Source organism: Pseudomonas paraveronii (assembly GCF_963681955.1).
Lineage (GTDB): Bacteria > Pseudomonadota > Gammaproteobacteria > Pseudomonadales > Pseudomonadaceae > Aquipseudomonas > Aquipseudomonas paraveronii.
This window is the reverse complement of the sequence record NZ_OY817130.1, coordinates 3,141,232-3,198,902: the sequence shown is the minus strand read 5'-3', so window position 1 is coordinate 3,198,902 and position 57,671 is coordinate 3,141,232. Positions and strand designations below refer to the sequence as shown.

Genomic DNA, 57,671 nt, shown 5'->3' with positions numbered 1-57,671 from the left:
CACCGGCCGCATCGTGCAGCCACACGCCCGCTGCCGCAGCCGAAAAAGCCGGCATGCCCTGGGCCAGCAACCACAGAATAATGTCGCCCAATAGGTCGCCTGTGCCGGCCGAGGGCACGCTGCAGTGGATCACGGCGCGGCCATCGGGGCAGGCAATCACCGTGTCACTGCCTCGATGCACAACCACCGCCGAGCAGCGCTGGGCAGCGGCTCGAGTGCGGGTCAATTTGTCGCCGACGAAGTCGAACATCCGCCGAAATTCGCCCTCGTGAAGGGTCAGCACCTGCATGGCATCCGCAGCAATGATCGCGGGGGTTGCAGCAAAGGTTTGCTCGACGGTATCGAGACCGGCTCGCGGTAAGTCGAGCCGCCACAACGCAGGGTGATTCTCAAATGCCTGGGGGACGATCGCGTCGAGCACCGCTTCGGGCGTGCCAATATCGGCCACAACGACTTCGCTACACAGATCGCGCCCCGGCAACAGCAGATGCCCGGGCTTTTTGCGAAAAAACGTCACTGTCAGGGCTGCCGCCACCGCGCCCAAGGACTCACCGGTATCGCCCATCACGCCGCTGGGCGTGTCGACCGCGACAATTGGCGCCTTGCCACGGCCAGCCGCGGCAAGGGTGTCCAACACCTGCCCCTCCAGCGCACGGGCGAGACCAGCGCCGAACACCGCGTCAACAATCAGCTCGGCCCCCTCAAGCGCCGCGGGGCTCAGGGCTTGAACCTCGCCCTGCCAACGCTGTGCATGTTGCCAGGCTTCGCCTTTCAGGGCCGCTCGACTGCCCCACATCGCCACCCTCACCGGCCAGCCCGCTTGCGCAAGTCGGTAGGCGCTGACAAAACCATCGCCGCCGTTGTTGCCCGGCCCGCAGAGCACCAGCAGCGGCCGGGGTGTCCAGCGGCGCTCGATTTCGCGCGCCACCGCCGCACCGGCATTGCTCATCAACTCGAAAGACGACACTCCGGCAACTACCGATAGCCGGTCGGCTTCCGCCATCTGGTGCACCGTCAGCAAGGCCGCCTGGCGCGCGCCGTTATCGAGGTCGGGACTCAACGTGTTCATGCTTTTCACACCTTCGATCGGTACTGAAGTCAATTACCGCCCATGCTGGGACGTCGCCATGCTCGGTTACCCCAAGCCTCTGCCCGCCTCGATCATCTTGACCAGGACGGCCTGTGCATCGCCGTATACCCTATTGCAGTTTTCTGCATAAAACAGCTGGTTCTGAATGTCGGCATAGCGCTTGCCCTCCCCGGGAGATGTAGGTCAGCGACCCAAAACACGATACGATCCCGCCGGATCATGGGCGCTACGCACTACCTTAGCCCCACGGTCCTTCGATCCCATCATGGAAGATAAAAACAATGAGAACGGCGTTCTGCGCGCTATTGCTGCTTTGCCTGACCTCCCCGGCATTCGCCGACGAAAACCCGATCGGCTTTAAAACCGCCACCCTGCCCGATGTAGAGAACCAGCGTGCGCTGCAACTGGCCGTCTGGTACCCCGCCGCCGCCACAGCCAAGCCTGAGCTGATCGCCGACAATGCGGTGTTCATCGGGGCTCTCGCCGTGCCCGACGCACCGCCGGCTGCCGGCGAGCATCCCTTGGTGGTGCTGTCCCACGGTTACGGCGGCAATTGGCGCAACCAGGTGTGGCTGGCCAGTGCACTGGCTCATCAAGGTTACATCGTGGCAGCGGTCAACCACCCCGGCACCACCAGTAAGGATCGCAGCCCCGCCGCCGCCGAGCAGTTGTGGCAACGGCCCAAAGACCTCAGCCGTGCCATCGACGCGGTGCTCGCGCAGCGTGCGCAATTTGGCGCGGTCAAGCACAACCAGATTGCCGCCGTGGGCCACTCCCTCGGCGGCTGGACCGTGCTGGAAATCGCCGGTGCCCGTTTCGATCCAGACCTGTTCAATCGAGACTGCAACGTCCACCCGAAGCTGGGCGGTTGCATTGGCTATCGGCAGATGAACCCTGCCGGCACACCCGCCGGCAAGGTCCAACTGGCCGCTGACCTGAGCGACAAACGCATCACCGCCATTGTGTCATTGGACCTGGGCCTGTCGCGCGGTTTCACCCACGCCAGCCTGGCGGTATTGCCAGTGCCGGCGCTGGTAATCGCGGGGGGTGTGCCGTCGGAGGAGATGGACCCTAACTTGGAGTCCGCCGCCTTGGTCAAGCGCCTGCCGAAAGCGTCGACGCAATACGTGGAGATCGCCGACGCCACTCACTTCAGTTTCATGGCGATCTGCAAGCCGGGTGGCATGGCGTTGATTGAAGCGGATTCGCCGGGCGACGGCATGATTTGCCGGGATGGTGAGGGGGCTCGGCCACGGGCGGTGATTCAACAGCAGGTGGTGGGGCTGATCAGCGAGTTTTTGGAGCGCTCGTTTCGACATTGAAGCAAACATCGACCTAGTACCATTACCTCATCCGGCACGACGATGGATAACACCCTATGGGGCGCGATCCTGGTTTCAGAAACACTCATGAATGCAGTCTTTATCGCGGCCTTTGGTTATTTGGTTTACCTGTTCTTCTCCGAACACTATTTATTCCCCAGGGTTTATATCGTCACGCTCATCGCCTCGTCCGGTTGAGGCAGAAGCGCCTAGCCCCGTCAGCCTTTGATGCGTTGAGCGCCTGCCCGATGACCGGCAGGCGCAACGATCAGGTTTTTTAAACTGGTATGATTCGCGCGTTTACAGATCTGGTAAAAAACCCATGAATCGTCAGAAAAAACTCCAGCAGTTGTTCAAGGCCAAGGCGAAAAAGGCCAGCGCCAAATTGGCGCCCAAATCCAAGGATAAATACGTCAGCAAGGCCGACCGGGAAAAGCTGGAAGCCGAAGCCGCCCAGGCGCCAGACAGTTGCGCTGAGAACTTTCACGCAGGGGGCGAGACGGCCGGCCAGGCCAGCGGCCAGTAGCGCGAGCCCGGCCAGGGCGGCGTAAGTGATGGCAGGTCGCGCCAACACTAATGCCCCACCGCCGCCGGACCATCGGCAGACCGCTTCCCCGGCTTGAAACCATGGGCCCGCGCCGTCCACGCAATGCCCAGCGCCAGCGCCCCCAACCCCAGCATCGCCCACGGAAATGCCGCCACGCCCCATGTGTCCAGCAACACGCCGCCGACCACGCCGCTGCCGGCAATCGCGCTGTTCCACGCCACCACGTTGAGTGACAGCGCCACATCCGCGCCGTCGCCCGCAGCATCGGCCAGCGCGGTTTGCAGCAAGGTCGCGGCGCCACCGAAGCTCAGCCCCCACACCGCCACACCGAGGTAGATCACCTCAGGCCTATTCCCCAGCAACCCGAACGCCACACTGACCAGCGCAAACGTCGCCAGGCTCACCAGCACGGTCTTGCGCAGCAAAGGCTCGACCAGCCTGGCCGTGATCCAGATCCCCGCCAACGCGGCGATGCCGAACACCAGCAGCACCAGGTCGACGTGACTCGCCAACCCCGCGGGCGCCACGAACGGTGCGATGTAGGTGTACAAAATGTTGTGCGCCAGCATCCAACTGATCACCACCGCCAGCACCGGCCGCACGCCTGGCGTGGCCAGCACTTTGCCCAGCGACAGCCGCTGGTGTGCGGGTTGCGGCGCATAGTCCGGCACTTTCACCAGCACCCAGACGATCAATACCAGGGTCAACCCCGACATCAGGCCAAACGTGGTGCGCCACCCCACCAGCCCGCCCAGCCAGGTGCCCAGCGGCACGCCCAGCGACAGCGCAATCGGCGTGCCGACCATCGCCAGTGCCAGCGCCCTGCCCTGTTGATGGGGCGCGACCATGCGCCGCGCGTAACCGGCCAACAAGCTCCAGGCCAATCCCGCTGCGACGCCTGCGAAAAAGCGCGCAACCAGGGTTATGCCGTAATGGGACGACAGCGCGGTGATCGAGTTGAACAGCATAAAACCAACGATGGTCAGCAGCAGCACATTGCGTCGACGCCAGCCCCGGGTGGCGATGGTCATGGGGATCACCGCCAGTACCGACCCCAGCGCGTAGGCCGTGACCATCTGCCCGGCCATGGACGGCGAAATCGCCATGCCCTCGCTGATCAACGGCAACAGGCCGGCGGGCAGGGTTTCGGTAACGATGCAGATAAAACCGGTCATCGCCAGGGCGAGCAACGCGCCGATGGGCAGGCGCTCGGACGCGGCCGATAAGGTGAGTGAGGGGGTCACGGGAAACTCCTTGGAAAGCGACTTAGATACTGATCGATACAAATATTGCAGGCGCGCTCCGCGCATTGTCAATGACTTATGTATCGACTAGTATTTATATGCCTTTGCACAGGAGACCTGCCATGGCACAAATGGGCCGCCCCCGCACCTTCGACCGCCACCAGGCCGTGGAACAGGCTATGCACCTGTTCTGGCAACACGGCTATGACGCCACCTCCCTCGCCCAACTCAAGGCCGGTCTGGGTGGTGGCATTTCCGCGCCGAGTTTTTACGCGGCGTTCGGCTCCAAGGAGGCGCTGTTCGAGGAGTGCGTGCAGCGCTACCTGGACACCTACGCCAAAGTCACCGAATGCCTGTGGGATGAAAGCCTGCCGCCGCGTCAGGCGATTGAGACCGCGCTGCGCCAGTCGGTGCGCATGCAGTGTGAAGACGGCCACCCCAAGGGCTGCATGGTGGCGCTGGGCGTGATGAGCGCGCCCAGCCCGGAGAACGCACGGGTGGCGAATGGCTTGACCCAATCGCGGCTGCGCACGCGGGCGGGGATCGTGGCCTGTGTGGAGCGCGCGGTGCACATCGGCCAGTTGCCTGAGCAGACGCAGTCGGCGGTGATGGCGACGGTGTTTGACAGTTTCCTGCAAGGCGTTTCGATCTTGGCCCGCGATGGGGTGCCGCACGCCAGCCTTGATGCGGCGATCAGCCAGCTCATGCTGACTTGGGATGTTGCTGCGTCTGTCACACCGCCCATTCGCCACCTGGGCAGGTAGTGAGTACGGCAAACTTAGTTATTCTTCCAGAAGCTGCTTGCGGATATTCAGCAGTTCTTGATGACGCTCCTCGCTGGTCTTTGGATATGACATTCTCAGCCCATCCAGCACATCTGAAAGTATCTGAGATACGATCAGTCGGGCATTTTTCTTGTCATCGGCAGGCACAACATACCAAGGTGTCTCAGTCGTGCTCGTTGCACTAAGACATTTTTCGTAGGCCTGCATATAGTCGTTCCAATACTTGCGTTCCTCGATATCCGCCGCACTGAATTTCCAGTTTTTTTCCGGCTTATCGATGCGATCAAGGAAGCGCTTTTGTTGCTCTTCTTTCGAGAGATGGAGAAAAAATTTGACGACGCATGTTCCGTTACCTGAAAGGTGTCGCTCCAAATTGGAGATCGAACGATATCGGTCGCGCCAGACAGTACTCTTGTTTTCAAGAGCATCCGGGAGTCCCTCGCTTCGGAGAATCTCCGGATGGACACGCGCAATCAGTACCTCCTCATAGTACGACCGATTGAATATGCCAATCCGCCCGCGTTCCGGTAGATTGCGTGTGGTTCGCCATAGAAAGTCGTGCTCCAATTCAGCCGCGCTGGGATGCTTGAAGCTGAATACTTGGCAACCCTGCGGATTCACCCCTGACATCACATGCTTGATGGCACCATCTTTTCCAGCTGCATCCATCGCCTGGAAAATCAGCAGAATGGCATAGCGATTGGACGCGTAAAGAAGCTGTTGCTGCGCGCTCAATTGCGCAACATGCGCTCTCAGAACCTTGCGATATTGCTGTTTTGACTTGTAGAAAGGTTCCACCTTGGTCGGCCACTTGTGGAGATTGACCTTGTCACCTTCCCGTACTCTAAATTCCGCCGAATTGATTTTCATATTCCGCCTTTCGGTGCCGCCGGCGCGGTTGCTGGTTGTCTTGCCGCTGCATTGGGAATTTGCCATCCGATCAACGCAACACGTCACAGTGTCGTTCAGAATTCTGCCCAAGAGTACTGATTTATTTTGTATCGGCCGGATCCGACGTTGCCTCGGCGACGGTTGCCGATTCGCAAGGCGAATACTGTTCTGGAATAGAGGGCGCGACTGGGTGCCGTGTGAGGGCTAACTGGAATTTACCGCAAATTTTCTCTTCCGACTTGGCCCGCTCCTACGCGATGCTTTCAATCTGGATTTTCCTGTCCAGGCATCTACTATTCGTGGTTTTTATTGTTCCTTAGTTGCGTAGGCGTCATGCCGAGTTTAGTACGTAATACACGTGTCAAATGCGCTTGATCGGAAAATCCGCAATGATAGGCAATTTCTTTAATCGAAAGTGTGCCGCTGTACAACATTCGTTTGGCTCGCTCGATGCGCTGTTCGGTAACAAATGTATGTGGCGAGCAGTCAAATGATTCACTGAATTTTCGGGAGAATGTCCAGACGCCCAATCCTACGGCATCGGCCATTTCGTCCAGGCGTATGGACTCTTCCAGGTGAGCATCGATAAACTCGAGCAAGTATTTTTTTTGCTGTTGGGACAGCCGGCCAGGCGCACTGAATTCTTTAAAGGTGACACTGGCGTAATGCCGTAGGAGGTGAATGGCCAACTGCATACTCAAGGCTTCCACATACAACGCCCCACCAATTCCACGATTTCTTACTTCATTTGTGATTGCGCCGACAATCGCTGTCAGGATCGAGTCTTGGGTGCGGAGCAGATCATGTAGGCGAACGTCTTCAATCGGACGGTCCATAACATCCATGGCCACACGTGACATCAGCGCATTGGAAAGATAGAGGTGAGAAACATCAATGTCTTCAGTCCAGTTCCAGTGGGAGTCCTGTGACATCGTAAGCAGCGAAATATCGCCCGGAGCGCAAGCTGTGCGCGTCCAGCCCTCGTCCACGCATCGATCCATCGGTGTACGGCCGCCAAAATAATAAACGATCATGAAATGATCAAGGGGTGGAATGAGAACGTCCTGACCTCTATAGCGATATGACCGTTGTTCTATATCTTTCCATCCGAGCTCTTCGCTTGAGCTGAGAACTACGCCTGGCACCCACTTGAGAAGTTCCTTTGGAGTAATGACAGTCGGCATAATTAAAGTCTCACTTGAAGGCCGTCATCCTTGCTCTCGCTGTGCTCCTACGTAAAGTCTGAAAGCACTCGAGGGCTGGCCTTGTAATATTGTTTTTATTAGTATGTACATCTCACAGAAATACTAGCATGGGATGAGCGGCATCGAAACAAATATCAAACGCTACGCGATTTAAGTAATTATAAAAAACCGAATGCCAGTATGAAACAGCTATAAAAAGTCACCGACCGATTTTCATGCGTTGATGGTTACTAACTTTTCCGACCCAGGCAAAAAAAACGGCCACCGGCGGGCGGCCGCAAAAGGGGCTGCGAGGCGGAGTTCTCGCAACGGAGCGATTCATATCAGGCCATCGCCCTGGGGGTGTTTTCGATGATTTTCCTGACGTAGCCAGCGCAGCTCGATTGGGGAGTCCTTGCCTGACTTTCCTTGATCAAGAGCGGTGTGACTTAGAATACGTAAAGCACTCGAAGATTAAGGCGAGACGCCTCCTTGAAGTCATTTTCAACTGACATATCTCGCCCCAATGTCGCAAGCAACTGAACTTTAGGAGTAACGAAGTAAGACCCTCCCAGCATTATTTTTGCTTGACGGCTTTCATCTTCCAAATCAGTTCCGTCAACTGTCCTCTGCCCGCCCCATAGCCGCGAATAACCGACATGCATAGCCGCGCGGTCACTGAGCTTGTACCGGATAAATCCTTGCATCTGATACTGTGGATCCTGCTTCAGCGTCAGGTCACGAGCGGAGTAACTATCGTTATCACCGAAAAAAGTAACATCAGCAACGAAATCCAGAATGACGCTACTGCCGATACCGTGCATGTACCCGCCCTGCAAGACATATTTCCATCTGTTTTCCCCGATATTCAACTCTTGATTCTTGCTGTAGTCGCCTATAGGCAAAAAAAGATATTGAGTCAGGCCCAATGCGCGGTTTTTTGAAGGATCCTGATGGATCCAGATCGCATTCGCCAGAATGGGGTCGCCCATTCCGCTTTCACTGCCCATGGCTTTTATATCGCCACCTGTCGAGAGATGGCCGAAAGGCAATAGAAGTTGGATATTCGTCAGCAGGCCTGCAAACGCTTGATAGCTAACCCCCCTCAGGATGGCAACATCCGAGTAAAGGTTATATTTGTCGCTTAACTGATTGCCGCGCACGTAATAATCATGGCGTTCTGCGTGCTGTAAATAAAGTAGTCCGAGCTGTGTGCCATCGGGCATTGGCGTATAGTCGCCAGGATCGACATCCAATGCGTGGCAGACAATCGAACGTTGAAGGCAAAGAATTAGAATCAGCAACCGAAACGCATGCAGGACACGCAAGTGTAGGTTGTTTTTCCTGAGGCAGTCGACGTCGGCGTCAGAACTCGATTCGAGCGTATTCGGCGCGCGCAAAGAACGTGCTGTTGTTATTTTCATCCTTCAACCCTGTTTTTTATAAAATTATTCTGGGTTTAGCACAGGAGTCCTGTGCTATTTTTTTGCGTTCTTGCAGGTGTGTTTCAATAGGTTGGGGATAAAAGCAGCTCTCCTAGATGGGCGTCCAGTTGATTGAGCATTTCGCTATCGGTGCCAAAAAGTCCGAGGTGACCATCGATTGATTGCAATGGCCTGAACTCGCTGTTCGGGATCATTTGCTGCTCCGACAGACAATCGTCCATGGTAAAAAACTGGTCATGTGAAATTGGCATGACATAGGTTTTCGCTTTGATTCGCCCAAGGGCCGTCGCAAGATCACCGCCAGTGTTTCGACTGACATCTCCTCGCTGCCATTTCCACGCCATGGTCAGGAGGTTGTTAGGGTCCATTGCCGCAAAGTAGCCTGTCATGAAGCGGTCGATGAATACCTGCATCGACTCGAAACCCAGCGCTTTATGCCGCTCGGCGCGAAAGAACTCAGTACTCCAGCCCATCAATGCCCAAACTTTCGCGTGCCGCTTAAGTCCGGCCTCCACTGTCGACGACGAACCGTATAAGCCGGCCCGGAAGGCCGGATCGGTCGTTATCGCGTCAATGAGTATTTCGGTGAACAGGAAGTCATGCTCGCTATTGCGCGCGGTGCCGGCTATGACCGCGGCACGTTTGACAAAGTCTGGATAGCGCACGGTCCACTCGTAGGTTTGCTGCGCACCCATCGATCCCCCGACCACTAGCGCCAAGTGCTCTATCCCAAAGTATTCGGTGAGCAATGTGTACTGGGCGCTGACGTCATCGCCAATCCTGACATTCGGAAATCCAGGGCCCGCCAATGCGCCGCCAGTGTTACTCGCTGAGCTGGAAAGGCCGTTACCGATCTGGTTGACGACGATGATGCAGTATTTCGAAGGATCCAGCGCCCGCCCTTCGCCAATGTAGATTTGCTCCATCGCCTTGCTCGTGCCCGAATACCAGGTAGGAACAAGTATGGCGTTACTCTTCTCGGCGTTCAGGGTGCCATGTACGGCTACGGCCAGTCGGCACTCCGGAATGCATGAACCTTCTTCAAGCTGGAGCGATCCGATATTGATAAGTTCAAAAGGACCGTGATTTTCTTCGGAGTAATAATTATTCATTTTAGGTCACCTCGTATATCGAGCTGTCACGGCGCACTAGAGAGTCGCAGTGACAGCTTCAACCCGTGAGCAGTCGTTCGACTTCAGGCCATTTCAAAGCCTGGGTAACCCTGTGCGGCTATTTCGTCGCATCGGCGATGATAATTACCGACACCGCCGATATACGACACAAGTCGGCGTGGTTTCCCGTCGACGTTGGAGCCCATGTACCAAGAGTCGGTCTTGACGACCAAGGTCTTCGCCGCAGTCTCGTCGTGATGCTGTACCCAGTTGTCCTCGAACGCTTTGGAGGCTTCCACGACTTGTTTGCCGTGCTGGATGGCAAACTCAATGCATCCCGTGATCCAGTCCACCTGCTGCTGCAGGCAAGTAGTCATGTTGCAAAGTGCAGCCGACGGTGCCAACGGCGCACCTGTTGTGAACAGGTTGGGGTAGCCATGAATCTGCAGGCCCATCGATGTGCGAATTTCTTGTTTCCACTGCTCCCTCAACGACCGGTTGTCGCGCCCTCGAATGTCGATCCGGCTGAGTGCGCCGGAGCCTGCATCAAAACCCACGGCCAGTACGATGATATCTACCTCGTGAATCTTTCCATCCGCGGTCTGGATCCCCTGCGGCACAATGCGCTCGATCGGTGACTGCTTGCAGTCGACCGCCTCGACGTTGGGTTGCAGATAGACTTCAAGGTACTTGCTTTCCAGCGGTACGCGATGGGTGCCGAAGCCATAGTCGGTTGGGATCAGTAGATTGCAGAGATCTGGCCTCGACTGCAGACGCTCACGCATCTTGATGCGCACGAACTCCGACACGACTTCATTGACCTGTTCGTCAAAGAACATCTCGGGAAAAGAAGCCAGCCACATGGCCAAAGAACCATCCTCCCAGAGTTGCTCAAGCACGGCTTGTCGCTCGTCAGGGGTTTTCTCGGACCAGGGGCCGGCGTCGAAGTCGTAGTCGAAACCGGCAAAAGTTTCTCGCACGCGCTTCTTGAGTTGGTGGAATTGTGTGCCCCACTTTTCCCAGTCTTCTTTGCTGTATTTAGGGTTCCTCATCGGAATCACATACTGCGGGGTACGCACGAAGACCTTCATCGATCCCACCGACGGAGCGATGGTCTGGATCACCTGAATACCGGTGGCGCCAGTGCCCACCACGGCCACACGTTTGCCGTTGAAGTCCACGGGATCTTTTGGCCACAGACCGGTGTGATAAATCTGGCCGCTGAAGTTGGTTTGGCCGGGGAACCGATCGGACAGTGGAGCGGACAGCATCCCGCAGCAAGAGATCAGGTATTGGGTATTGATCGTTTCACCGGCCTCGGTTATCACCCTCCAGCTCCCGCTCTCCTCGCAAAAGAGAGCCGCAGCGATGCGGGTGCTGAACTGGATATCTTTCTTGAGGTCCAGCCGATCGGCGACAAAGTTCAGCCACTGCTCCGTTTCGGGCTGAGCAGGGAATCGCTCGGTGGGTTGCCAGGACTTATAGAGTTCTTCAGAGAACCAGTACTGATAAATTTCTGCCTGAGAGTCAAACCGCGCACCGGGGTAACGATTCCAATACCATGTGCCGCCAACTCCGGAAGCCGCATCGTAGGCGCGGACCGTCAAGCCCATCTCACGAAGTCGATACAACTGGTAGAGGCCAGCTACCCCTGCACCAATCACCATTGCGTCCAGGTACGTGACTTTGCCGTTGTCGGTAGACGCAGAGGTGAGTTTAGATTGAGCACTCATTTTGAAGCCTCATATTGTTATGTTTATATTTGCCGTTACTTATTTGCTGCCAGGCAACGCTTAAGGCACGAATAAACGATAACAACCAAGGCGCGTTTTACTCTTGAAGGAAAGGGTGAATAGCTTGAACAATCCGGTGTAACGAACCGGGCTTCGTCGAGGCCGACGACAGATGGGCGCGACGCAACCCGACCGCCGCGCTGAAGGCGCGTGGGCCGGAGCGTCCGAACATTAAAACCAGGTTTCCATCTGTACCCCGTATTGCCATACACCTCCGGCCTTGAAGTCCGTCCTGCCGAAGGTGTCAGAGGTCGTGTATTTGTCCAGATCGGAAGACCAGTTCATGAAGCTTGCGAACACTCGCAATTCCGGGCGTGTGAGAAGGCCTTGCGTGAAAAGCCTCACGTGCCGATGTTGCCCCGACTGGCAATAGGCGCGTCGCAAGGCTGCATCCGCCTCAACGCTGCCACGCAATCAACGGGTTTTCCGCCGGCACAAAGGCCTCCGGGTGCCAGGCGCGAACCCGTGGGGTGTAGTGCTCCAGCGGGCGCATCGTGGCGACCGAAATGGAATAGATATAACCCTGGATCGCACCCGGAATCACATCGACGGCATTCATCAGCAGGCACTCTGCGGGATACTCGCCGCACAGTCCCCCATAGAGTTCCACCTTGACCCACTGAGGCGAGACTTCACCCAAATAGACTGGCACGCGGATGCACAGACAGTCGCCGTCGCGATGCCCCTCGACCGTGCCGAAATGAATATTGCCCCATGCCGACACCAACCCTTTCTGCCAGGCGTGGAGCGTGCGTGCCAGTGCCGCGTTATCCTCGCGGCGGCGTCTAAACGCCTGGATCGCCGGCTGGTAAAGATGCTCCAGGTATTCTTGCAGCATGCGATTGCTGCTGTAGTACGGCCCCAGTTGCGACATGCTGGCGCGCATGCGTTGCACCCAGTCCCTTGGAATACCCTGTGCATCGCGTGCGTAGAACGTGGGAACTACCTCGTTTTCCAGCAGGCCGTACAAGCGCTCGGCGTCGACGTCGTCATTGCTCGGCGCGTCATCCCCGATCGCCCAGCCATAGGCGGGCTGGTACGCTTGCGCCCACCAGCCATCGAGTTCCGAGAGGTTCAAGCCGCCGTTGACGAGCACCTTCATGCCGCTGGTGCCGCAGGCTTCCCACGGCCGACGCGGGGTGTTGATCCAGACATCGACGCCCTGCACCAGGTGTTGGGCCATTTCCAAGTCATAGTCTTCCAGGAACACCACATGCCGGCGCAGCCCCGGGCGATGCACGAAGTCGAGCCATGCCTGGATCAGTTGCTTGCCCTGCTCGTCGGCGGGATGAGCCTTGCCGGCGATGAGCAGTTGTACCGGATGCTGTTCGTTGGTTAACAGCCGCGCCAGGCGGTCGCTGTCATGCAGCAGCAGGTTCGGGCGCTTATAGTCGGTGAAGCGTCGTGCAAACCCGAGGGTGAGGCAGTTAGGGTCAAGTACCTGCGCGGCCTGCGCCACCTGCTGCGCCGACTCGTCACGCTGCTCAAGCTGCCAGGCCAGGCGCTTGCGCGCATAGTTCACCAGGTCGCGGCGTTGCTCGGCCGCCATGTTCCACAAGGCCTCGTCGTCATTGTTGGCGACCGTCGCCGGCAGCAATTCGACCGCGCCGCGCCAACGTTCCTTGCCGCAGCTTGTGGTCCATAGATGATCCGACCACATTGAGTCCCAGGACGAGACATGGACACCGTTGGTGACATGCCCCACCGGTACCTCTTGGACGGGCCAACGGGGATACAGATCGCTAAATAGCTGGCGGCTGACCTCGCCGTGCAACCGGCTCACGCCATTGGCTTGAGCGCACCCGCGCAGTGCCAGAAAAGCCATGTTGAAGGGTTCATCATCGTCCAACGGATTGCGTCGGCCCAGCGCCAGCAGTTCGCGCGAAGAGAGGTGGCAGTCGTCGAGATAGCCTCGGGCATACTTGAGTACCAGTGCCGCGGGAAACACATCGAAACCCGCCGCCACCGGCGTGTGGGTGGTAAAGACGTTACCTGCCCGCGTCGCCCACCAGGCTTCGTGGAACGATGTGCCGTGCTGGTGCATGAAGCGCCGGGCACGCTCCAGCACCAGCAGCGCAGCATGACCTTCGTTGAGGTGGCACACATCGACACTGATCGCCAATGCGTCGAGTGCGGCCCAGCCGCCAATGCCAAGCACCACTTCCTGCAGCAAGCGCATCTGCGAACCGCCGCCGTACAACTTCGAGGTGATGCCACGGTCGCTGGCGCCATTGAGCAAATCATTACTGTCCAGCAGGTACAGGCTGGTACGCCCGACGATGGCCTGCCACACGCGTAAAAACAGGGTACGGCCGGGAAGCGCCAAGGGGACTTTCAACCAGGCGCCGTCATGCCCAAACGCCGGCTGGATCGGCAGGCTGGTGGGGTCGTTATAGGGGTAGGCCTCCTGCTGGCGCCCCGTCGCGTCGATGGTTTGTCGAAAATAGCCTTCCTGATAGAGCAACCCCACTCCGATCATCGGCACCCCCATATCGCTTGCCGTCTTCAGGTAATCCCCGGCCAGCACACCGAGCCCGCCGGCGTAGAGCGCCAGCGCCTCGCTCAGGCCGAACTCCATGCTGAAGTAGGCGATCCGTTTGGAATCGCCAGCGGTTTTCTGCTGCGCATACCAACCCGGCTCACTGAGGTAGTGCCGATGCTCTTCGATGGCGTGCGCGAGGGTTTGCGAGAACGTCGCATCTCGACAGAGTTCTTCAAGCCGGTGCGGCGATGTGTTCTGCAGTATCAGCCAGGGATTATGGGTGCGCTCCCACAGCAGCGGGTCGATGCTTTTCCATAGCTCGTCGAGCGTATGGTTCCAGGTCCAGCGCAGGTTAAGCGCAAGCTCGGTCAATGCGCGCAACTGCTCTGGCAGTTCGCGTGGCAAGAATGCATACACGTCGACACCTCAAGGCGATAGTGGCTAAAGCGCCTCGCTCGGCGCTGGCAGCAAGGCCAGGCTGTGTCGAGCGATGACTGCATTTTCATCAGTGCTAATGACCCAGGCGGATACCTGGCTGTCCGGCGTCGTCAGGCAGGCTCCGGTGGGATGCTCGTGGTTGCGGGTTACGCCTAACCAGGCGCAACCGTCGAGAATCGCGTCACGCACGGCGGGAGCATGTTCGCCAATGCCACCGGTGAACACCAACGCGTCGAGCCCGCCCAGCACTGCGGCCAGCCCCCCGATTTCCTTGACGGCACGCCGTACAAACAACTCGATGGCCTGCGCGGCCCCCTCGGCATGACTGGCCAGCAGCGTGCGCATGTCACTCGCCACACCGCCAGACACGCCAAGCAATCCGGACTCGTGGTACAGCAGGTGTTCGACCGCCTCCGCGCTCATGCCGCGTTCGCGCAGCAGAAACAGCACGATTCCGGGGTCGAGGTTGCCCGGGCGGGTGCCCATCAACAGTCCGTCCAGGGTGGAAAAACCCATGGTGGTGCCGCAACTGATCCGGTTACGCATCGCGCACAGGCTGGCACCGTTGCCCAGGTGGGCGACCAGGGTGCGCCCGGTGGCCGCGCGCGGATCATAATCGGCCAGGACCCCGGCGATGTACTCGTAGGACAAGCCATGGAAGCCATAACGCCGCAGGCCCTCCTCGCTCAGTGCCCTGGGCAGGCCATACAGGGTTTCCAGCGGATCGAGCGTGTGGTGAAAGGCCGTGTCGAAGCAGGCCACCTGAGGCAGCTCGGGATGTTCGCGGGCCACATGGAGAATCGGTGCCAGGCACAGGGGCTGGTGCAAGGGCGCCATTGGAATCAGTCGTTGTATCTCGTCGATCAGCGCGCTATCGACCCGCGCAGCCACTTCCCGACGGGCGCCGCCATGCACCACTCGATGCGCCGCGCCGACAATCTGCCATTGGCGGTTGCTGCCCAGCCAACGCATCAGGTTGCCTAGGGAAACTGCGTCCATGCAACTGTCGGCGCGCCATTGCTCCTGATGTTCGGCCTCGGATCCTGGGGCCTGATACACCAGCGTTGCCCTGCCCTGGCGCACTTCAATCATGCCGCTGCCCAGGCAATGGACCGTTGGTGCCGCCACGAAGTAAAGGGAAAACTTGAGGGTCGAAGAGCCCGCATTCAGCACCAACAACGCCGGGCAAGGGGCATCCATCATGCGCGGCTCCACAACGCCGGGGAATCCACGGCCTGACGGGAGCCGCCAAGCAGTAACCGTAATGCTCGCATCATGGGCCGCCTCGACACTCGATGAGGTTACAGGGAACCTTGCCCCAGGTTGGCCTTATCCTGGCATCCACGGGGCGCGGCGGCTTGATCTTCCTCAATAAAACGTTCCCGTTACGGTTCAGCGCTTTCCTGGCGCATCAATATCATTGACGAACAACACTTTGGCGTTTAACGACGAAAACACCCGCGAAAAAATGTTTTTTGAAAACAATTCAATCAGTTAAGTATTGCGACTGATCCGCAGACACTTACATCTGATCTAAATCAATCAAACCCAGCCCCTTCGCGCAGAAATTAGACGCAGCAGTCGCACCCTCGCATTCGACGGTGCAGAAACTCACGTTTTCGTGGAGGTTCATCATGGCTACGCATCTGCAAGGCACTCAACCGATCGTCCCGCCGGCGGCCCAACCCGTGGCAGGCAGTCTGCGCAAGGTAGAACCCAAGCGCTTGTCGCTGAGCTTGTTGATTGCCCTGGTGGTCGGTTCGATGATCGGCAGCGGTATTTTCAGCCTGCCGCAAAACATGGCCGCCAGTGCTGGCGCCGGCGCGATTCTGATTGGTTGGGTGATCACGGGCGTCGGCATGTTGTCGTTGGCGCTGGTCTATCAGACCTTGTCCAACCGCCAGCCCGCGTTGGACAACGGTGTGTTTGCCTATGCGCGAGCGCTGGGTGGCGAATACCTGAGTTTCAACTCCGCCTGGGGTTACTGGATCAGTGCCTGGATCGGCAACGTCAGTTACCTGGTGATCCTGTTCGCTGCGCTGAGTTACTTCTTCCCGGTGTTTGGCGAAGGCAATAACAAGGCGGCAATCGTCGGTGCGTCGGTGGTGTTGTGGTCGTTGCACTGGATGATCCTCAAGGGCTTGCGCACCGCTGCGCGGGCCAATGCGTTGACGACTGTCGCGAAGATCGTGCCGTTACTGTTGTTCATCGGCCTGGTGATCGCCGCGTTCCAGCGTGAAACGTTCACTGTCGACTTCTGGGGCTCGCCGGCATTGGGCAGTACGCTTGATCAAGTCAAAAGCACGATGCTGGTCACCGTTTGGGTGTTTATCGGGATCGAAGGCGCCAACGTGTTTTCCGCCCGGGCGGCGGAGCGTGTCAATGTCGGGCGGGCCACGGTAATCGGTTTTGTCATCACGCTGTTGCTGCTGATTGCGGTGTCCTTGCTGTCGCTGGGCATTCTCAAACAACCGGAACTCGCGGCCTTGAAAAACCCGTCGATGGCTGGCGTACTGCAGGCCGCCGCCGGGCCGTGGGGCGCGGTGCTGATCAGCATCGGCCTGATCGTTTCGGTCGGCGGAGCCCTGCTCGCCTGGACGCTGCTGGCGGCCGAGTCGGTGTTCACCCCCGCCAAGGAAAAGGTCATGCCTGTCGCGCTTGGCGTGGAAAACACCCAAGGCGCGCCGGCCAATGCGCTGTGGCTGACCAACGGCTGCATTCAGTTGTTCCTGCTGCTGACCTTGTATTCGAGCGCCAGCTATCTGGCGCTGATCTCCCTGGCCACCTCGATGATTCTGTTGCCGTACCTGTTCAGCGGTCTGTATGCGCTGAAGTTGACTTGGAAGGGTGACACCTACGCCGGCCATCGCGGCCTGCAACTGCGCGACATGGCCATCGCGGTAGTCGCCACGCTGTATTGCGTATGGTTGCTCTACGCCGCCGGGCCTAAATACATGCTGCTCAGCGCCCTCCTCTACGCCCCCGGTTCGTTGATCTACCTGGGCACCCTGCGCGCCCGTCAGGGACTACCGCTCAGCGGCCCTGAGACCGGCCTGTTGATCATTATCTGGGCGGCTGCGGCGTATGCCGGCTGGATGCTGTGGTCGGGGACGCTGACCATGTAAGGCCCCGTGTTCTGTCCTGGCGGGCCGCGCAGAGAGCGTTCTGCTGCCTGCCTTCTATCTGAAGAGGAGTACCGAAAGATGAGCAATTCCGCAAAAAAAATGCCGGTCACTGCCGAACACAAAGCCGACCAGCACGCCATGACGACTGACCTGTGGCGACCGCTGGAAAAACTGCGGCAACAGGTCGACCACCTGTTCGATGACTTCAATCGCGGTACCAGCCTGTCGCCCTTCGGTCGCGGGCTGTTCGACGTTGAACCGTTCTGGCGTCGCGAGCTGATCGGCCATGGCATGCCTGCCGTGGACATCACCGAGAAAGAAAAAAGCTACGAAATCACCGCCGAAGTCCCCGGCATGGATCAGAAAGACATTGAGATCAAACTGTCCAACGGCAGCCTGATCATCAAAGGCGAGAAACACGAGGACAAGGAAGAAAAACGCAAAGGCTACCACCTGAGCGAACGTCACTACGGTTCCTTCGAACGGGTATTCAACCTGCCCAAAGGTATTGACGCCGACAAGATCGACGCGAGGTTCAGTAAAGGCCTACTGAGCATCTCGTTGCCGAAAAAGCCTGAAGCCATGAAAGCCGACAAAGTCGTGCCCATCAAAGGCGAGTGAATTCCGGGCTGCACGGCCCCTTGGCGGGAAACCGACAAGGGGCTTTTTTTATCTGCCGCGGTTCATTGGAAGGCGCTCAGGCGCCAGATGTCCTGCCCATTGATCGTCACGGGGCGGGATGATTGGCGGCAGTCGTGGGACGGTATTCATGACGTCTCCTCCCCTGCCCGGCACGCGTTGCTGGCAACCCTGCGACTGCCTGGCAGCAAACCCGACGACGTGTCGGGTGCTGCAACCGTTCACTACTTGCGGCTTGCCTTTTCGAGCATCCGGCTGGCGCGCTCATTGGCTTGATCGGCCGTCTGTTGCGCCTGATTGGCCGCAGCCGCCGCCTGTTCGGCTTTCGAGTAGGCTTCATCAGCCCTTGCTTGTGCCGACAGCGCGGTGCTTTGGGCGGCGTCCAGGCGTGCATCCACTTCTTTGGCCGGCTTGTTACTGCAACCAGCCGACAGCGCCATGAGGACGCTGAGCAACACTACGGGTAAACGCATATTCATGGGTATTCTCCTTGAGGGTCGTAGCTGGAAAGCTCCGGCTACGGTTCCAGTATCCGGCGCCGTCGATGCGGGGCACTGATTTTTGTCAACTTTCGACCAACATTCACGCACAGCACTCAGCGAGCGACACCCCGTCCTTATTCCGTCGTACCCAGCCGCGCCATGTAACGTGCGACAGCCTCGCTATCGGCGTCCGACAACGTATGCGCAATCTGACTCGTCAGATCACCCCGCTCACGCAGGTCGGCCTGTTGAAACACCTGGATCTGGCGAATCAGGTAGGCGGCATGCTGACCTGCCACGCGCGGGGTCTGGCCATGGCCCCGGCCTTCGGCGCCATGGCAGGCGCTGCACTGTGCGATGCCGGATTCAGGCACGCCGTGGCGAAAGATCAATTCGCCCCGCGCGTCAGGCGTTTCGGCTTCTGCTTGCATGGGCCGCTGTTTTGAAAAATAGTCCGCCAGTTCAGTGATCTGCGATTCGGTCAAATGGGTAAAGCCCCACATGTACTGAATCGAGGCTTTATCCATGCGCACATGGCCTTTGAAATCAGTCAACTGCTGCTTCAGGTAGTCTTTTTGCTGGCCGGCCAATTTAGGAAACAGCGGCGCGACCGACTCCCCCGTCAGCCCATGGCACAGGGAACACACGTCGTTTACCAAGGCAAGCGCGGGCATGGACGCGGTGTTTTGCGCTGCCCGATCGCGGGTGCCGGAACAGCCCATAAGGACCACAGCACAGAGGGCAAGCGTCAGGTGTGATCGGTTGATAGAGCACCTCATATCACAAGCCTCCATGAGCAGCGTCGGTCGCCAGCGCGTACCGGGTCCAGACACCTTCGCTCAAGGCCGTGCAGGCTTTATTGACAAAACTCAATGATTCGCCTGGGGCGGGGTGTAACTCGATTAATGAGGCGCTGCACTGTCTGGGAACCCGAAGACGAAACCTTTCCGTTCGGCGTGTAAGGCTCACAGGTCGCGACGCGTCTACACCGAGCGTCCTTCCGCCGATTCGCGCTGCCAGGCCCGCTGCAATAATTCAATGACGTCTTCATCGGTGGTCTGGGGGAAACTCGAGTACCAGTAACCGATGGACATCATCCGCTCAGGAATCAACGGGCAGATCACTTCATTGACGATGCAGCGCAGGGTCTCCACCGTATCCAGCGGCGCGACCGGCACCGCCACGACGATACGCGCCGGGGCCTGCAACTGCACCGCCTGGATCGCGGCGCGCATCGAGGCCCCCGTGGCCAGGCCGTCATCGATCAGGATGACCACCTGATCCTTCAGTTGCAACGGCGCCCGCGTGCCGCGGTAAACCTGTTCACGGCGCGTTAACTCACGCGTTTCCTGGGCGACCACGGCGTCATAGCTGCCTTGATCAATCGAATGAGCCCGCAGCACCTCTTCATTGCGAAGGTGGATACCGCCACTGGCGATGGCGCCCATGGCGAACTCGGGCTGGGATGGAATGCCGAGCTTGCGTACTACGAGGAGGTCCAGACGCACGTGCAAGGCAGTGGCCACCTCATACGCCACAGGGACGCCACCCCGCGGCACGGCGAGGATGATGACATCGGGGCGACGGGCGTATCTGAGCAGCGGTTCCACCAGACCTTGTCCGGCCACCGACCGATCCTGCCAGAGCGTTTGCAGCGAAGGGCTATGAGTCATGGGGCACCTCATCTGTCGTTTCATTGCACAGGACGTTTACGGTCCTAGACCGCCAGCACACCGCACGGCACCTGGTAGAGGATGTGTTCAGTGGTACTGCCCAGCAGCTTCTCGATGCCGTGGTACTGGACCCGGCCCATCACGATCACATCCACCGAATGTTCCTTGGCGAATTGACTCAACACCGCGACGGGGTTACCCAACACGAAGTGATGACGATCGGAAGGGACGCCATAGTTTCGCGCCAGTTCGAGAAGGTTGTTTTTCTCGGTACTCGCCAGTTCCTTACTGAGATTGGAAAGGGCCATGCCGCCCATGTCGCCCATGTAGATCGCGGACATATCACAGGCATACAGCAGGTGCAGCTCGGCATCGCATTGCAGCGCCAGGCTGGTGGCCTGCTCAATGATACGTTGGTTCAACGCGCCGTTTACCTGTTGAGCATCCGCCACATCAACCGCTGCCAACACGATGCGCGGCAACGCATGGCCGCCACCGCCGACCAGATAGACCGGAATCGGGCACTCGCGCAGCAACTGCCAGTCCAGCGGGGTGAAGAACGCGCGTTTGAGCGCCGACTCGTGCTGCACTTGCTTGATCAGGAGATCGGGCTGCGTCTCCGTGACGTAATCCAGGATGTCTTGCTTGAGGTCAGAGGCCCAGGTCACCTGCGACGTCACGTCGAGCCCCAGCGCGCGCAGATTGTTGGTTTGGTTGTCCAGCCAGTCGCGGTGGTCTTGGAGGTAGCTGGCCCGGGCCTTTTCTCGCACGTCTTCGGCCAGTAGCGACAGGATGTCCAACGGTGTTGTCAGCGCAGCAATATGTAAGCTCGCGCCACTGGCCTTGGCCAGGGCGGCCGCATGGCTGATCGTCGGGGAATCACGCAGGGCGGGGTTGATGATCAGTAACAGGCGTTTGTATTGGCTCATGATCGGGCTCCAGAGAGGAATGAAAAGCACAACCCACACGTAAGAGGGACTTAACGTATAGGCCCTGGCGGCGTCGCGGGAACCATGCGCCATCCCTCAGGACACTGGCGCACGGTCGGGTAATAGCCGTTGGCCGAATCGCAGTAGTACCAGGCAGATGGCGCGGTCGCGCCGGGCGGGGGCTCGACCACCACCGTCGGCGGGCTGGGTGGGTAGTAGTAAGCCGGGGCGGGATAGTAATAAACCGGGTACGTCGGGTAGTAATACGGGGTGGCGATCCGCGCGGCTTCCCAACCCAACCCCAGGCCGAGACCAAAGCCCCACCAGCCTGGCCCGCCCCCATGACCGCCGCCGTGCGGCGCGGCATGCGCCGGCAATGCAACGGCGACCGCGAACAGGATGAACCCTGTCAGCACACACTGTTTTACCGAGTCACTGTTCATGATGTTTACCCAGGAGGATCGCGAGTAGCGTTACGGTTGGTCCATCTGGCCGGACGCGCCGCACCCTTGCGGCCATGCCATGTGCATGGGCATCTGCCAACCGTCCTGATCGGCGACCCGGTGGTGCATCACGGTCCAGAACAGATCGAAGATGGTTTTTTGCGGGGCATCGAGGGCGTCATAAAAGGTTTGCGTGCGTGCCTGCGCAGCGTCCAGACGGACCAGTTTCGCCTGCATCCAAGTGGTTTGCGCCCGCAGGCGCTCTATGCCTTTTGCCATTCTTTGCGGCGTGGTTTCGTCCTTCAGCGCTTGTCTGGCACTCGCCTTGTCAGTATCGGCTGCGTTGCCTTTTTCCATTTGCTGATTGGCGTCTGCGATGACGCCCGTGGCCCAGGTTTCCCAGGCGGGCATTTGCTCCGGCTTGAGACTGAGCTTGCCCTTGAGTTCGTCCAGGGTCTGCTGCGTATGCTTGACCCAATCGAAACTCGAGGCGTGATGGAACATGCCGCCCGGCCCTGGCCCTGGCATCGCAGGGTTGGCAAAGGCGCCAGTGGACGGCAACAGCAGAGCACTGGCCGCGATCAACAAGCACTGACCCATCAAGCGTGATTTTTTCATTTCAACTCATCTCAACATCGTGGGTTCAATCCGAGCATAGGAGCCCGCCTGGCGGGCGATCTGATCCACGTCAGAAAACCGAGATACCGGCCAGCCGCTGGATCAACGGTAGCCCTGCCTGGCGCATCAGCCTATCCAATGGATCTCTGGGGCCTTGTGAACGATGGGCGCAGGCACCGACTTCGGATGCCCCACGATAATCGGTGCCACGGGCGTCCACTCGGCGGGCAGGCCCAGCGCCTGCTTACCCTGCGGCGTATTCAGAAAGCCTTGGGCGAAACCGATCCAGCACGTCCCGAGCCCCTCGGCATGCGCCGCGAGCATCAGGTTCTCGGCCGCCAAGGCACAGTCTTCGACAATCCACTGATTGGGCGCGTTGCCCGAGATCAGCACCAGGACCGGCGCATGGTAGAAAATCTGAAAACTTTCCTCGCTGAGCAACGCTTGGAAGTGGCTGGAGTGCGTTCCGGCGGGCGTGGTGGCGAGCGTCCAGGCCCGGGCTTCACGGGAAATCCGCTCCAGCAGCGCCTGGTCGCGGATCACCGTGAACGTCCAGGGCTGTTGGTTCATCGCGCTGGGCGCCTGGGCGGCGGCATCGATCAGGCGAAAAATGAGTTTTTCATCGACCGGTTCTGGCGTGTAGTCACGTGTCGAGCGCCGGCCGGCGATTGCCTTGGTTACGTTCATGGGGCTCTCCTCTCACGTCGACGGTACTTGCATGCTTCTCTGAAGTGCCTGCGGCCAGGTTGACTTTTATCAACAAAGTCACACCCCGGCCGACGCGTTCACTGACTGTCGCCGGGGAATGGCCTTCTCGTAGTTGGCGACGCTGATGTCTTTCTCTATTTTCGAGTAGTCCAGGACGGGTCAGCAGCGCCAATGAAGCACGCCAGCCCTTCATCACAGGTCGACCTTACTGGCGGCGGCACTGTCGAGTGTGGCGCTCACGCCCATTTTGCGCAGAATGTCGCGAATCGTCCGTTGTGCCGCCGCGTCGTCACGCAGCGCCAACACCAGCAACCGCGTCACCTTGTCACCCGTTATCCCCTGCGCGGCTTCGCGCCGACTGGTCAAGCCCAGGGTATGCAACTGCGCCTCAAGGTTCTTCAAGCGCGTCTCGTTGCCATAGGTGCCAAGATCCAAACGTATCCCTTCACCTGCCGACAGACCTGTTGCCACGGGCCGGGGCGTCCAGCACCAGGCAATCTGGGTCGGCGGTTGAATACTCGCGACCCCCTGCTCGGTGGGCGAACCGAGGGCGGCCAGACGGACATTCGTCGCGGCCGCCTGGGCATCCATCGCCGTCAACTGTTCGGCGATGCCATTCAGCTGTGCATCGAGGATGGTGGCCTGGCGCTGCAATTGGTCGGCCTGGCTGTACTTGTCCATCAATACCTGTTCGCCTTCCTGGCGGTAGGTCAGTTGAATGCCGATAAGGTTCTCACTGCCCATCAAGTTACGCTGGCTCGGAAAATCATCGGCGCTGAAGGTGTGTTGCCCACCGTTGAACAACCGCAGGAAGTCCACGAACGCCCGGTCTCCGGTCCAGTGCCGGGTCAGCTTGAAGTTGGCGAAGCTGATCTCCAGGGCAACATCGGAACAGGCTCCGGGTGCCCAGACGAAGCTGGCGCTGGTGGGAAAGTTGAAGTTATCCAGCACCGTCGAACGGCCACTGCATTGCAGCGTCAGGCGCGTCTGCTGGGGCAGCGAACGGGCGCCGAGGTTGACCTGTGACGGCGCGGCGGACAATTCCACCACGGCCGCGGTGGCCTGCAGTGTGGCAATGCTCTGCTTGAGCTCAGCCCGTTGCGCCACCAGGCTTTTCTGCTCGGCTTCGAGTGCCTGCCGGCTTTGCTGCTCGGTGGCCTGCTGGGCCTGACTCTGTCGCTCGGCACCGAGCAGATCGTTGCGCGCATGCTGCATACGACTGACATAAGCGTAGAACGCACCGGTCAACGGAATTTGCACACCCAGCGCTTCCCGTCCGCTGTAGCGCTGCACATCGCGTTGCACGAAGGTTTTCACCGCCCCGTTCATAAAGGCCGGCAGTTGACCGCGTTCGCCGTACAGCAGCTCGTTAAGCATGACCGGGTCCTGCACGCCCTGGATCGAACTGAGCAACTGCCCGCTCCAGTCACTTTGCAGGCGACAGGCCGCCACTTCGGAGGCGTAATGCGAGGCGAAATCCAACTGGCCGGTCGCCAACGACCAGACCACATCTTCACGCGGATCCGGACCCTTCAGCGCCTGGATCAAGGCGCTGCGCACGCTATCGGCTTCCCACAGCGGCGCAGACTTCACCGCAGGATCGGCACCGAAACCCCAAGTATCCACGGCAACCTGGAACGCTTGCGCATCGCTTTTCTGCAGATCGGCCACCACTCCTTTCATCAACTGCTGAAACCTGGCCAACGCGCGGGCTTGGGTCAACTCGTCGCGCAAACCATTGACGCCGCCTTCGATCGAGCCGCCATTGGCCATGCCCTTGAGCACATCGCCGCCTAGCGCATTGGTGATTTTCAGACTGCCCAGCGCCCCCGCCTCGGCATGCAGATCGTTGTTACTGGCCAGTTCAAGCAAGCGATCGAGCGACACCGCGCGGTTCGCCCAAGGTGTGCGTTGCTCGACCGGGATCAGGGCGAACCGTTCGGCACTGCGATGCAACAGCTTCAGGAACGGATCGTTGGGCGTACCGACGACACTCAGGGCCAGTTGCCAATCACCGCGATTTTTCAAGCGCGTCTGCGCACTGAGCAGGCTGCCCTGGAGAAACCGATACCAGGCATCCTGGGTATCGCTTCGGTACTGATCGAGGAATTTCACCCGCTGTGTCTCCCACAGCGCGCTGTCACGGCTGGCGAGGCCGAGTTCATCCATAAAAGCAAAAATCGCAGTATGCCCTTGCGACGTATAGGCACCGGAAAGACTCAGCCCCGGGTTATCGCTATCGCTCCAGTATTCAGCCAGCCGGATCGGCGGCAGATTGTCCTGCAGTTCGGCCCAGGCTTTGAGCCACGTCAGGGGGCGCCCTTCAAGCCCCATGCTTTCGAGCTGGCCCAGCAAGGCCGCGCGCTGGCCTTGCATCTGCGCCATATCGGTCTGCCACTCCAGATAGGAGCGATAGCTGCTCCCCAGGGTGACCAACTGCCCGGCGCTGGTCGCTTGCTTGGAGCCGTAGGTCAAGTTCAGGAAACCCACCTCGGAACCCGGCAGCGGCAGGTTATCCATCGACTGATTGTTCAGACGGGCATCGAGCAGGTTGATCCGTCGCACGAGGTATTCGGCATACGCGGCAATCAGGCGTGGATCGCCGCTGTTCAACGCGCCGCGCAGGTTTTGCGAAATGACGCCATCGAATACCGGCGTGCGTATTTCGCGGTCGAACAGCCTGACGTAGTCAGAGCGGTAATGCTCCTGGACCTGTTCGATATGCCGGGAGAACGGCAGCAAACCATGCCAGCCGCCCTGCTGCTGGGCAGACAGGCTGATCAACGCTTGGCGGAAGCGACGCAGCGCATCCAGGTCGGTCTCCAGCCCGCCGTCGAAGTCCTCGGCCGCTGGCGGCTCGTCCATCGCTTCGGTGAGCACTGCCTCAGTGTGGTGGTCGGCATACACCAGCAAGGCGCCAAAGCCGACACACAGTCCCAGCCAGCCAAGCACCGCGGCATGGGCCAACAGTCGGCGCCAGCGATGCCAGCTGTCGATGGGCTGATAGGCATGGCGTTGCGCCGGCAACTGCTGTCCGAGCAACTCATGACTGAACCAGCCTTCGCTTGTGCCGTCAGCCTCTTGCCCGTTGGCCGTGAGGAACAGCCCGCAGAGCAGCGGCAACTCGCTGTAGGGGTTGGCGTCAAACGCGGGCAACAGCAGATGCTGGAGACGCGAGCGTAGATCAACGATGCGCTCCGGCAGGCTGAACGCCTCGTCATCAGGCAGGCCACGCACGCCCAACTCGATACGCAGGTCGAACAGGCGCTGGCCAATCCCACTGAACATCTCTTCGAGAAACACCTGCGCCGCCCCCGTGCGCTGCAGGCTGAGCAGGCCGAATGGCTGCTCACGTTGCGGCGGTGTGAGAGCGGACGCCCATTGGGTGAAGCCCGGCAAGGCTTCGGCACCGGTAATAATGAAATACACCGGCAAACGGGCACCAAAGACCTTCACCAGATCATCCAGGCGGCGGCGCAGATTGTGCCCCTGCTCGGCCAGGCGCGCATCCGAATCGCTCAACAAGCGCTGACAGTCGATCACCAGCAGCACACCGTTGAGGGGTTCACGGCGCCGCGAACGCAACAGCCAGTACAGCAACCGCCGCCATTCCGGGCCAGCGTCGCTGTTGCCCTCGGCCATGCGCCCGGCGGGGTCAATGATCACGCCACGCTCAAGGAACCACCAATCCAAGGTCCCGGTGGAGGCCGCCGGCTTTCCACCGTGGGTCGAACGCAAGGCCGAGGTCAGCCCGCTGTTGCCCAGCAAACGCCGGGTGCCGCTGTCACTCTCGCCCAGCGTCAGGAACCAGGGCAGCACATACAGCGGTGAACCCAATCGACTCAGGCGCGACTGGCGCAACATCTGCACGCCGCTGTTCCAGTCCTGATCAAGCGCCGGCGCTTCATCGCGACTCTGGGGCAATTCGCCGTTCATCCGCCGACGCAAGCGCCAGGCATACCAGCGCCGCCCGACCCCACGCAGGCAAAAAACCAGCAACAGCGCAACGATGAAAATCACCGGCACGTACCACAATGGCCAGTTTTCGTAGAGCGCCAGGCCCCAGAGCAACAGCACGATGCATACCAGCAGCACCGCCCAGAGCAACAACACCCCTGCTTTCTTCAACATCAGCGCATCTCCAGCAATTGGCTGACTTGTCGACCCAGCGAGAGGTCAAAACTGATGTAAAGCACGGTCAACAGAATCAAGGGCACCCCGATCAGCAGCAGCAACGAAATACCGGGCAAGCCCCGGCGCACCACACGCAGGCGGGTTGGCAGCTGCGCCTCGGGTTGTTCAAAGAGGTGGCTGGTGGCATCCAGCGGGACCATCTGCCGATCGAGAATGATCCGTTCCAGGCAGAGCCGACGGTACTGCACCAGCTCACCACCCGGACGGGTCGCGTAGCGCCCCTGGAAGCCGCCGAGCAAGGCCAGGCCGAAGACCTCGCGGGCACCGACCGCCGCCTCGGGCAATGCCTCCAGGCGCTGGAAGAACTCGACACCGGCACGACTGGTGGAAAAGTAGTGACGTTGCAACGGCGCCCGCCGCCATTCTGCCGCCCCGGGCCATTCGCCAGACATGGCCGCCTCATCGATCCAGGCGACCACCGCGAACAACGCCTCACGCACTTCGGCTTCGGCAAAATGCAGCTCGCGGGCCCGATTGGCCGCGCCATCGAGCAGCACGATGAGCGCCGGCGCAAGCGTCTCGTAGGACTGTGCCGGATCAATGAAGCCGCGCTTGGCAGCCTCGAAACTCGACATCCAGCAGTCGGCCAGGCGGGGATTGATCATGTGCGCACCACCACCAGGTCGATACTCAGGTCAGCCGGCGGCTGGGGCAGGAAAAACGCCGCCTGACGCTCCTGCTGTAGCGTTTCCCAACCATCGCTCAGCGTTTCCAGGCGGAAGTACAACGCGCCGGCCACCCGTGGCAGCCCCTGGGGCGGAACCTGCAGGTAGATCAACTCGACGCCGGGCAATGCGCGGTTGACCAGGCCTTGCATGACACTCTGCGCTCCGAGCTTGCCATCCATCGGCAGGCACTCGGCCAGCCACACCGGATCGACCACACTGCGCGCCACCAGAAAGTAACGATGCCGTGGGCCGAAAAACGCGTCTGGTAATGGGGCCTGATAAAAACCTTCCTGCAGTTGCAGGTGCACCAACAACTCTGAGCCGATGCTGATTTCATTGAGCTGCTGGCCGATCAGGGCCACCAGTGCAATCGTTGCGGCCCCCGCCTCCTCGTGTTTGTACGGCGGCACCAACAGACGGCCATCCGGGGTTTCGCCGAGCATGTCGCAGACATCGGAAAACAGACTCAACTCACCGACAAGTTGGCGCAGGGTGCCGTAAAGCTCCCATGGCGAAACCTGCGGTGTTTCGAGCAAATGCGTCAGCAACGGGCCATAGCGATTCAGTACCGCCAGCGCCATCAGATGGTTGACCTGCGCAGCGTCGAGATCGCCGCGCCGCGACTCCCCCGGCTGCTTGTACACCGACAACTGCCGCGCCCGGCCGACCAGTTCGTCACGGACTTCACGCAAGGTTTGCAGGAGCATCGGCGATGCCGCCAGATTGATCGACGGCGGCACGTAGCGCTGGGCCGGCCGGACGCGATCGCCGTCCAGTTCAAGGCGGGCAATCGGCAGCAGCTCGTAGGCGCTCAAATGCTCCAGCTCATCCTCCCAGAACAGCCGCAACACATAGGACATCGGCCTCACCCGCGCTTCCGGGGAATTGCCGAGACGGTCACCGATCACTTCCGGGTCAGCCGCCACGATAAACCGCGCTTCCGCCCGGGAACCGGCCGAGAGGGTCTCGAACACTTGCGCGTTGACTTCGCCTGGCAGCAAGCGGCGCAACCCCACAAACAGCGTGCGGCCGCCACTGAATTCGCTCAGGTCCAGGCTGCGCGACTCGAGCACCGCATTACCCGGATATTCGGCCAACGTGCCTTCGGCGAAGCGCACCGACAATTGATCGAGCAGGCATTGTTTGGCAACCAGCGCGGGTTCGTTGATCTTCAGCGAGATCAGGCCCCACGGGTAAGGATGGTTCAACCCCGTGGTACGGGCAAGACGATGCTCGATACGGGCATCGTTCTGTTGGAAATGCTGAGGCTGGAGGAACAATCCCTGGTGCCAATACAACAACTGATCGATATTCATAGGGCTCGGTTTCAGGCAAAAAATTGAAAAAGCGTGGCCGTTGCAACGCTCACGACAAGCAGGTCAGTCCTGTGCGCCGGGCAGGCGCACCTCGCCCTCTCGGGGCTGCACCGGCTTGGGCAACGCCAGACGACTTTCCTTGCCGCGCAACAGCGCATCAGGCCCGACGAGCAGGTCAATGGCGATGGGGCGCGGTGTGGCGGTCCAGGTCTTGCTGAAGAACCCCGTCGACGTCACGTCGACGCCGATCTGATAGAGCTTGACGCTGCGCGTCGGGTCCAGGTGCGCATAGCCGACAGCGACGCCGACCATCTTCGCGCCCTCGAGTCGCGGCAGGCTTAACTGCCGGGTCTGCCCCGGCTCGATAAACAGCCGCGTAAGCCCGATCATCCCGGGCGGCGCGCTGTTCATCAGCAGCAGGTTGCTCAGTTGCTGGGAGCTGCCGGTGTAGGCGGAAAACGCACTGATCTGATCGAACTGCGTGACCACCACCAACAGGTTATGCGCCTGGCCGTCGTACTGATTGAGGTCGTTATCGGCGGTGAAGCTCAGCTCGATGGCGTTTTCGGTGTAGTCCCATTTGAGCGCGGTGAGGGCCTTTTGCTCGGGGGTCAGTTCCTGGCTGCTGCAGGCGGCGAGCAGGATGCACAGGACGAGTCCGCCCATGGAACACTTGATGGAGGGCATGCTCACTCCATCACCAGAACAGCGGTCTGGCTCGGCTGCGAAACCGTACCCATGGTGTTATTGGCGTTGTGCATGGTCTGGCAGGTGACACGCACGGCGGGCTTACCTGCAACCATCACTTTGGCGCTGCCCTCGATGAAGATCATTTCACCCTTGACCTTACCGCTGGTGACGCCACCGGCCACACCCGCCTCATCGCCACTGGTCATCAACACTTTGCTCGACATATTCATCGCTGGCATGCCGTCCACCAGCACTTCCATCACCAATCCACCCGGGTCTGCGGCGCTGGTATCGGCAGCGTTGGGATAAGGCAACGGCACTGGCCCCGCTGGCGGAACGGGCGTCTTGCAGATATCGGGCACGGTGGACATCGCCATCGCACCGCCGTTATTGAGCATATACATAATCGATCTCACCCCAGCTTGATGCTGTCGCCATCAATGGCAACGCTACGTTGTGCATTCAGGTCCAGCGTGTCGGCCTGCACGCTCCAGTCATCGCGCACGCGCTGGCGCAACGAGCCGGAATGAAGTTCTTCATGGCCTTCGACGCGACGGCGGCTGTCAGCAAAATCCGCCTCGTGGCGCACGGCCTTTTCGCGGTGATACAGGCTGTTGTCGTGGCGCTCGACCCAATGGTTCTCAAGATGCTCGCCACTCATGGCCAGGGTCCCGACCGTCAGATGCGCGCGCTGCATCAGCACACTGCCCTGCTCGGCGCACACCCGTAATGCGCTACCGGCGTCAAGGCTCACGCCGTCGCGAGCCTGAATGCTCAGCGCGCCAGCGGGCAGGCTCAAATGCAGGTCACCCTCCAGATGCAGACGCGCCGGTTGAGCGATGGCGCGTTCCAGCACGCTAAGGATGTAACCGCCTTGCGCGTCCAGGCTGACCAACACCTTGTCCCCCACTGCCGGACGCACCAGGCACCCGAATGCGGGTTTTAGCCAATAGCGGCGGCCATCGCTGCTGACCACGCCGAAACGCTCGCCATCCAGTGCGTTGACCTGTGCATGACGCAATTGAGCAGCGGCATCGCAATACTGCGGGGCTTCATTCATCTCGATTTTCCTAAAGAGGCGGGCCGCCATTGCTCGGCGGCGAGGCGTTCGGTATCAACGGGCTGGATGGCCTGGGGGTTGCTCTGCTGCCAGTCGGCCTGGGTGAAATCAGCGGCATGCGCATTCATGCCGGTCACGTCGGCGGCGACGAACGAGGCGCGTGGCGCAAGCAACGCGGTGCAATCGGCATAACGCAACAGGGCGCGGTCAAAGCGCGCGCCTGGCATCTGGGCGTCTATCAGGATGGCCATCTCCAGAACGGCATCACTGAAATCGGCCGAGTCAAAATGGCTGGCATTGAACAGAGCGCCCTTGAGATTGGCACCGACAAACATCGGCGCGGTTCCCTTGCTGCGGTAGAACGACGCGCCTTCGGCCTGCACGGCATGAAAATCGGCACCACTCAACGACGATTCATCAAAGGCACACTGCTGCAACGACGTCAGGCCGAAGCGCGCCTGATCGAGTTGGCAATCGATCAACCGTGCCTTCGTAAAATGCGCCGACTGCGCATCAAGGCCCGTCAGATCGCAGCGGTTCCATTGGGATTTACTCAACTGGGCGGCGGCGAGCCTGATGCGCGGCACGCGGCACTCCGAGAGCGTAAAAGCCTCTAGCTGCGCCCCCGACAGATCCAGATCCTCGCCATAGCATTGCGCCCAGTAGGCCTTGTTCCAACGCACATTCGTGAACAATGCGCCCTGCAATGAACACCCGTTCATGTGCGACGCGTGCGCAGTGCTGTCGGAAAAATTGGCGCCGTCCAGGCGGCAGTCTTTCCAGTAGCTTTGGGTCAGCATGGCGCCATTGAATTGCGCGCCACGCGCATCCACTTCTTCCAGCCGCGCGTTGCTCAAATCAACACCGCGATAGTCGCCACCGGCCAGATTCAACGCGCGCAAGGGCTGCCAGTCAGCCAGCAATTCCCTTAGACGCTCGGCACTTAATACCTCAAGCATGAGTCAGGCGCTCCTTGAGTCGGCAACGCGTCATCAATGCCTGCTCCAGGCGCACGCCGTTGCCGTGCACAGCGTCACTGGCCAAGCCATGCAAGTTGCTGCCACTGAGGTTGGTCTGCTCCAGGCATACCTTGCGCAAGCGGCCGTTAAGCAGGTTGGCGCCAGACCAATCAGCGCGACTCAAGTCACATCCCGACAGGTAGACCCCTTGCGCGACCAGCCCGACACCGTCGGAATCACTCAGGTCGCAACGGGTCAGCAGCGCGTCGTTAAACCGTGCGCCGCGCAGGCTGGCGTGATTCAGATCGGCATCTTGAAAACTGGCAGCGGTCAGGTCGGCATCGTCCAGGCACACACCCGGCAAAACGCAGTGAGCGGCCAGACGCAGGTTCTGCAGGTTGCACTCGCGCAAGTCCAGATCACGGCCCACTATCTTGGAAAAATCGGCTTTGCTGAGATTGGCGCGGTGCATGTCCGTCGCGTCCAGTGTGCAGTCGTAGAGCTTGGCTTTGTGCAGGTTGCTGTCGGTGAGTAGTGCGCCGCTCAGGTCGCATCTATTGAGATGCAGTTGGCTTAGATTGGCGTTGCTCAGTTGAGCCTTGTCGAGGCTGCATTCATTGAGTTGAGCTTGCTGTAGGTTGGCCTCGGTGAAATCGGCAGTGGAGAAATCACTTTTACTGGCTCGAATAGCCAAAAGGTCAGCGCCCTTGAATGATGCGCCTGGGCATAGAACCCGTTCAAAGACCGTTTCTTGCAAGGACGCCTTGTCCAAACTCGCAGCACTCAAATCACAACCGATAAATTGACTCTGGCTCAGGTCCGTATTTGCCAGACAAGCACCTTTGAGCTGACAGTTTTCAAACAACGTTCTTTTCAGGTCTGCTTGCCCCAGATCCAGCCCTGAAAGATCCAGGCCATTGAGGCTGAGGTTCTGCAACGATTTACCCGCCAGGTGTAAGGCTTGCAGCGATTCACGGGTCAGATTGCAGTATTCGGCAGGCGTGGGTGCGGGGCCGAATTTGATTCGATCAGCCGCCAGTGCCTTTTCGACAGCAGCGAGTTGCTGATCGATGGAGGCCTCCATCGCTTGTGAACGGGAAAATCCCGCTGCCACTTTTTCAACCATATCCGCCTGCTGTGCTTGAGGCAGGTCCAGTCGGGCCAGCACCCCCATGAGGTCAACCTCGGGGACGGGTTGATTCGCCAGCGCCAAAGTCTCCTCGACATCCAGACTCAATCGCGTGATCGCACTCCGGGCATGGCGCATGCTGTCGACCTTGGCCTTAGCCAATTCCGTCTCGATTTCGGCTCGTAGCGCCCCTGGATCGAAGGGCTTGGCAGGCGACTGCGGCGCTCGCATGAACGCCGCAAAATCCAGTTTGGCCAACGGCGGATAATCTGCACGGTTGAAAGGCATGTCCATGCCTGTCGCCATGTCCTCGGCGATCTGAAGACTCTGCTCATGCGCCACGGATAATTCGGCGTGTATTGCGTCCGCCGCAGCCTGCACGCTGGCAATCATGGGCCCGGAGTCGAACACCGGCGGCTCGGTGGGCGGTATCTCGACCGGCTCCACCGGAGGACGCGGCCAAAGCCGATCAATCCATGTCTGCTTATCCAGCTCGGCATCCCCGACACGCTCAAGGGCCATCGCCAGTGTGGCGATATCCTGCGCATCGATATCGAGTACAGACACCTCTGCCCGGTACAGCAAAAGCACACTCTGCGCTTCGGGGAACAGCCATACCGTATCGAGGTCCATTGGCGCCTCGGTGATGGCAAGGTGCTTATCAGTGCGCTCGACAAAAAGTCGTGGCCGCAGGCCAGGCAGACGCCCGGACACTTGTGCCTGGGCCGGGTGCATCCCCGTTACCGACCAGGCTTCGTCTCCCCGCCAGAATTCGGTATTGCACTGGTCCTGCGCCACTTCATCGAACCAGCGGGCATCGGTGTCGATCGGCAAGAACGGTGCACGATAGGCGGTCCAGTCCTCGTCAAGGGTGCCCATAAAGGCACTGCGTGCAGCGCTTTGCGGCGGTAATGGCATGAAGCTGGCAATTGCCAGGCGATCCTTGGGATCGCAAACACTCAGGTTCGCGACTTCCAGTTGTGCGAGTGCAGTTCCGCCTGCGGTGTCTGTATCAGCACAATAACCTTTGCCCACAGGGTTATCCGCCCACTGGGAACCACCGTAGGCGTTTTCCAGGGTCAACGGCAGGCAATCGATCTGTCCGGTTGTAACAGGCATCCAGCCCAAGAGGCCCTTGTTCCATTGACGGGGTGGAAACACATGCAGGGTTTTCTCAAGCGCTCCCAGACGCGCCCGCACTGCCATTCCGACGCGCTGTGCGTCGGTCAGGGCATAGGCTTGCCCCTGTACTGCAAAGGTGCCACGGCTTTTTTTCAAACCACGGTCCAGCGTCTGCTTGCCCATGCGCTCGGCGAGCCAGCTCCAGGTTTGCTCGGCGGGCATGATCTTGCCTTCGGCATCCACTAACAGGCCGAAAGTAACCACCAGGACATGGGTATCCCGCAGTTTGGAAGTGGCAAGCAACACAAGGCTGGCGTGTTCACATTTGAGTTGCATCAGACTCTCCGCACATGTTTAGAGCAACGGTCGCCGGTCAAGCTGCGGGAGCCCCGCCAGCGGCGCCGGCACCGTCACCAGCGACCTCGGCCGCCTCCACACTAGCGGCACCTGCGGCTGCTTGAGCTTCTACATTGACCTGATTGACTGCGCTTTCGAGGATGATTTTTTTCAGTTCTATCGAGGCTTTACTTGTTAACGTTTGTATCGCCAAACTTGGAGGGATCTGGACCGGCGTGTTAATTAAAGTATCCGTGATTCGATTGCCTATCACTGCTGAGTCGCCCACATAAACACTTTCGACAATTGACACTTCCCCACCAAGTAGGACATTTCCGGTAACATGCAGGTCAGCATCGATATGAACAATCCCAGCAGATTTTATAACCACGCCATCCTTGGTCAAAACAATAGTATTGGCACCCACTGTGATCTCGTGAGACATGGTAGATAAATGCATAAAATAGGCAGTTTTTTCCAGCTTTACTTCATGCCTCTCGGAGCCGACAACAACGGAGCGAGCATTAAAAAATGACTTGTCATTTTGGGCCTTACTGACCTTCTTGATAAACTCGCCAATATTAACTTTTAATGGAATCCACTCATATGAAAACGATGCGATGCCTAGCTTTACATCCGCACTCACGGCATTGAGCGCGACACTCAGGTTTAAACCGTTAGCAGAAACAGAACCCTTAACTGCGGAAAAACTCGCCGCCAAGTCAATAGTCGCCGTGCTTTTCTTACTCACATACGTATAGCTACTTGCGCCAACATAATCTACAACATCTGCAACGCCCTGTTTACTTGTGAATTTTTTGTTCAATACCGTTTCATTGGAGTTTGCGTCCGTCAGCGACTTCGGCGGATTCCCTCCACTGATAGAGAGCGCATATACGCCAGGAACCTCATGCTTATACGAACTGGACGCCAACTGCATATGCTTATCCGTGCGCAAATGCGCCCCACTGACATCGCCCTCGCCCAAGGTAAAACTGCAACCGGTAGACGCGCCCATCTTCATCATCGGCCCGGACGGGCTGTCTTCCATCGCAAACAAATGCCCACCGGGGGTGCTCAAGCCGCTTTGGGTCGCGTTATCGCCGGTGACCACATTCGGATTCTCGGAGTTGGGCACGCTACCGGTGATCACCGGGCGGTCCGGGTCGCCGCCCAAGAACGAAACCAGCACTTCCGTGCCTTTGAGCAGCGGGAAATTCATGCCGTGGCTCGAACCACTGGACAGCGTGGCCATACGCAACCAGGCCGAACCGCGCGTTGCATTCTTCTCGCCGCGAATGAACGGGAAACTCACCCTGTAGCAACCATGCTCATTGAGCAGCGGCCGACCGGTATCTTCATCGCCGTCCACTACCGCACTGAGCACGCCCTGCACATAAGGCCGCGGGGTCACGCAGGGTGCGCGGAACTGCACCTCGCCGGGCAAGGCGATAAACCGCGTGTTGATCCCCTGCCCCGGTCCTTCCCCCTCCGACCCCAGGCCCGGCAACGGCTGATAACCGTCATGGTGAACTTCAATAACCTGATAACCGGCATTGAACAGCGGACGCGGGTGGCCGACTAACAGCATCGGATAACCGGCGCGCAGCCCCGTGGCCCGACCGCTGCCATGAAACTCCCGTTGACGGCAACCGATGGCCTGGGCGCGACGATTGGCCAACCATTGCCCCTGTTCGAGCGAACCGAAGTGCTCGCCATACAACCCTTGCCCGCCGACAAATACAGACGAACTAGAAACGGCCTCTCGTTGTTCGGTTGAGGCATCTGCGCCAAGGCTGGCAGTTGCCACCGAAGCGTTGACCTCCAGCTTCAACTGCGCGTTGCTCGCGGAAAAGTCCTGGAGCGTGACCCCCGCCGCTTGCCGGACGAGTTTGCGCTCGAAGGTACGCGCCACCGCCAGGACCCGACCTACATCCAGTTCCGAATCTTGACGACGATAGGTCAGCAGACTGGGGAGTTGCGGCTGGTACAGTCGGTCGCCACAGAACACCAGCGCCTCGCCGTCAGGCCCCTGTTCAAAGAAGTAATACACGCCGAAATATTCAAGAAGACGTGAAATAAAGGCGAAACTGGTTTCTTCGAACTGGCAGGTAAACGTCGCCTGAGTCAGCGGATCATCGGCCAGCGGCAGGCGAATATCGAAGTCATACGCCGAACCGGGCAAACCGTTCATACCCGGTCCTTCGACATTGAGGTCGGCTAACTTGAGTACGTCACGAATCAGCTCCGGCAGACTTTTGTCCAACCATATTTCGGAAAAGCGGAAATGACGCAACTGTACAAAGCGCGGTTCCAGCACCACGCGGTAGTAGAAATACAGGGAATCGGCGTCGAGATAATCCACCTCCGTGACCACGCCCTGATAGGGATGCGGCTGCCCCAACGCATCGCTCAGGGTCAATACCGCTCGGTTGCCCAGCAGCGCTTCGTCGTCGAACAACGGATTGATCGTGGCCAGCCGAACCTCGAATCGATACGGCTGAGAGAGCTTTTCCTCGCCCTGCCACTGCTGCACCCATAATGTTTCGAGCAGCAGCGAAGGTGCCAGGCTGGCGAAAGTGCAGAGCGCGTGGTCATTGAGAGCCATCAATCAATCCTTGTTCTTCAATCGGTAAACGAGCGGTCACTCTAGGGGTTCAAGCAGCGCTTCACGCTCGGGTAAAGACCTGATCGCATCGACTTCTTGCGCGGTAATGACCCACTCGCCGCGCGCATCCACCGCCACATGCAAACCGGCCAGGGCGCGCTGATCGGCAATCGCCCCGAGCAACACGTCAGACAAACGCGGCGTCAGGCTTTTGCGCAGAATGAAATCGATATTGCGCGCCCCGCTCTCCACTTCCGTGCAGCGTGCGGCGATGGCGGCGGCGACCTCGTCTGCAAACGTCAGGCGGACTTTCGACGAAGCCAGCAGGCGCTCGCTGAGCCGGCCCAGCTTGAGGCGCACGATGCCCGCCAGTTGCTCGCCACCCAGGGTGAAGAACGGCACGATGGTCATGCGCGCCAGCAGCGCCGGTTTGAAATGCCGGGACAGGGTTGGACGGATCTTTTCCGCCAGGGTGTCCGGATCGGGCCGCCCATCGACGCACAGGTTCTGGATCTCTTCGGTGGCCAGGTTGCTGGTCAGCAACACCACGGTGTTGGAGAAATCGATCTGGCGCCCTTCGCCGTCGGACAGGCTGCCCTTGTCGAAGACCTGATAGAAAATGTTCACCACGTCCAGGTGGGCTTTTTCCACTTCATCGAGCAGCACCACCGAATACGGACGCTTGCGCACCGCTTCGGTCAACATGCCGCCCTCGCCGAAGCCAACATAACCGGCGGGCGAGCCCACCAAGCGGCTGACGGTGTGCTTCTCCTGGTACTCGCTCATGTTCACCGAGATCATCGCTTGCTCGCCGCCGAACAAATGCTCGGCCACGGCCAGGGCGGTTTCGGTCTTGCCGACACCCGATGGCCCGACCAGCAGGAACACGCCCAACGGCTGTTGCGGATCGCGCAGGCCGGATTGCGCGGCCTTGAGGATTTCCGCGATCTGTTCGACGGCGGTGTCCTGCCCGCGAATGCGCAGCTTGAGGTTGTCGGCCAGGGCCAATACACCGCCTGCCGCATCGCGCAGCACTTTGCCCAGCGGCACGCCGGTCCAGTCGGAGACGACCTGGGCAATCGCATCGGGGCTGACTTCGGTGAACAGCAGCGGCGCGTCGCCTTGCAGTGCGGCCAGGGTTTCACGGGCCTGATCCAGCTCGGCCTGACGGTCCTCCAGCGAGGCCAGTACCTGCACAACCTCGCCTTCGGCCGGAACCGGCAGGTCCTGTGCTTGCAGGGTCAGTTGCTTGCGTGCTTCAAGGACGCGCAGCGCCGCGTCACGCTCGGCCAGCCAGCGAACTTCCAGCGCAGCACGACGCGCGTCGATGTCGGCCTGTTCGTCGGCGATATCTGTCAGGCGCTGGTCTTCCACAGGAAAACCATTGCCACGGTCACGCTCCAGGGCGTTCAGTTCACGCGCCAGGCCGGACAACTGCCGCTCCATGCGCTCCAACTCGGCAGGCTTGATGCCCAGGCCGATCCGCACGCGGGCGCTGGCGGTGTCGAGCAGGTCCACGGCCTTGTCCGGCAGCAAGCGCCCGGTGATGTAGCGATCGGACAATTCGGCAGCGGCAACGATAGCGTCATCACGCACGCTGACACCGTGGACTTTTTCGTAGTGCCCCTTGAGCCCGCGCAAGATCAACACCGCGGTTTTAACGCTCGGTTCGTCCAGTTTGACCAGTTGGAAACGGCGCGCCAGGGCCGGGTCTTTCTCGAAGTACTTCTTGTACTCCGACCAGGTCGTGGCAGCGATGGTGCGCAGCTCGCCACGGGCCAACGCGGGTTTGAGCAGGTTGGCCGCATCCGAGCCACCCGCCGCGCCGCCGGCGCCGATCAGCATGTGCGCTTCGTCGATGAACAGGATCACCGGCGTGGTGGACGCCTTGATCTCTTCGATGACGCCACGCAGACGGTTTTCGAACTCGCCCTTGACGCTGGCGCCCGCTTCCAGCGCACCGAGATCCAGGCTGAGCAAACGCGTGTTTTTGAGGAAGTCGGGGACTTCGTTCTGGCTGATCAACAACGCCAGCCCCTCCACCACAGCGGACTTGCCCACACCCGGTTCGCCCACCGCGATGGGGTTGTTTTTACGCCGCCGGGCGAGGATGTCGATCATCTGGCGAATCTCATCATCGCGCCCGAAAATCGGGTCGATGCGCCCCGCCACTGCCTTGGCGGTCAGGTCCTCGCAAAAACGCGCGATATTGTCTTCGGCAGCCGGCGCAACACCGCCGGCACTGCCCAGCGAAGCGGAGGCCGCGCCGGTCTGCAGGCTGTCCAGCGGACCTTCACTGGAGCCGCCCAACAGCTGAGCGAACTCGGCCGTCAGGGCATCGGTGGAAATCGGCTTGAGCAGTTCGCCGTAACGGGTGCCGGCGGTGTAATAACCCAGGCGCGATACCAGCGCCAGCAACAGCGAGCCGCCGCGAATCCGTCCGGTGCCGACCACCAGCGAGGCAATCAGCCAGGCGTCCTGAATCCACTCGGTGAGTAGGCCGGCGAACACCGGACGCCCGGGGTTGCCGTTTTTCAGTTGCGCCAGGCCCTCATCCAGCAGCGCACGCAGGCGCAGCGGATCGATCTCGAATCGAGCGAGGATGCGCGTCGTATCGGCATCCGGATCTTCCAGCAACTGGCGCAGCAGGTGCTCCAGGGAAATCTCGTAGTGAGCCCGCGCCAGGGTCTGGCCCGCCGCGTTCTCCAGGGCCTTGGTGCTGTACACATTAAGCCGTGCGAACAGCGGTTTGAGTTCTACCTGAATCATCTAGCGAGCCCTCTCTTCGAGCATTGGTCCGTGTTCGGCCGTCAGCATGAATACAACGTCGTCCTGTGTGTCTCCGTCACCGAGCCAGGTATCCAGGCCCAGCCGCTGCCAGCCGCCCGCCAGCGAAGCGCACTGCTGCTTATCTGCCGCAAGCCGCATGACCAATCGGCTGCGTAGCGGTGTCTGCAGATACAACGCCACCAACCGTTCAAGTTTTTGATACAGCGCTTGCCCCGGCAGCAGCCCGTGAAAACGCTCGGTACTCAGTGACGTCAGGCGGATATCCAGCGTGCCGCTGCGGTCCATGACTTCACGACCGAGCAGGCTGTTTTCGCCCAACACACCGCACTGCATGCCCAGGTAAGTGCGCGCCCCACGGTCGATGCGCAAACGCGTCTCGACACAGGGCACGACTTCCACCGCGACATCACCGAGCACGGCCTTGACCAGTTGCTGCAGACCCAGGGCCGAGCGCGGGTACTGGTTGAACAACCCGGCATAGCGCAGCAAATCGTTGGATTGATCGCGTTGCTCCGGACGCGCGTCCGCAATGCCGATCAGCGCCTGCAACTGGCGCAGGCTCTTGACGTCGCGCCGCTCGGTAATGTCGATCCAGATCCGGTGCTTTTCCCAGGCGCGGAACAGCAACGGATAGAGCGAGGCATGCAGGATGTCGAGAAAGTCACGTCCCGCAGAGTGGCCCAGCAGTTGCTCGTCGATCAGGTCTTCGGTGTAAAACGTCGGCAACGGCGAGGTGACGCCATACAAACCGAAAAAGTTCGCCTCGATCCGATAGCGACCGTCGTCGCCCTGCTCGATCCCCTCGATATCCCGTAGCGGAAACCCAAGCCCCAGACGCGGCCGGACCCGCACGTTGTCGACGAAGTCTTTTTCGCTCGGGAAACGTAACCGCAACAGGCGCAAGGCCTGGAAAAACCCGAACTCGCCGCCGTCATCGAGCAGCGGATCGATCACAACAGGCGTTGGTGCCCGATCTTCGCTGGCCATTTCAAGGTCTCGTGGTTGACGCTGTCGAACAGCGTGAAAGCGGTAAAGCTGTTGATTGCCGTACAGCCGGCGAAAAACTCATCGAGCACGCAACCGAACAGGTAGAAATTGCCGGGGCTGAGAAAATAGTCGCCCCGGCACTCGACCCGGACCTCACTGCCTTCGATCGGCAGCCCACGAATAAAGCGCCGCTGGTGGCTGACGGTGACGGTTTCGATGGAATCGATGCGCCGCTGGTTGGCGTCCTGGGCACCTTCGCCGACACTGGGCAGGTACAGCGCGAGCAGCCCGCGCAGGTAGTCGCGATCGGCCAGGCGGAAGTGGTTGGCATTGAGCTGCGAGAGCATGCGCCACAGTAACTTGTCGTCGAACTTGGGCGGCTGGCACGGTGTGATGCCACGGATGCTCTTGAACTCGACCCTGGGCGGCGTGTTGTCGGTCGGCTGGTTCAAATCGCCCAGGCGCAGGCTTTCCGGCAACTTGCCATTGGTGCAGAGCAAGCCGATGGACAAGGTCATCTCGCCGGGCACTTTGCCTTCGCCGTAGGGCAGGCTCAGATAGTGGTCATAGCCTTGGGCATCGATGCTCGAGGCGCGGATGCGCAGGTTATACGTGTCGCGCTGCGAGAAGGTATTGAACGGTTCCAGCAGCCGCTCGCCGCCTGCGGCGGAATAAGCACTGACCTTGAGCACCGAATGAATCCGCATGCTCATGCGCTGGCCATGGTCGGCAGGCTGGATGCGATAGTCGACTTGCTTGTGGTCGATGCGCAGCGGGTGCGCTTCCTGGGCGAACAGATTGATCGCCGGGGTCACCCCGAGCATGAAACTGTTGGTCGACAGATTCGGCGTCCAGTCCGGCAGGTTTTCGAACATCAGGCGCACGCTGAAGCGCCCGTCCGCGCCTCTCGCCCGCCATTGTTTGAACCCGCTAAGCTCGATAAACAGGAATTTCTCGGGCAGCGCGAAGTATTCCTGCAGGCAACGATAGGCCGGGTGCGCGGTATCGGGAAACGGCAGCAAGGTGTTGCTCGCATCGAATCCCAGGCCGCGCAAATGGCTGGCCGGCAGGATGGTCATGGGCTGCTCTTGGGCGCAGATACGAATCTCACGCAGGTTGAGCTGCAGCAGACGCAACAACTTCGAGCCATCGGCCAGGCCATCGCCCAGATAGAAACGCAGACTGTCGGCCAGCCAGCTATTGGGATCGGCGGTGGTAAAAGCGAAGTCCAGAACCAGGCTGCGCTCTTCACCGGCGGCGCCGTCCCAGCGGCTACTGACCAATTGCAACGGTTCCAGATCGACCGCCGCGGTGCTGCGAAAGCGCACCCGCTGGCCATCGACCGGTACCGAGGCAATTTCGCAGCCGGGCTCGATACGCGAGACCGCCTGCAACGCCATACGCGGCTGAAATTGCAGCAGCGTCAAGCAGGGCAAGGGTTGCAGGTAATGGGGATAGAGCAGTTGCGCCAACTCTTGAATGAACTCGGGAAACTCGTCATCCAACCGTTGGCGAACCATCCCGGTAAGAAACGCCACGCCTTCGAGCAAGCGCTCGACATCCGGGTCATTGGCCGAGTCCACCCCCAGCAGCGGCGCCAGGGCCGGGTTGCGGCGCGCAAACTCATCGGCCAGACGCCGCAGTTGGTTGAGTTCATTTTGATAATGGCTGTTGAGCATGACTTAGTGCATCGCCAGGGACACGCGACCGTCCGAAGACACACGCGTTGCCAGGTGAATGGGAATGTCCCGGTCATCGATCGACACCACGCCTTCAAGACTGAAACTCAGCGACAACACTTCCTGGGCACCTTCGGCGACCAGGATGCGCGGCGATTTCAAGCGAGGCTCGTAGCGGGCGATCATGCGAGTCATGTTCTCGATTATTTGCGTGGTCTCGCCGGTCGCAAACGAACCGGCCAGATTGGTGAAGTCGGGTACGCCAAACTCGGCGTCGATAGGCACGCTGCCGCGCCGGGTATTCAAGATGCGTTGCAGATGCTGGACGATCGACTGCGTCAACACTTCAGCCTGGGTCAGGTGCGTGCGACCGGTCTCGGCCTGCAGGCCTGTGATGCGCTCCAGCAATCGTTTTTCTCTCAACGCGGTGTACCTTCTGCGATAGCAAGAACGCCGCCCTGGACCAGGGCGGCATTGAACAGTCGAGCCCGGCTTAGGCTTTTGGCGCCAACCACGAGTCTTCGGCTTCGATACCGTCCGGCACCCAGGTCCAGACGATTTTTTCGTAGGTGATGCCGATGTCTTCCATATGGCCCATTTGCTTGAACTCAGGGCTCAATACGTTCGGCACCCAGGTGCGGGCCGAAACGAGCACGGCATTGCTCAGGGTGATGGTGTAGTACTTTTCTTCGGTGCCTTTAGGCGAGATCCGATAGAACTCCAGGACTACGGATTTGAGTTGCTCGCCGGAGGTCAGGGCTTGCAGCAACTTTGGAGAGGACTTGTCAATTTCCTTGGTCAGGGTCATGCCCTGGTGAACCCGCTTACCAGCCGGCAGGCCGGTCTGCGGGTTCTTCGGAATATCGATCAGGTGTTCGACGGCCTGAACAAGGATCATTCCTTCATGACCGGTAACAGTGCTGGAACCTTCGATCTTGCCTTGGTTCTGGCCTTCGATACTCAAGTAGCATGGCATTGGCATAACGTGTACTCCGGGGTTAATCAGTTAGTTTTCAGGCATCGATCAGCGCGTCTGGCCCTGTCTCGCTGCGTTGAATCCATCTTATGGAAACGCCGAGGCAATGACCCTCGGGTGAACACCTGAATGGGCAACGGCTGCGTGGCCCATTCGCGCTACCGATCAGCTCTTGTCGAGTTTGCCCACCAGCGACAGCGTGAAAGACGCGCCCATGTACTTGAAGTGCGGGCGAACTTTCAAACCGACGCGGTACCAGCCTGGATCACCCTCGACGTCGCTGACGGTAATGTCCGCCTGACGCAGGGGACGACGGCTGCGTACACCGGCCGCGGGGTTATCCATGTCGGCCACGTACTGGCGAATCCAGGTGTTGAGTTCCGACTCCAGGTCGCCGCGCTCTTTCCAGGTGCCGATGTTTTCGCGCTGGATGACCTTGATGTAATGGGCCAGGCGACTGACCACAAAGATGTATGGCAGTTGGGTACCCAGCTTGAAGTTCAGCTCGGCTTCCTTGCCTTCTTTGTCATTGCCGAAGAACTTGGGCTTCTGGCACGAGTTGGCGGAGAAGAACGCCGCGTTGTCGGTGTTCTTGCGCATGGTCAGTGCGATAAACCCCTGCTCGGCCAGTTCGAACTCGCGGCGCTCGGAAATCAGCACTTCGGTCGGGATCTTGGTCTGGGTTTCACCCATGGCCTCGTAGTTGTAGATCGGCAAATCACCGACGGTGCCGCCACCCTGTGGGCCAATGACGTTGGCGCACCAGCGGTACTGGGCAAAGCTGTCGGACAGGCGACTGGCAAAGGCAAACGCGGCGTTGCCCCATAGGAAGTCCTGGTTACCCCCCCCGACGTTTTCGTTGTAACGGAACGTCTTGGCGGGAATCGTGTCTTCGCCATACGGCGTGCGCAGCAGGAAGTGCGGCAACGTCAGGCCAACGAAACGCGCGTCGTCGCTTTCGCGAAAGGCGTTCCATTTGGTGAACTGCGGCCCCTCGAAGACGGCTTGCAGATCCTTGAGGTTGGGCAGGTCGGCAAAGCTGTCGATGCCGAAGAACTGCGGTCCAGCCGAGGCGATGAAGGGCGTGTGGGACATCGCCGAAATGGCGGCGACCGATTGCAGCAACTTCATGTCCTGCGGGCCAGGATTGAACTCGTAGTTACCAATGATCGAGCCGAACGGCTGGCCACCGAACTGGCCGAACTCTGCGGTGTACACCGCCTTGTACAGACCCGAACGGGTGATCTCCGGCGCATCCTCGAAATCTTCGAGCAGCTTCTCTTTGGAAACGCTGAGGATTTCCAGCTTGTTGTTCTCACGAAAATCCGTGCGGTCGACCAAAAATTTCAGCGAGCGCCAGGACGATTCCAACTTCTGAAATTGCTGGTGGTGAATGATCGCGTCGACCTGCCGACACAGCTTGGCATCCAGCGTGGCGATCATGTCGTCGATCAATCCGGCGCTGACCTTCTCGGACTGCCGGGCCGGCTCGAGCAGCTCGGCGACAAAGGCTTCGAGGCCCTGACGGGTGACGGCATACGCCTCGTCGCCCGGCTTGACGCGAGTCGCTTCCACCAACTGATCCAACAGGGAAACCGACTCGACCGCCTGGCCGGTCGTATTCGCTGCCTGACTCTTTTCTTCGCTCATGGGTTATTCCTTGTCCTTTACGCCGAGTTCCGAGAGCAAACGCTCGCGGGCACCGTCATCGTTCATCAGGGCCTGAAGCTGCTTGCGAAATTCCGGCAAATTGCCCATCGGCCCTTTCAAGGCCTTGAGCGAATCACGCAGGGCGATCAGTTGCTGCAACTCGGGAACCTGGGCCACGATGGCATCCGGCTCAAAATCGCGAATGGACTGGAAGGTCAGCGATACCGGGAGTTGCTCATCCTCTGGCGCGTTTTCCGCCAGACGATTGGGCACCGCCAACTGCAGGCTCAGGTTCTGGCCCTTGAGCACATCGGTGAAGTTGTCTTTGTCGACGCGGATCGGTTTGAGGTCTTCAACCGGCGTATCGTCTTCACGCAAGGTGAAATCGCCGATCACCAACTGCTTGAGCGGCAGCTCGACCTGTTCCTGCGCGCCGCCGGTGTCAGAGCTGTAAACAATATTGACGCGCTCTTTAGGCGCGACCGAACCTTCACTAGCCATTAAATCTCACTCCTGTTTACCGGACTCGCTCAACGCAGCCGTTAGAAAACTCATGGCATGGATATGCACACGCCTGCCAGGTATTGCCTGTTGCTCATTCAACTTGCCGGCTGGCTGGCCAAACGCCAGAAAGCCGGCAAATCCATTGCTGCCAACTGTTGCCCCCACAAGGCTCTCGAACCGCCGTCTTCGTGCGTCAGGGCCAACTCCAATAACGGCCGGACCAGATCCGGCTCCCAACGATCCAAGCCCTGCTCCGTCGCTTCCTGGAGCAATACATCCACGGCCACACGCAACTGCGCGCGCGGGTCGAAACGCTGTAGCAAATGGCATTGGGCGGCGCGCAGGCGAAACCGCTCGCGGCCGCTGCCGGCCTCACGCACGGCGGTCTGCAAACGCGCCAACGCTTCGTTCAAGCGGCCTTCAGCGGCATCACGTCCGACCTCGTCGATCAGCGTCTGCAGCCCATCCGTGGCGCCGCTGCTCGCCGTCGGAGCCAAACCTTCGAGCCAACTGCGGGTCGCGCCATCGGCGAACGGCTGGCCGTCGGCGAATGTCAGCTCGACCAGCGATGGCAGGCGCGCCAGAAAATGACGGGTTTCCAGGGCCAGGCTGGCGGCACCGGCCATCGCCGCCGAACCCAGTCGTAAGAGCGCGGCATGACTGGCCCGATTGAGGTCCAGCCAAAACGGATAACTCGTCAAGCGACCTTCGCAAAAGCGCACGATGTCCAGCGGCTCGCCAGCGCTTTGCAAGCGACTGAAACCTTCGAGTTCCGCGTCCGAAGGCGGCGGCAGGCGTGTGGCGTAGCCTTGCGCAGGAGGAGCCTGTTCCAGGGTCGTCCAGGCCAATTGGCGATTGAGGCGAAACAGCAACGGCAAGGTCGCTCGAGACTCCAGACAGAACCCCAGCAGCGGCGCCAGCGAGGCAAACACGCTATTGACCGCGCTCTCGATGGCCTCGTCGCTCTCCAGACGGCCCAATGGCTGAACCGGCGCGAGGACCAGAGGCGGCACAGGGGCCGAGGGGGCGTGCGCAACCGGCGGCGTGATCGCCGTAGGCGCATCGACTGCCGGCAGAACCGCCGCTGACGCAACGGGTATCGGCTCGGCACTCGCTTGCACGGGTAACTGCGATAGACGGCGACGCAACGCAAAAAAGCTCGGGCCGTCGGCGTCACGGTCGCGCCAATGGCTATCGATAGCGTCCCAGTCTTCGAGCAACTGCGCCAATTGCTCTCCGGGCACCGCTTCGAAGCTGCCTTCAAGTTTCACCGCAAGCCACTCGAGCATCCACTCGGCCTGGTTGCGCCGGGCACGCAATCGAGCCGGCGGCGGGGTCAGGGTCTCCCAATACAGCTCAAGCATTTCGCGCACTATATGTACGCCGGTCGCCAGGCCGGCAACGCCTTGCAGGGTGGTCCAGGCACATAACAACCAGACCGCGGCATTAAAATCCTTGCCCTCTTCTCGAAGCACTTTTACACAGGCATCGGCTACTTTCTGCCAATCCACTCCGGACTCGGCGTGGATATTGTTCAATTTATCCACTTCGATTTGCGCGAGCGAAAAAGCCGCGCCTTCCCGAGGATTGGCGCCAGCGGGATGCGTCAAATTGATCGCAAACGAACCTACTTCCCAGTCGGCGCAACTCATCCGTTACTCCTTACTTCAATAGGTTGTTTGATACATCGTTGCAGCGTCAAAACTGGCTGCCGATGCGCGGTTGATTTCTGCACCGGTCACGATCTTCATTGATTGATCCAAGACCCGACATTCCGCCCGCCAGTGCGGTAATCCTCTAGGCCGAAGCCTCGACCGTTGAGCCGCCGGACAAGCATGTGTCAGCCAAGACGTCGGGGCCATCGGGTGAACACCTGAAGTACTCACCGGTTGAAAGCGCCCTTTCAGATCATCGCGCCGAAAATAACAAGGCCAATACCGAGCGGACTTTGTTTGAGAAACAAGCACACGCTTTCACAGCGTGCGAAGCACATAAACGCTGTCAAATTCGAATTCGCGTCAATCTATCAAGCGCGTTGCAGATGGCTTGACCCTGCGTTGCAACTTTTCAACTATTTTCAGGCGCCCTGCCCCGGTCTTGCCGGCGCCTGAAAGTAAGCAACAAGTTGGATACAAAGAGGGATTGTCATTACTTTCAGGAAAAAACCGGCTATAAGGAGAACGACACCCCATTCTGACGGGCTGCCGGTAGGGAGCGTGGACATCTAGTGGGTAGATCCAACGCCTGTTCACGGGTCGATAACCTAGGTTTTCCGGGCTGTAGTGAATTCATGAACAAATCAGCTTCAGTCATATACGCCCCTAAACACTTCGCCTCCAGGCACGCCCACGATCACTTTGAGGTCAGCGCCGAGCCGGTTGCCAACCAATTGCTGGCCTGGCGTGATCGGGTCGGGCACGTCATTGACGTGCTGCCTACCTCCCAGGCAACGACCACGCACTTCAACGCGAGCATTGACCGCTACAAATTGGGTGATCGGGTCTTTACCGACTGCTCGAGCGACGCCTTGTTGCTGGACCGTTCGATTGCACGCATCTCGACCGACAAGGTCCGGGACTATGTGTTTCAGGTCTTCACCCAAGGCGCAATGGAGTCCATTCGCGGCGGACCACAGGAACAAGGCACATCCGCCATCGCAAGCATCGTTGCCATGGACATGAACCAGCCGATCAGAATGAACCGGGGGCGTTGCCGCGTATTGACCTTCTTTGTCTCGCGCTCGGTCGTGGAGGCGGCGCTGCCGCATGCCGAGTCGATCCACGGACGGGTCTTCGAGAATACGACGCCTATGACCCAGTTGATGATCGACCATGTCGAGGCGTTTTCAAGAAAACTGCCCGCCATGACCAGCGCCGAGGCCGCGTCGACATTCGATACTGCCGTTCAACTCATGCTCGCGGCATTTTCGAAACAGGCCAAGCTGGGTGGGCACGCGCGGGCGGCCGCGCGCAGCGCGATGTTCGATAAAGCCAGGCGTTATGTGCAAAACAACCTGTATCAACCCTGGTTGACGCCAGAGTACGTGCTGATGGCCATGCAGCTACCCCGCGCCACGCTCTACCGTCTGTTCCAGCATGAGGGTGGATTGGGCCGCTATATCCTCAACTGCCGCCTGCGCGAAGCGGCAGACGAACTGGTGCGCTATCCGGACCGCCAGGTGATCGAGATCGCCTACAGCCTGGGGTTTAACAGCGCATCGGCGTTTACCCGCGCGTTTCGTCGCCGCTATGACCTGGCGCCGCAGGACCATCGCCTGATGGCGGCACAGCGCATGGGCAAAACGATGCCGGGTAACCGTAACGTCGCCGGCTGGATTGATCAGTGAGCCGGCGGCCGGGATGGAAACTTCACTAACGCGAACAGGCTGACCAATAGCGCACCCAGCAGATACCAGGAAGGAGCCATTGGGTTCTGGGTAACGCCGATCAACCACGTCACAAAAAACGGACAGAACGCCCCAAAGATCGTCACGCCGAAGCTGTAGACCATCGACATCCCGGTGGCGCGATGATGCGCCGGAAAAGCCTCCATGATCATCACGGTGGCGACACCGTTGTTGCCCATCGCTACAGCCGAATAGAGGCCGATGATCAGCAACGAAGCCAGCTCGCCAACACCATGGGTCAAGGCGAGAAACACCGGATAAACCAGCAGGATGCTGACGATCATCGTCACGTATTGGGTGGGTTTGCGTCGCGGCAGCCGATCGGCGAGCCGGGCAAACAATGGCGCGGCGATGAACAGCACCGCACTGGAAAAGCACGCCGAGAGCAAGCTCATCTTCGGCGACATGCCTAACGTGCGGACCAGATAGGTCGGCATATAGAGCACCATCAGGTAGATGCTTGCGGTGGGGGTTGCCATCATCAAAATCCCCAGCAATAGCTGGGGTCGGTGGCTTTTCAGCAAGACACGCAGCGACGGTAGCTGGATACCGCGCCGTGCTGTCTCCACCATATTGCGCCGAATGAACCACCCAAACGGAGCAATCAAAAGCCCAAGCACGAAAGGGATGCGCCAGCCCCAGGCCAGCAACTGCTCGGGCGTCAGCAACGAGGTCGTTGCGGCGCCGACGACAGCCCCCACCAACACCGCAGCAGCCTGGCTGGCAGAGCGCCAACTGACCAGATAGCAGCGTTGATTGCGGGCCGCCAGCTCCATCAGCACCACCGACGACACCCCGATCTCCCCCCCGGTCGCGAACCCCTGCAGCAACCGCGAGACGACCAGTAACACCGTTGCGGTGACGCCGATAGAGGCATGAGTCGGCATGAAAGCGATCAAGGCGGTACCGGCTGCCATCAATAAATTGGTGACATTCAAACCGGCTTTTCGCCCTTTGCGGTCTGCAAGGTTGCCGATCACGATTGCGCCCAGCGGGCGCATCGCGAAACCGATGCCAAACGTCAGCAACGCCATCAGCAACGAAGCGAAGGAACTGTCCGATGGAAAAAAAAGCTTGCCGATGATCACGGCAGAAAAGCTGTATACCGTGAAGTCGTAGATCACCAGGCCATTGCCAACGACTGTCGCCAGTATCACTTTCTTCGATTGCCTGAAGGCCACCGGACAATCGCCAGTTTCAAATTTCGACATATAAACGCAGGTCCCGTCGAATAAATCAAAGCACGCTTGGTCGCGCACAGGAGGGCCAAAAAGGCCCCTCCTGGGCACGTACCGCGCTAAGAGCCCGAGAGACTGGCTATCGGCCATGTAGCGCCGTCCTGGCGCGTGCATCCTACGGAACAATGTCAGGCTTGTATGTAACCCGTTTATAACGCAAGCACACGTGTATCCCCGGTGGCTTAGCGTCTTTTACAGCCGCCCCGCGAACCTCCTCGCCTTCATTTGGCGCGCCAGGCCTACAGCCGGAACAGTCAACGCCGCTGATGCATGGATTGCAGAATCGCCGCAGCAATATGCTCAAGCGGCAATTCACGCTCCACCGCCCCCAGCTTGAAGGCTTCCTTGGGCATGCCGTACACCACACACGACTCTTCATCCTGGCCGAGGGTGTGGGCACCGTTGTCGTGCATCTCCTTCAGGCCACGGGCGCCATCGTCCCCCATGCCCGTCATGATGATGCCCAACGCGTTGCCCCCGGCACTGCGGGCAACGGAGCGAAACAGCACATCCACCGAAGGGCGATGTCGGCTGACGGGAGGGCCGTCGACAATTTCAACCTGGTACTGGGCACCACTGCGCTTGAGTAACATGTGCCGGCCACCGGGCGCGATCAGGGCACACCCCGGAACGACTCGGTCGCCATGCTTGGCCTCTCTGACCTCGATCTCGCACAGCCGATTGAGGCGCTCGGCAAACGCCGCAGTGAAGTGTTCGGGCATGTGCTGCACAATCACGATGCCTGGACACACCCTGGGCAGCGCGGTCAACACCAGCTCCAGGGCTTGAGTCCCGCCCGTGGACGTACCGATGGCGACGATGTTTTCGGTGGTGCGCGCCATTGCCTGGGTGCTCGCAGGCAGTATGACGTCGGCGTTCAGCTTGGCCGGGGCTCGCGCCCCGGACGGCACCATACGTTTCATGTTGGCCCGGGCGGCGGCCTTGACGGCACCGGCCAGCTCATCGGAACTGTCGGTCAGAAACTGACGCAAATTCAGTTGTGGTTTGGTCACGATACTGACCGCACCGGCCGCCAGTGCCTGCATGGTGGTGGCCGCGCCCTTCTCGGTCAACGTGGAGCAGATGACCACCGGCGTGGGGTGTTCAGCCATCAGTTTCTTGAGGAACGTAATGCCATCCATCCGTGGCATCTCGACGTCCAGCACAATGACATCCGGCCATTGCTTGTTCATTTTGTCCATGGCGAACACCGGGTCCGCCGCCGCACCGATCACCTCAATCGCGGGGTCTTGTCCCAGGGTCGCGGTCAGCACCTGACGTACCACCGCGGAGTCATCAATGATCAGCACTTTAATAAGGCTCATGTCGCACGCTCTCCATGAGGGCTGCTGGGGGGTTGCGGCAGGGCCAGGTAGTTGAGCGCAATGTCGCCATTGGCGAGATCGAACACCACGGTCCGATAACCCACGCCTTCTACGTGGAAGTTTTTGCAGTGCAACTGATGTAAATCGAGCAGGTACCTGGCTTGCTCGACATTGCGTTGCCCGACGTAGTGATTGTCCGGACGCACAAGCCCTGGAAACATGTTGCCACCGCCAAATACGCTGATTCTGAACTCGGCTGGTTTGGCGTTGCTCGCGTGTATTCGACCGAGCAACAATTGGAGCGCCTCATCGCCGTAGCGACCATCCAGGACACCAGAATTCGCCGCTGCACGCTGGGGCAGCAAGTAGTGACACATGCCGCCCAACAAATGCCGTGGGTGCCAGAACACCAGGGCCACACACGAGCCCAACACAGTACGTAGCCGAATCGCGCCTGCGCCGAAAAACCAATCGCCGGGATTAAGGAAAATCTCACGGGCGTCAGGCATGTGGCCTCCGGTAGATCGAAGGCTTGACCAGCCGCAGCTCATCGGTGACGCCATTGAGGCTCTCCGAGTGGCTCACCAGAAAGTACCCGCCGGGCTTGAGGTGGCTGATCAGCCGTTTGACGACTTGGACTTTGGTATCGCTGTCAAAATAGATCATCACGTTGCGCAGGAAAATCACGTCAAACATCCCCAGTTTGGGCAACGGATTATTCAGATTGATGGCCTGGAAATCGATCCGCGACGCCAGCGCCGGTTCGACAATGAAGCAACCGTGGTTGGCGCCGACACCCTTGAGGCAATATTTGTTGAGCAGCGCTTCGGGTATCCCGCGTATAGCTTCCAGGGGGTAACGCCCTTCGCGGGCCTTGTCCAACACGCGGCTGCTGATGTCCGAGGCCACAATCTCCCAGGGCCGGCCGGCGAGGTTGTCCGCCAGGACCATCGCCAGGGTATAGGGCTCTTCTCCGCTTGAGCAGGCGCCACTCCATACGCGCAAAGGCCCGCTGCCGCGTAGTTCGGGAAGCGCCACGTCGCGCAGGAAGTCAAAATGCTTGGGCTCGCGAAAGAAGTAGGTTTCGTTGGTGGTCAGCATGTCGACCGCCACCTGCAGCTCCGTACTGTCCGTCATCAACACCTTGTAGTAAGCGCCGTAGGTATTGAGCTTGAACACTTGCAGGCGCTTGGCGAGCCGAGCGCTCACCAACTGTTTCTTGGCATCGGACATGCTGATGCCCGCGATTTGATGAATGAGGTTGCGAAATTGCTGGAACTCGGCGTCGGAGAGAATTACGTTCATAAGGACGTGCCCGAGGCTTCAAGGCTTGCCAGCGCATCGACCTGTTCCAGGGACAACACACGACCGATGTCCAGCAGCAGCACGAAACCGCTCTCCAGTTTGCCGATACCCAATAGAAAATCGGCTCTGACATCGGTACCGAAATTCAACGAGGGTTCGATGTCCTGCTCGGCGATTTCAAGGACTTCGCTGACCGCATCCACAATGATGCCCACCGGCTTGCGCACGGCATTGGTCTGTACCTCAAGGATCACAAAGCAGGTTTTTGAGGTCTGCACCGTGCGTTCGCCGCGAAAGCGCACGCCCAGGTCGAGTACCGGCACCGCGGCGCCTCGCAGGTTAATCACGCCGCGTATGCTGGGGGGTAACAACGGCACGCTCGTAATCGGCCCATATTCGATGATCTCTCGAACATTGAGCGTGCCGACGGCGAACATCTCATTGCCCAGCTCAAAGGTGAGGTATTGGCTGGGGTTTGAGGCCGTGGAATTGCCTGGACTTTCGATGGATAGCGCCATGATTCACCTCGGATCAATTACTTTCCGGTCGCGCCTGGAGGCGCGCCCGTATGCGTCACGGTCACATCAAGCCGGCCATCTCATCGACACACAAAACATGCTCAATTTGCAGCAGCGTGACAAACTCGCCTCGCACCTTGGTCATCCCCCGGATGAAGTCGGTACGAATATGGTTGCCGAACGCTGGGGCGGGCTTGATATCGATATCGAGGATCTCGATCACTTCACTGACCGAGTCCACCACCACGCCCAAGACCTGGGACTCGCCCTCCTTCGCCGCCTCCAGAATGACAATGCACGTTCGGTTGCCCAATACCGTCACCCCCTTGCCAAACCGCGCCTTGAGGTCTACGACCGGCACCACCGAACCGCGAAGGTTAATGACCCCTCGCAGGAACGCCGGCATCATCGGCACGGTTGTCACCTGGTTGTATTCGATGATTTCACGAACACTCAGTGTGTTGACCGCATACATTTCCTGAGCAGCCAGGAAGGTCAGGTACTGCAAGGGTTCATCGACTTGCAGCGCTGGCTCGTAAGTGCCTGACGTAACGGCTGAGGCACTCATGGGTCAACTCCCGAAGCGGACGAAACCGCCCTCCGCCGAACGGCTATCCTGGTCAAACGTGGACGCCGCACGGCTGACGACGGGCATCGAGACCGCCCGCCCGACACGCTTGCTCTGTACGCTGAAAAAGCCCATCAACTCCTGCAACTGCTCGGCCTGGCCACTCATTTCCTCGGCCGTCGCCGCCAGCTCTTCGGATGCCGACGCGTTTTGCTGAGTCAGTTGGCTCATCTGCGACATCGCGCTGTTGATTTGCTCGGAGCCGATGGATTGTTCTTCCGAGGCGGCCGCAATTTCCTGCACCAGGTCCGATGTCTTGGCAATCGACGGCACAATCTCGTCAAGCAGGTTGCCCGCCCGTTCAGCCAAGGCCACGCTGTTCTTGGCCACTTCACTGATTTCCTGCGCGGCAATCTGGCTACGCTCAGCCAATTTGCGGACTTCTGCCGCCACTACCGCGAACCCTTTGCCGTGCTCGCCGGCACGCGCCGCTTCGATAGCCGCGTTGAGCGCCAACAGATTGGTCTGATAGGCGATGGAATCGACGATGCCGATCTTTTCGGCGATGGTCTTCATCGCCGCCACAGTGTCCTTCACGGCTCGACCACCTTCAGAGGCTTCCTTGTTGGCTTTGCCTGCCATGCCGTCGGTGACCTTGGCATTTTCGGTGTTCTGGGCAATGGACGCCGACATTTGCTCCATCGACGCCGAGGTCTGCTCCACCGATGCGGCCTGTTCGGACGCCGATTGAGCCATGCTTTGGGCCGTGGCAGAGATCTCCTCAGACGCACTGGACAGCGAGTCAGCCGAGCCGCGCACTTCGCCGATGATTTCCGAGAGTTTTTCCACGGTACCGTTGACCGAGTGCTTGAGCTCCAGGAACTTGCCTTGATAGTCACCGTTGATGCTACGGGTCAGGTCGCCGCCGGACATTGCCGACAACACATCCATGGCTTCGGTAATCGGCACGATGATTGCGTCCAGCGAACCATTGATACCCAGGATGATGCGGCGGAAGTCACCTTGGTGCCGTGTAACGTCAGGGCGAGTGTCCAGTTTGCCGATCAGCGCGCTGTCACTGATCTGGCGGGTGTCTTCGACGAGCGCGAGGATATTGGCCCGCAGTTGCTCGATGTTCTCGTTGATAAAGGCTTTTTTGCCGGGGAATTGCTCAAGGGGTGCAGACAGATCGCCTTCGCCGAATGAACGGATACAGGCCATGGCCTTTTTCTTCACGTTGATATGGCCGCTGACCATCTCATTGATACCCCGACCGATATCACGGTACGAACCCGAGAAGCGATCGACGTCGATCATCACGTCAATGTCACCTTTTTCGTGCTCGCTGGACATGTGCTGCATTTCATTGATCAGCGCCAGGATAGTGGTGCGCAACAACTCAATATTTTCATTGATAAAGGCTTTTTTGCCAGGGAAGCGCTCAAGCGGCGCCGACAAATCACCTTCGCCGAAGGAGCGGAGGCACGCCATGGCTTTTTTCTTGACCGCGATATGGCCGTTGACCATAGCGTTGATGCCCTGGGCCATGGAACGGTAACTGCCATGAAAGCGGCTGGCATCGATCTGTACGTCGATGTCGCCCTTATCGTGTTCGCTGGACATACGGTCCATCTCCACGACCAATTCATTCAAGCTCGCCCCCAACTGCTGCATGCTCGCCATCAGGCTGGTGGTGTCACCCGCCTTGAGCGTCGCCTTTGCATTCAGCTCGCCGGCGGATAGACGTGCAGCAAAGGCTCGAACCACCGACGGCTCAGCGCCGAGCTGGCGCATCAGGTTACGCCCCAGCAGGCCTCCGATCAGCAGGGTTGCCAACAGGGTCAGGGCGCTCACCAACAGGATGATGTAGCGCGCATTTTGCTCGGTCGCGGTGGCGAGCAATTGGCCCTTGCGCCCCAGTTCCAGGTTGTAATCACGCAGGTCGCTGATCGCCGTCAGCACCGCGTTCTGCAGTGGCTGGCTCGCCTCAATCAATGCGCGGGCCGAGGCTTGATCACCACTGTCGATGAGCTTGTCGAAATGCGCCTGCAAGGTGGCAAACTCGCCCAGGTGGCCGCGCAGTTGCGTCAACAGTGACGCGTCATGGTCGTCGGAGATCAACTTGGCCTGATAATGATCCAGGGCTTTGCCAATGACACTGAAGTTCTGTGCCACGCTGTCTGCGTAACTCGGCACGAGATTTTTTTCAGGGCCGTTCAAACGTTGCCATTCCAAGGCGTGAAGGTCGGTGAACGCCGCCGCAGCACGGTCGATTTCCAGCAAGCTGGGCACTGTGTTGACGTTGGCATAACTGGCGCTCGTATTGATTTCACCGGCCAGATATAAGCTGGTGCCACCCAACACGACGACACCCAGCAATGCCGTGAAAACCAACAACATGATATTTCTGATAACGGTCATGGCGAGGAACTCCTGATGACGCTTCATTGAGTCGATAAAGGACTTTGAATCGAGCGGTGGGTGGCGTCCTTGGCAACGAGTCCTAACAAATTGGGTATATCCAGAATCAGGGCGACAGCTCCGCTGCCAAGGATGGTGAACCCACCCAGTCCATGGGCCTCACCAAACACTTTGCCCAATGGCTTGATCACAGTTTGAAACTCCCCCTGCAAGCGATCGACCACCAAGCCGGCACGCAGGCCGGCGTATTGCACGACGACCACGTTTTCTCGGGTACCTCGAGGCTCTTGCACGTCAAACATGTCGCGTAGCCGCAAGATCGGCAGCACCTCTCCCCGCAGGTCCAGGTAGCCGGTTTCGGCCCCCTGCCCAGGCGCCAGCTCGATGCACTCCTCCACCATGTTCAGCGGAATGACATAGGAGGCCTTGCCCACTCCGATCAGAAAACCGTCGATGATTGCCAGCGTCAGCGGTAGACGAATCCGTACCGTCGTGCCCCGCCCTTCTTCGCTCTCAAGACTCACGCTGCCGCGCAAAGCCGTGATATTGCGCTTGACCACGTCCATGCCCACGCCTCGGCCCGACAGGTTGCTGACCTGGTCGGCCGTGGAAAAGCCCGGCTCGAAAATCAAATTCAGAATGTCTTTATCCGCCGGTTGCTGGCCGTCCCCCACCAGGCCACGCTCGCGGGCCTTGGCCAGGATTTTGTCCTTGGCCAGGCCGCCGCCGTCATCCGACACCTCGATCACAATGCTGCCGGATTCGTGATAGGCATTCAGGCGCACCGTGCCCTGGGCCGGCTTGCCCCGTTGCAGGCGAATCGACGCGGGCTCGATGCCATGGTCCATGGCGTTTCGCACCAGATGCGTCAGCGGGTCGCCGATACGCTCGACGACCGTCTTGTCCAGCTCGGTTTCGCCACCGCCGATGTGCAGCACGATGTCCTTGCCCAGCTCTTTGGAGACGTCCCGCACCACCCGCTGGAAACGCGTGAATGTCGCGCCGATCTGCACCATGCGCAGGGTCAGTGCCGAGTCACGCACCTCCTCCACCAAACGCGATAACAGACTGGTGGCTTCGATCATCTCGCCAATCCCGCTCCGCACCGCCACCAGGTTGGCGCCGGCACCGGCAATGATCAGCTCGCCGACCAGGTTGATCAGTTGATCCAGCTTGGCCGCGTCGACCCGAATCAGATTGCTTTCGTTGCTCGCCGCGCTCTTGCCGGCCTTGATCAGCGGCGTGATCGAATCCTGCGGTGCGTCAAGCTCG

47 protein-coding genes and 3 pseudogenes (2 of these 50 only partly in view) are annotated in these 57,671 nt (G+C 59.6%); 7 read left to right on the top strand and 43 right to left on the bottom strand.

Going from position 1 to position 57,671, the window contains the following annotated elements; all coding sequences use genetic code 11:
- Positions 1-1,069, bottom strand: the 5' portion of a protein-coding gene (locus U5A08_RS14540; protein WP_321852145.1) for an NAD(P)H-hydrate epimerase. It extends 77 nt beyond the left edge of the window; the window shows 1,069 of its 1,146 coding nt (coding positions 1-1,069); its start codon is at positions 1,067-1,069; the stop codon falls past the left edge of the window.
- 302 nt (positions 1,070-1,371) lie between these two features.
- Between U5A08_RS14540 and U5A08_RS14535 the strand changes: the two genes are divergently transcribed.
- The 3 genes from U5A08_RS14535 (at position 1,372) to U5A08_RS14525 (ending at position 2,938) form a co-directional block, all read left to right on the top strand.
- Entirely contained in the window at positions 1,372-2,412 is a 1,041-nt protein-coding gene (locus tag U5A08_RS14535) for an alpha/beta hydrolase family protein (RefSeq protein ID WP_321852143.1), read from the top strand.
- 42 nt (positions 2,413-2,454) lie between these two features.
- Positions 2,455-2,610 carry a DUF2569 family protein gene (locus U5A08_RS14530; RefSeq protein WP_321852141.1) on the top strand — a complete coding sequence of 52 codons (156 nt, stop codon included), beginning with the start codon at positions 2,455-2,457 and terminating at the stop codon, positions 2,608-2,610.
- A 124-nt stretch (positions 2,611-2,734) separates the two neighbouring features.
- Positions 2,735-2,938 carry a DUF2986 domain-containing protein gene (locus U5A08_RS14525; RefSeq protein ID WP_253395887.1) on the top strand — a complete coding sequence of 68 codons (204 nt, stop codon included), beginning with the start codon at positions 2,735-2,737 and terminating at the stop codon, positions 2,936-2,938.
- A 47-nt stretch (positions 2,939-2,985) separates the two neighbouring features.
- Here U5A08_RS14525 and U5A08_RS14520 read toward each other — a convergent pair whose 3' ends face one another.
- On the bottom strand, positions 2,986-4,203 hold the full coding sequence (locus U5A08_RS14520) for an MFS transporter (RefSeq protein WP_321852139.1): 1,218 nt from the start codon (positions 4,201-4,203) through the stop codon (positions 2,986-2,988).
- Between the two features lie 122 nt (positions 4,204-4,325).
- On the opposite strand from U5A08_RS14520, the gene U5A08_RS14515 reads away from it, so the two are divergent.
- Entirely contained in the window at positions 4,326-4,967 is a 642-nt protein-coding gene (locus U5A08_RS14515) for a TetR/AcrR family transcriptional regulator (RefSeq protein ID WP_321852137.1), read from the top strand.
- Between the two features lie 18 nt (positions 4,968-4,985).
- Here the strand turns inward: U5A08_RS14515 and U5A08_RS14510 are convergent, their stop codons facing one another.
- The 8 genes and pseudogenes from U5A08_RS14510 to U5A08_RS14475 form a co-directional block, all read right to left on the bottom strand.
- Positions 4,986-5,924 (bottom strand): ADP-polyphosphate phosphotransferase, encoded by a 939-nt coding sequence (locus tag U5A08_RS14510; protein ID WP_321852135.1) that lies wholly within the window; start codon positions 5,922-5,924, stop codon positions 4,986-4,988.
- A 248-nt stretch (positions 5,925-6,172) separates the two neighbouring features.
- Positions 6,173-7,063 carry a helix-turn-helix domain-containing protein gene (locus tag U5A08_RS14505; RefSeq protein ID WP_253395879.1) on the bottom strand — a complete coding sequence of 297 codons (891 nt, stop codon included), beginning with the start codon at positions 7,061-7,063 and terminating at the stop codon, positions 6,173-6,175.
- Between the two features lie 449 nt (positions 7,064-7,512).
- On the bottom strand, positions 7,513-8,487 hold the full coding sequence (locus tag U5A08_RS14500) for a transporter (RefSeq protein WP_321852133.1): 975 nt from the start codon (positions 8,485-8,487) through the stop codon (positions 7,513-7,515).
- An 83-nt stretch (positions 8,488-8,570) separates the two neighbouring features.
- Entirely contained in the window at positions 8,571-9,620 is a 1,050-nt protein-coding gene (locus U5A08_RS14495; protein ID WP_253395875.1) for an alpha/beta fold hydrolase, read from the bottom strand.
- 83 nt (positions 9,621-9,703) lie between these two features.
- Positions 9,704-11,353, bottom strand: coding sequence for a flavin-containing monooxygenase (locus U5A08_RS14490; protein WP_253395874.1), 1,650 nt, complete (start codon positions 11,351-11,353; stop codon positions 9,704-9,706).
- A gap of 231 nt (positions 11,354-11,584) precedes the next feature.
- Positions 11,585-11,737: pseudogene (locus tag U5A08_RS14485) on the bottom strand (carbohydrate porin); the annotation flags it as partial.
- Positions 11,738-11,810: 73 nt separating this feature from the next.
- On the bottom strand, positions 11,811-14,312 hold the full coding sequence (glgP, locus tag U5A08_RS14480; RefSeq protein ID WP_321852130.1) for an alpha-glucan family phosphorylase: 2,502 nt from the start codon (positions 14,310-14,312) through the stop codon (positions 11,811-11,813).
- A gap of 24 nt (positions 14,313-14,336) precedes the next feature.
- Positions 14,337-15,536: an acetate/propionate family kinase gene (locus U5A08_RS14475; protein ID WP_253395872.1), complete on the bottom strand. Its 1,200-nt coding sequence runs from the start codon at positions 15,534-15,536 to the stop codon at positions 14,337-14,339.
- Positions 15,537-15,967: 431 nt separating this feature from the next.
- Here U5A08_RS14475 and arcD point away from each other — a divergent pair, with 431 nt between their 5' ends.
- Together arcD and U5A08_RS14465 are read left to right on the top strand one after the other, a co-directional pair.
- Positions 15,968-17,458, top strand: coding sequence for an arginine-ornithine antiporter (gene arcD / locus U5A08_RS14470; RefSeq protein ID WP_321852128.1), 1,491 nt, complete (start codon positions 15,968-15,970; stop codon positions 17,456-17,458).
- Between the two features lie 78 nt (positions 17,459-17,536).
- Positions 17,537-18,079: an Hsp20/alpha crystallin family protein gene (locus U5A08_RS14465; protein WP_253395871.1), complete on the top strand. Its 543-nt coding sequence runs from the start codon at positions 17,537-17,539 to the stop codon at positions 18,077-18,079.
- 242 nt (positions 18,080-18,321) lie between these two features.
- Here U5A08_RS14465 and U5A08_RS14460 read toward each other — a convergent pair whose 3' ends face one another.
- The 24 genes from U5A08_RS14460 to tssA form a co-directional block, all read right to left on the bottom strand.
- Complete coding sequence (locus U5A08_RS14460) at positions 18,322-18,576, bottom strand: Lpp/OprI family alanine-zipper lipoprotein (RefSeq protein WP_321852125.1); 255 nt, start codon at positions 18,574-18,576, stop codon at positions 18,322-18,324.
- A gap of 137 nt (positions 18,577-18,713) precedes the next feature.
- On the bottom strand, positions 18,714-19,373 hold the full coding sequence (locus U5A08_RS14455; RefSeq protein WP_253395869.1) for a c-type cytochrome: 660 nt from the start codon (positions 19,371-19,373) through the stop codon (positions 18,714-18,716).
- Between the two features lie 189 nt (positions 19,374-19,562).
- Positions 19,563-20,252, bottom strand: a complete 690-nt coding sequence (locus U5A08_RS14450; protein WP_321852122.1) for a phosphoribosyltransferase — start codon at positions 20,250-20,252, stop codon at positions 19,563-19,565.
- Between the two features lie 44 nt (positions 20,253-20,296).
- Positions 20,297-21,181: a universal stress protein gene (locus U5A08_RS14445; RefSeq protein WP_253395866.1), complete on the bottom strand. Its 885-nt coding sequence runs from the start codon at positions 21,179-21,181 to the stop codon at positions 20,297-20,299.
- Between the two features lie 50 nt (positions 21,182-21,231).
- Positions 21,232-21,624, bottom strand: a complete 393-nt coding sequence (locus U5A08_RS14440) for a hypothetical protein (protein ID WP_321852121.1) — start codon at positions 21,622-21,624, stop codon at positions 21,232-21,234.
- Between the two features lie 30 nt (positions 21,625-21,654).
- On the bottom strand, positions 21,655-22,242 hold the full coding sequence (locus tag U5A08_RS14435) for a Spy/CpxP family protein refolding chaperone (RefSeq protein WP_253395862.1): 588 nt from the start codon (positions 22,240-22,242) through the stop codon (positions 21,655-21,657).
- Between the two features lie 126 nt (positions 22,243-22,368).
- On the bottom strand, positions 22,369-22,929 hold the full coding sequence (locus tag U5A08_RS14430; RefSeq protein ID WP_321852119.1) for a nitroreductase family protein: 561 nt from the start codon (positions 22,927-22,929) through the stop codon (positions 22,369-22,371).
- A 213-nt stretch (positions 22,930-23,142) separates the two neighbouring features.
- Positions 23,143-27,081, bottom strand: a complete 3,939-nt coding sequence (locus U5A08_RS14425; RefSeq protein ID WP_321852117.1) for a type VI secretion protein IcmF/TssM N-terminal domain-containing protein — start codon at positions 27,079-27,081, stop codon at positions 23,143-23,145.
- The gene (locus U5A08_RS14420; RefSeq protein WP_253395853.1) at positions 27,081-27,749 is read right to left on the bottom strand and encodes a DotU family type IV/VI secretion system protein; all 669 of its coding nucleotides are present in this window, start codon (positions 27,747-27,749) and stop codon (positions 27,081-27,083) included. Before U5A08_RS14420 ends, U5A08_RS14425 begins: the two co-directional genes overlap by 1 nt.
- Complete coding sequence (gene tssK / locus U5A08_RS14415; protein ID WP_253395850.1) at positions 27,746-29,128, bottom strand: type VI secretion system baseplate subunit TssK; 1,383 nt, start codon at positions 29,126-29,128, stop codon at positions 27,746-27,748. The genes U5A08_RS14420 and tssK overlap by 4 nt, the downstream gene beginning before the upstream one ends.
- A 63-nt stretch (positions 29,129-29,191) precedes the next feature.
- Complete coding sequence (gene tssJ, locus U5A08_RS14410) at positions 29,192-29,815, bottom strand: type VI secretion system lipoprotein TssJ (RefSeq protein ID WP_253395848.1); 624 nt, start codon at positions 29,813-29,815, stop codon at positions 29,192-29,194.
- 2 nt (positions 29,816-29,817) lie between these two features.
- The gene (locus U5A08_RS14405) at positions 29,818-30,222 is read right to left on the bottom strand and encodes a DUF4150 domain-containing protein (protein WP_321852114.1); all 405 of its coding nucleotides are present in this window, start codon (positions 30,220-30,222) and stop codon (positions 29,818-29,820) included.
- Between the two features lie 8 nt (positions 30,223-30,230).
- Positions 30,231-30,878, bottom strand: coding sequence for a DUF3540 domain-containing protein (locus U5A08_RS14400; protein WP_321852112.1), 648 nt, complete (start codon positions 30,876-30,878; stop codon positions 30,231-30,233).
- The gene (locus U5A08_RS14395; protein WP_321852110.1) at positions 30,875-31,801 is read right to left on the bottom strand and encodes a pentapeptide repeat-containing protein; all 927 of its coding nucleotides are present in this window, start codon (positions 31,799-31,801) and stop codon (positions 30,875-30,877) included. Before U5A08_RS14395 ends, U5A08_RS14400 begins: the two co-directional genes overlap by 4 nt.
- Positions 31,802-31,829: 28 nt before the next feature.
- Positions 31,830-34,424, bottom strand: coding sequence for a DUF2169 family type VI secretion system accessory protein (locus U5A08_RS14390; RefSeq protein ID WP_321852108.1), 2,595 nt, complete (start codon positions 34,422-34,424; stop codon positions 31,830-31,832).
- A 37-nt stretch (positions 34,425-34,461) separates the two neighbouring features.
- Positions 34,462-37,032, bottom strand: coding sequence for a type VI secretion system Vgr family protein (locus U5A08_RS14385; protein WP_321852107.1), 2,571 nt, complete (start codon positions 37,030-37,032; stop codon positions 34,462-34,464).
- A gap of 36 nt (positions 37,033-37,068) precedes the next feature.
- Positions 37,069-39,801, bottom strand: coding sequence for a type VI secretion system ATPase TssH (tssH, locus tag U5A08_RS14380; RefSeq protein WP_321852105.1), 2,733 nt, complete (start codon positions 39,799-39,801; stop codon positions 37,069-37,071).
- A complete protein-coding gene (gene tssG, locus U5A08_RS14375) occupies positions 39,802-40,809 on the bottom strand; it encodes a type VI secretion system baseplate subunit TssG (protein WP_253395831.1) in 1,008 nt (335 codons plus the stop codon).
- Positions 40,773-42,488: a type VI secretion system baseplate subunit TssF gene (tssF, locus tag U5A08_RS14370; RefSeq protein ID WP_321852103.1), complete on the bottom strand. Its 1,716-nt coding sequence runs from the start codon at positions 42,486-42,488 to the stop codon at positions 40,773-40,775. Before tssF ends, tssG begins: the two co-directional genes overlap by 37 nt.
- Before the next feature lie 3 nt (positions 42,489-42,491).
- Positions 42,492-42,911, bottom strand: a complete 420-nt coding sequence (tssE, locus tag U5A08_RS14365) for a type VI secretion system baseplate subunit TssE (protein ID WP_253395827.1) — start codon at positions 42,909-42,911, stop codon at positions 42,492-42,494.
- A 70-nt stretch (positions 42,912-42,981) separates the two neighbouring features.
- Positions 42,982-43,470: an Hcp family type VI secretion system effector gene (locus tag U5A08_RS14360; protein WP_321354152.1), complete on the bottom strand. Its 489-nt coding sequence runs from the start codon at positions 43,468-43,470 to the stop codon at positions 42,982-42,984.
- Between the two features lie 159 nt (positions 43,471-43,629).
- The gene (gene tssC / locus U5A08_RS14355) at positions 43,630-45,114 is read right to left on the bottom strand and encodes a type VI secretion system contractile sheath large subunit (RefSeq protein ID WP_253395824.1); all 1,485 of its coding nucleotides are present in this window, start codon (positions 45,112-45,114) and stop codon (positions 43,630-43,632) included.
- A gap of 3 nt (positions 45,115-45,117) precedes the next feature.
- A complete protein-coding gene (gene tssB, locus U5A08_RS14350; RefSeq protein ID WP_247397917.1) occupies positions 45,118-45,615 on the bottom strand; it encodes a type VI secretion system contractile sheath small subunit in 498 nt (165 codons plus the stop codon).
- Positions 45,616-45,713: 98 nt separating this feature from the next.
- Entirely contained in the window at positions 45,714-47,270 is a 1,557-nt protein-coding gene (gene tssA / locus U5A08_RS14345; RefSeq protein WP_321852099.1) for a type VI secretion system protein TssA, read from the bottom strand.
- A 638-nt stretch (positions 47,271-47,908) separates the two neighbouring features.
- Here tssA and U5A08_RS14340 point away from each other — a divergent pair.
- On the top strand, positions 47,909-48,964 hold the full coding sequence (locus tag U5A08_RS14340) for a helix-turn-helix domain-containing protein (RefSeq protein WP_321852098.1): 1,056 nt from the start codon (positions 47,909-47,911) through the stop codon (positions 48,962-48,964).
- Here U5A08_RS14340 and U5A08_RS14335 read toward each other — a convergent pair.
- The 9 genes and pseudogenes from U5A08_RS14335 to U5A08_RS14295 all read right to left on the bottom strand — a co-directional run.
- Complete coding sequence (locus U5A08_RS14335; RefSeq protein ID WP_321852096.1) at positions 48,958-50,235, bottom strand: MFS transporter; 1,278 nt, start codon at positions 50,233-50,235, stop codon at positions 48,958-48,960. The two genes, U5A08_RS14340 and U5A08_RS14335, sit on opposite strands and share 7 nt — an antisense overlap.
- Positions 50,236-50,516: 281 nt before the next feature.
- Positions 50,517-51,587 (bottom strand): protein-glutamate methylesterase/protein-glutamine glutaminase, encoded by a 1,071-nt coding sequence (locus U5A08_RS14330; protein WP_253395815.1) that lies wholly within the window; start codon positions 51,585-51,587, stop codon positions 50,517-50,519.
- Positions 51,584-52,096, bottom strand: a complete 513-nt coding sequence (locus tag U5A08_RS14325; protein ID WP_253395813.1) for a chemotaxis protein CheD — start codon at positions 52,094-52,096, stop codon at positions 51,584-51,586. The genes U5A08_RS14330 and U5A08_RS14325 overlap by 4 nt, the downstream gene beginning before the upstream one ends.
- Entirely contained in the window at positions 52,089-52,892 is an 804-nt protein-coding gene (locus U5A08_RS14320) for a CheR family methyltransferase (protein WP_321852092.1), read from the bottom strand. Before U5A08_RS14320 ends, U5A08_RS14325 begins: the two co-directional genes overlap by 8 nt.
- Entirely contained in the window at positions 52,889-53,410 is a 522-nt protein-coding gene (locus U5A08_RS14315) for a chemotaxis protein CheW (RefSeq protein ID WP_253395809.1), read from the bottom strand. Before U5A08_RS14315 ends, U5A08_RS14320 begins: the two co-directional genes overlap by 4 nt.
- A 61-nt stretch (positions 53,411-53,471) precedes the next feature.
- Positions 53,472-53,978, bottom strand: a complete 507-nt coding sequence (locus U5A08_RS14310; RefSeq protein WP_321852090.1) for a chemotaxis protein CheW — start codon at positions 53,976-53,978, stop codon at positions 53,472-53,474.
- Between the two features lie 3 nt (positions 53,979-53,981).
- A pseudogene (locus tag U5A08_RS14305) lies at positions 53,982-54,956 on the bottom strand (methyl-accepting chemotaxis protein); the annotation flags it as partial.
- A gap of 192 nt (positions 54,957-55,148) precedes the next feature.
- Positions 55,149-56,399, bottom strand: a pseudogene (locus U5A08_RS14300) (MCP four helix bundle domain-containing protein); the annotation flags it as partial.
- 23 nt (positions 56,400-56,422) lie between these two features.
- Positions 56,423-57,671, bottom strand: partial view of a chemotaxis protein CheA gene (locus tag U5A08_RS14295; RefSeq protein ID WP_321852088.1) — the 3' portion only. It continues 887 nt past the right edge of the window; the window shows 1,249 of its 2,136 coding nt (coding positions 888-2,136); the start codon falls outside the window, past its right edge; it ends in the stop codon at positions 56,423-56,425.

Bases quoted from the DNA above. Each gene is read 5' to 3' on its own strand.
- U5A08_RS14535 (WP_321852143.1), top strand. From the start codon at position 1,372: ATGAGAACGGCGTTCTGCGCGCTATTGCTGCTTTGCCTGACCTCCCCG.
- U5A08_RS14530 (WP_321852141.1), top strand. From the start codon at position 2,455: ATGGATAACACCCTATGGGGCGCGATCCTGGTTTCAGAAACACTCATG.
- U5A08_RS14525 (WP_253395887.1), top strand. From the start codon at position 2,735: ATGAATCGTCAGAAAAAACTCCAGCAGTTGTTCAAGGCCAAGGCGAAA.
- U5A08_RS14515 (WP_321852137.1), top strand. From the start codon at position 4,326: ATGGCACAAATGGGCCGCCCCCGCACCTTCGACCGCCACCAGGCCGTG.
- U5A08_RS14510 (WP_321852135.1), bottom strand. From the start codon at position 5,924: ATGGCAAATTCCCAATGCAGCGGCAAGACAACCAGCAACCGCGCCGGC.
- U5A08_RS14505 (WP_253395879.1), bottom strand. From the start codon at position 7,063: ATGCCGACTGTCATTACTCCAAAGGAACTTCTCAAGTGGGTGCCAGGC.
- U5A08_RS14500 (WP_321852133.1), bottom strand. From the start codon at position 8,487: ATGAAAATAACAACAGCACGTTCTTTGCGCGCGCCGAATACGCTCGAA.
- U5A08_RS14495 (WP_253395875.1), bottom strand. From the start codon at position 9,620: ATGAATAATTATTACTCCGAAGAAAATCACGGTCCTTTTGAACTTATC.
- U5A08_RS14490 (WP_253395874.1), bottom strand. From the start codon at position 11,353: ATGAGTGCTCAATCTAAACTCACCTCTGCGTCTACCGACAACGGCAAA.
- U5A08_RS14475 (WP_253395872.1), bottom strand. From the start codon at position 15,536: ATGATGGATGCCCCTTGCCCGGCGTTGTTGGTGCTGAATGCGGGCTCT.
- arcD (WP_321852128.1), top strand. From the start codon at position 15,968: ATGGCTACGCATCTGCAAGGCACTCAACCGATCGTCCCGCCGGCGGCC.
- U5A08_RS14465 (WP_253395871.1), top strand. From the start codon at position 17,537: ATGAGCAATTCCGCAAAAAAAATGCCGGTCACTGCCGAACACAAAGCC.
- U5A08_RS14460 (WP_321852125.1), bottom strand. From the start codon at position 18,576: ATGAATATGCGTTTACCCGTAGTGTTGCTCAGCGTCCTCATGGCGCTG.
- U5A08_RS14455 (WP_253395869.1), bottom strand. From the start codon at position 19,373: ATGGAGGCTTGTGATATGAGGTGCTCTATCAACCGATCACACCTGACG.
- U5A08_RS14450 (WP_321852122.1), bottom strand. From the start codon at position 20,252: ATGACTCATAGCCCTTCGCTGCAAACGCTCTGGCAGGATCGGTCGGTG.
- U5A08_RS14445 (WP_253395866.1), bottom strand. From the start codon at position 21,181: ATGAGCCAATACAAACGCCTGTTACTGATCATCAACCCCGCCCTGCGT.
- U5A08_RS14440 (WP_321852121.1), bottom strand. From the start codon at position 21,624: ATGAACAGTGACTCGGTAAAACAGTGTGTGCTGACAGGGTTCATCCTG.
- U5A08_RS14435 (WP_253395862.1), bottom strand. From the start codon at position 22,242: ATGAAAAAATCACGCTTGATGGGTCAGTGCTTGTTGATCGCGGCCAGT.
- U5A08_RS14430 (WP_321852119.1), bottom strand. From the start codon at position 22,929: ATGAACGTAACCAAGGCAATCGCCGGCCGGCGCTCGACACGTGACTAC.
- U5A08_RS14425 (WP_321852117.1), bottom strand. From the start codon at position 27,081: ATGTTGAAGAAAGCAGGGGTGTTGTTGCTCTGGGCGGTGCTGCTGGTA.
- U5A08_RS14420 (WP_253395853.1), bottom strand. From the start codon at position 27,749: ATGATCAATCCCCGCCTGGCCGACTGCTGGATGTCGAGTTTCGAGGCT.
- tssK (WP_253395850.1), bottom strand. From the start codon at position 29,128: ATGAATATCGATCAGTTGTTGTATTGGCACCAGGGATTGTTCCTCCAG.
- tssJ (WP_253395848.1), bottom strand. From the start codon at position 29,815: ATGCCCTCCATCAAGTGTTCCATGGGCGGACTCGTCCTGTGCATCCTG.
- U5A08_RS14405 (WP_321852114.1), bottom strand. From the start codon at position 30,222: ATGTATATGCTCAATAACGGCGGTGCGATGGCGATGTCCACCGTGCCC.
- U5A08_RS14400 (WP_321852112.1), bottom strand. From the start codon at position 30,878: ATGAATGAAGCCCCGCAGTATTGCGATGCCGCTGCTCAATTGCGTCAT.
- U5A08_RS14390 (WP_321852108.1), bottom strand. From the start codon at position 34,424: ATGCAACTCAAATGTGAACACGCCAGCCTTGTGTTGCTTGCCACTTCC.
- U5A08_RS14385 (WP_321852107.1), bottom strand. From the start codon at position 37,032: ATGGCTCTCAATGACCACGCGCTCTGCACTTTCGCCAGCCTGGCACCT.
- tssH (WP_321852105.1), bottom strand. From the start codon at position 39,801: ATGATTCAGGTAGAACTCAAACCGCTGTTCGCACGGCTTAATGTGTAC.
- tssG (WP_253395831.1), bottom strand. From the start codon at position 40,809: ATGGCCAGCGAAGATCGGGCACCAACGCCTGTTGTGATCGATCCGCTG.
- tssF (WP_321852103.1), bottom strand. From the start codon at position 42,488: ATGCTCAACAGCCATTATCAAAATGAACTCAACCAACTGCGGCGTCTG.
- U5A08_RS14360 (WP_321354152.1), bottom strand. From the start codon at position 43,470: ATGCCAATGCCATGCTACTTGAGTATCGAAGGCCAGAACCAAGGCAAG.
- tssC (WP_253395824.1), bottom strand. From the start codon at position 45,114: ATGAGCGAAGAAAAGAGTCAGGCAGCGAATACGACCGGCCAGGCGGTC.
- tssB (WP_247397917.1), bottom strand. From the start codon at position 45,615: ATGGCTAGTGAAGGTTCGGTCGCGCCTAAAGAGCGCGTCAATATTGTT.
- tssA (WP_321852099.1), bottom strand. From the start codon at position 47,270: ATGAGTTGCGCCGACTGGGAAGTAGGTTCGTTTGCGATCAATTTGACG.
- U5A08_RS14340 (WP_321852098.1), top strand. From the start codon at position 47,909: ATGAACAAATCAGCTTCAGTCATATACGCCCCTAAACACTTCGCCTCC.
- U5A08_RS14335 (WP_321852096.1), bottom strand. From the start codon at position 50,235: ATGTCGAAATTTGAAACTGGCGATTGTCCGGTGGCCTTCAGGCAATCG.
- U5A08_RS14330 (WP_253395815.1), bottom strand. From the start codon at position 51,587: ATGAGCCTTATTAAAGTGCTGATCATTGATGACTCCGCGGTGGTACGT.
- U5A08_RS14325 (WP_253395813.1), bottom strand. From the start codon at position 52,096: ATGCCTGACGCCCGTGAGATTTTCCTTAATCCCGGCGATTGGTTTTTC.
- U5A08_RS14320 (WP_321852092.1), bottom strand. From the start codon at position 52,892: ATGAACGTAATTCTCTCCGACGCCGAGTTCCAGCAATTTCGCAACCTC.
- U5A08_RS14315 (WP_253395809.1), bottom strand. From the start codon at position 53,410: ATGGCGCTATCCATCGAAAGTCCAGGCAATTCCACGGCCTCAAACCCC.
- U5A08_RS14310 (WP_321852090.1), bottom strand. From the start codon at position 53,978: ATGAGTGCCTCAGCCGTTACGTCAGGCACTTACGAGCCAGCGCTGCAA.